Source organism: Gynurincola endophyticus (assembly GCF_003991195.1).
Taxonomy (GTDB): domain Bacteria; phylum Bacteroidota; class Bacteroidia; order Chitinophagales; family Chitinophagaceae; genus Gynurincola; species Gynurincola endophyticus.
Window position 1 is genome coordinate 1 of sequence record NZ_RCWL01000005.1, and the last position, 57,671, is coordinate 57,671.

A 57,671-nucleotide genomic window follows, 5' to 3' on the forward strand; every position below is an offset into this window, starting at 1 on the left:
ACTCGCGCCGGATTGTATCCGGTGTGAATAGAATACTACTTTTCAAGTGAAAAAATCTGATCAGTTAATAATGACAGGTTGAATGTCAGTCATTATTTTTTATTTGATAGGATAAATGGTATATTTTGGACAATTTTTATTTTTCAATATTATTTCGTATCTCATTAAGAATTCAAGCGTAATAGTTTAACTCCGACCAAAATTTACAAGATTAGCGATGGTGGATTATTTTTCAGAGTGGTATGCAGGGCATCAGCAGTAATGCTTTAGGGTTTGGAGCTCCGGATAATCAGTTAAGATTTAACAATCAAGAAGATCAACTCAAAGAGTTCCGCAATGGCATTTGTGTATGTCCCCAATAAGTCAGGCACTATAGCAGATTTTAGGTATAGGCATACAGCAAAAAAAACGCTCCCGAAATGGCAGGAGCGTCTATTCTATTAATATACGAAAAAAAATGATATTTTAAATTTTTCCCAAGTTGTTGATTTTTAATTACTTGGGTTTATACTTGCTTTCCATAAATAAATCTTCAGGATCTTTCTTCAATAAATCTTCCAGTTTGGTGTCGGGAAATTTAGCCATGTATGCTCTCACAATTTGCCTTCCTACAAATAATCCTATATATCCGGGTGAACCGTCACCCAGTTCAGGTGTATTCGGTCCTTCATTTAAGTAACCGCGAAGGCGGTTTACATCCTGGTTATAGAGTAAATCGTTTTTAATAAAGAAGTTCCAGATCAGGCCCTCATTTTTAATACAACCGTTTAATTGAGACTCGGTATATCCTAACTTCAGCGTATCAGAGGTATGCGGAAGAAAAAGGTCGAGCAGGTACAATTTTTTTCCTTTTTCAACCATCTGTGCTACCAGGTTGTTTTTGTTGTTTTGACCGGGGTAGATATCGTCTGCAATATTCTTCAAAGCATTTACCGGAATATAGTCTGGTGTATACCTTCTGGAAAGGTAAGTCGGATACAGAAGAAGTCCCATTTCGGAATGATACATGTGATAATCAGCTCCCAGATGTAGCTGAAGCCCTACGCCTAATCCGGATTGAGTAATAATATCACCGTAGATGCTGGTTCCTGCTTCAAAAAAGGCATCCATCGGTCCGATAAAAGTAAACAGTTGCTCAGGAAGAGTATAGTCGGGAAAATAATATTTAACGTATTTTAAACCTTGTTGGATATCTTTTTGATACGATGACATATCCTTAAACTTCGCCTGTGCATCCTGATAAACGGGGTGATAATCAGTGATGAACTTTTTGATCAGCTGAAACATCTCCTGTTCAGATAAACGATTGTTAATGCCCAGAATGCCAAAGAGATAATCTCCTAAAAAATCAGGATATTTTTGTCTGAGCACCTCTAACTGTTGTGTTAACTGAAGGGTATCGAGCTGAAAGAAATCTTGATCAAACCGTTGAACGGTTAAGGGAGCTTCAATGTGGCTTACATCGGGGGCTTTATTGCCACCGCAAGCGTACAAAAAAATCAGACTGGCGAATAGGATCTTTCTCATTTGAATGATAAAACGTTCTATGTGGAAAAATGTTGTTATTGAGATACGGTCCGCATAAAGTTAATAAGCTTTCTTGTAAATTTGTGGAATATGAAAATTGCTATAGCACAACAGAATTATATTATTGGTGATTTTGAGGGAAATGCTCAAAAAATGATCGATGCGATTCATACGGCAAAAGAGGCCGGTGCTTCGTTGGTGGTTTTTTCTGAATTAAGTGTTTGCGGCTACTCTCCCGGCGATTTGCTGGAATACGATTCTTTTATCGAAGCCAGTAATGCGGCTATCGATCAGATTAAAGTGCATGCAGACACGATCGGGGTATTGGTGGGCGCACCTCAACGTAATAAAGTGATTCAGGGTAAGGATTTATATAATGCTGCCTGGTTTCTTTATGAAGGGGAAGTGAAACAGGTATTTCAAAAAACACTGCTGCCTACTTATGATGTGTTTGATGAATATAGATATTTCGAGCCGGCGGGTGAATGGAATATATTAGAATATAAAGGAAAAAAAATAGCCGTAACGATTTGTGAAGATATCTGGAACCTGCAGGATAATCCGTTGTATAAAACCAATCCGATGGATCATTTACAAAAGTACCATCCTTCATTGCTGGTGAATTTATCTGCATCACCTTTTGATTATGATCATCAGTTAGACAGGATAGAGGTACTTACGCAAAATGTTCGTCAATACAAGGTTCCGGTTATTTACTGTAATGCGGTTGGTGCACAAACAGAAATATTATTTGACGGCGGTAGTATGGCTATGAATGCGAAAGGTAAAATCGTATCGCAACTACAGTTCTTCGAAGAAGATTTTGCTATTGTAGATCTCAATGATCAGGGATGGAATGAAGCTCCTGAAGAATTTGATACAGCTGATGAAAGAGTATCGGCATATGATGATCCGGCTAAGGTAAATGAATATCTCGTTCACGGAGATAATATTCAGGAAATTCACGATGCGCTGATCATGGGTGTGAGGGACTATTTTCATAAAATGGGTTTTAAAAAAGCCATTCTGGGGTCAAGTGGCGGAATTGACAGTGCGGTAACACTGGCGCTGGCTGCAAGAGCTATCGGCGCTGAAAATATAACAGCTATTCTCATGCCTTCTGAATATAGTTCAACCCACTCAGTGGAAGATGCGGTTTTACTGAGTGAAAAACTGAAAAATCCGTATCATATTCTGGCGATTAAAAACATTTACGATAGCTTCTTAACAACGCTCGAACCTTTATTTAAAGGATTACCTTTTTCATTAGCAGAAGAGAATATTCAAAGCCGTAGCAGAGGTAACCTTTTAATGGCAGTTGCTAATAAATTTAATTATATTTTACTGAACACTTCAAATAAAAGTGAACTGTCAACCGGCTATGGAACTTTATACGGAGATATGGCGGGAGGTATCAGTGTATTAGGAGATGTTTATAAAACGCAGGTATATGCTTTGGCGGAATATATCAATAAGGAGGAAGAGATTATTCCCGTTAACATCATTACTAAAGCACCAAGTGCCGAGTTAAGGCCTGATCAGAAAGACAGTGACAGTTTACCGGAATATGATATACTCGATAAAGTTTTATATCAATATATTGAACGGAAGAAAAGTGTGAAAGAAATTACTTCATTAGGAATTGAAAGAAGCCTGGTGGAGCGGATCGTTCGGATGGTAAATGTAAATGAATACAAACGAAAACAGTTTTGCCCGATTTTAAGGGTATCAGATAAGGCTTATGGCGTGGGGAGAAGAATTCCTGTAGTGGCAAAATTTCAGTACTAAAATTTTATGTTCATATAAAAAATACCCGGATAATACCGGGGATTTTTTATAAAGTTGTTTAGAAAGCAAATTGTTAAATAGGTTATCTGCAGATTCCACTTTTATCTTACTCTTTTTAAAGTTGCTCTCGCAGCTTTATCTTCAAATGAAACTTTGAGTACCAGCTCTGCATCAGAATTGCTTACAATTTCACCCTGAAATAATGTGTTACTGGTGATTTGGTCTCCATCTACAGTATAAGTACCGCTATATATGTATTGTGATTCACATTCGTTAGAAGGGTCTGTGGTTGATATCCGGCCATCTTTAAACTCAATAATTATGTTTCTCTCACATTCGTTAATTAGAACGGTCATATCTGTCCATACCGGACCTGTAGAAAATTCAATTTTTGAAAGATTATATTTTCCTTCCAGCTGAGCAACCACTTCGTCTTTATCGTCTTTGGAACAGCTGAAAGCAAAAATGAAAATTGTTAACGAAAGGTAGCAGAGGTTCAGAAATTTTCTCATAGAAATAAAATTTTATTAATCTAAAACGGTAAATCGGTATGAATAGTATGTAAGGTAAATCAAGGGTTTGACAATAAAGAATTCTGTGTATATAAAATTCTTTTAGTAATTTGTAAATCGTTCATAACTTGGCATTTACTTTGATTCCAAAATACATCGAAATATATTAAGAAATGACGATGTCATCAACCGAAATACAGCAATTAAGCGAGCAGATAAAGGGCCATTCGTCCTTCTTACAAAAATTAAAAAGTGAAACCTCAAGAGTGATCATCGGTCAGGAATATATGATTGACCGTTTATTGATCGGGTTACTCAGCAATGGTCATATTTTGCTGGAGGGGGTTCCCGGCTTAGCTAAAACTTTAGCAATTAAGTCTTTGGCAAATACGCTGGGAGGTAAGTTCAGCAGAATTCAGTTTACTCCTGACCTCTTACCGGCAGATCTTGTAGGTACTATGATTTACAATCAGCCGAAAAATGAGTTTGTAGTAAGGAAAGGGCCGGTATTTGCGAACTTCGTATTAGCCGACGAAATTAACCGTGCTCCGGCGAAAGTGCAAAGTGCGCTGTTGGAAGCAATGCAGGAGCGGCAGGTAACTATTGGAGAAAACACTTACACGCTGGAACAACCTTTTTTAGTGTTGGCAACACAAAACCCATTAGAGCAGGAGGGAACATATCCTTTGCCTGAGGCACAGCAAGACCGTTTTCTGATGAAAGTAGTGGTTGATTATCCATTGCGTTCAGAAGAAAAAATGATTATCCGGCAGAATGTAAGTGCTGCTGCATTTCCTCAAACGCATCAGGTTGTTCAACTCGAAGATATTCTTAAAGCACGCGATCTGGTAAAAAAGATTTATATCGATGAAAAAATAGAAGACTATATTCTTGATATCATTTTTGCTACCAGAACACCGGCTAAATTTAACCTGACTGAAATAGCGCCCTATATAAGTTATGGTGGTAGCCCCAGAGCGAGTATCAGTTTGGCACTGGCCGCAAAAGCCGTAGCTTATCTCGAAGGCCGCGCTTTTGTAACTCCCGAAGATGTTCAATCGATCGCATTAGATGTACTAAGACACCGTATCGGATTAACTTACGAAGCGGAAGCTGAAAACCAGTCAATCGAATTGATTATAGAAAAAATTATTCGTACGATACCTGTTCCATAATGGCTACTACTGAAGAAATATTAAAGAAAGTCAATGAACTGGAGATTAAAAGCAAAAGATTAACCCGCCATTTATTCAAAGGCGAATATCATTCTGCTTTTAAAGGCAGAGGTATGCACTTTAAAGAAGTGCGTGAATATGAAGCGGGCGATGATATCCGTTTCATTGACTGGAATGTTTCTGCCAGATTAGGCCATCCTTACAGCAAAGTATTTGAAGAAGAACGTGAACTAACGGTCATGCTGGTAGTGGATGTAAGTGCCAGCTTTTTCTTTGGTACTCAGGGAATGCAAAAAAATGAAATGATTGCGGAAATGGCAGCAGTGCTGGCGTTTGCAGCAATCAGTAATAATGATAAAGTAGGTCTTTTACTTTTCTCTGATGTGGTAGAGAAGTATATTCCTCCCAAAAAAGGTCGTAACCATGTTTTACATATTGTAAGAACGTTGCTGACTTACCAACCCAAATCTACCGGAACAAATTTGCAGGAAGCATTAAGAAAACTAAATGCTTATACAAAACATGAAAGTATATGTTTTTTGCTGACTGATTTTTTTGCTGACAACTATCTTGACACTTTAAAAGCATCTGCTCAAAAACATGATCTGATCGGTATTAACCTTTATGATAGTTTTGAATGCCATTTGCCTGATATCGGCTGGATAGAATTATACGATGCTGAATCGAAGGCATATGTACTGATTAACTCAGGTGATCAGGAGCAACGTCGTCAATGGTTTCAAACTTATTTTGACAGAGAGCAAAAAGTGAAACAACAAATGTTACAGGCCGGTGCTGACTATCTTCATATTAATACCAATGAAGACTATGTAAAAAAACTGCATCAGTTTTTCCGAAAAAGACATAAAAAATGATGAAGCACTGGATGAAATATATTTTTTTGATGATGATATTGTGTTATACAAAGCTTTGTACAGCACAATACATGATTAATACCGGTGTTGATAAAACCGCAGTATTTGTAGGTGATTTTATTCATTTTACAGTACAGGCGGTCGGTCCTTCAAATGCTGCAATAGCACTTCCTAAAATCGACAGTATTCCTCATTTTGAAATTGTATCGGTAAAACCTGTTGATTCAGTTATAACGACTAATAATAAACGTATCGAGCAGGAATATACATTAATCAGCTTTGATACCGGAACTTTTACTATTCCGGAATATGAGTTTATTATCAACAGGCAAAAGTCTTACTCAGATCCGATTCAGCTGAAGGTGCAATTCAGCCCCCAGGATGTAAGCGGGGAATATAAAGATATACATAATATAGAGGCTGTTCCGCCGCCACCCTCAAAATTCTGGTGGTGGTTCAGCGGAGCGATTATTGTCATTGCACTGATTATTTTCTTGTTGAATCAGATAAAGAAAAAACCGGTTGCTCCGAAAATTACGAACTTATCTTCTTATGAAGAAGCTATCAAACAATTACAACAGTTAAGAAATCATCACCAGCCGCAAGCCGCAGAATATCAGGTGTTGGTGAACATATTGAGAGGTTATCTGGTGGCAACACAAGGATTTTCCGCTACCGGACAAACCTACGCACATTTATATCGTTTTGTACAGAATCTGAAAATTTCACTGGAGCATATTAATGCTTTGAAAGGAACATTAAATGCTGCCAGTGTGAGTGTGTTTGCATTGAAAAAGCAGAACGACGAACAGTGGCAGAATGATATTAATAATATATCAAACATTATTATACAACTCAACGCAAATAAAATTTAATCTTGTTATATAACTGGTTCTCGCATATTAGTTTTTTACATCCTTATTTTTTTGTTTTATTGCTGATTATACCGGTAGTAATTTATTGGTATGTATATGTGTCTGCTAATCAAAAAACCGGTATCACTTCAAGCAGGGTGATTCAGGTAAATAAAAACTGGAAATACTATTTGTGGCATCTGCCATTTATATTCAGAATACTGGCTTTGTTGTGCGTGATTATTGCTCTGGCAAGACCACAATTGAGAAATGCGGAAGAGTTTAAAACCGGTGCCGGTATTGACATCATTCTTTGTATGGATGTAAGTGGTAGTATGTTTGAAAAAGACCTTGTGCCGAATCGACTGGAAGCGTCTAAAAAAGTGGCCATGGAATTTGTTGAGAAAAGACCTACAGACCGTATTGGGTTAGTAAAATTCTCGCGTGAAGGATTTGCCTTAGTGCCGCTTACAACAGATCATAATCTGGTGGTGACCCAGATAGCCATTATTGAAAAAGGAGTATTGGATGACGGTACCGCCATTGGTGATGGTTTAGGCGTAAGTATTGATCGCTTACGTCAGGCAACAGGTAAGTCGAAAATTATAGTTTTGCTTACTGACGGAGCTGATCAGGGTGGTTTGATTGATCCGTTAACCGCAGTGGAAATGGCCAAAAGTTTTGGTATTAAAATATATACTGTTGGGGTTGGAAGCAAAGCGCAAACCATACAAAGAGAACCGTCAGCCAGCGGTAGTAAAGTGAGTGAACCAATTAATGAAGAGTTATTAAGCCGCATTTCTAATGAAACAGGTGGTCTGTATTTCAGAGCAACTGACAATGCCAGTCTTTCTTCTATATATAATGAGATCAATCAATTAGAAAAATCACCTTACGAAGTGAAAACCTTTACCAGAGTACGCGAAATGTTTTTTCCGTGGGCTGTGGCAGCCGTGGTATTGTTATTTCTCGAACTGTTACTTAGAACAACCTTCCTTAAAAAATTACCTTAGATTTATATTGTAACTTTGAACAATAATATTTTTTGAATGAAAGGAGTCGTGTATAAGTCTACCGGTAGTTGGTATGTAGTAAAAGGTGAAGACCAGCAGTTTTACAATGCCCGTATTAAAGGAGTATTTAAAATTGATGGAATAACTTCCACCAATCCTATTGCGGTAGGTGATCACGTTGAAGTTAAAACTGATGACGGTGACACGATGATTGTTGAGATCTATCCCCGCAGAAATTATATCAACCGCAAATCGCCGGCTAATAAACATCTTCACCATATTATTGCTGCCAACATTGACCAGTCATTGTTGTTTGCAACACTGAAAAACCCAAAAACCTCTTCAGGATTTATAGACCGGTTTCTGGTAACAGCTGAAGCTTATCATGTGCCGGCGATAGTAGTGTTTAATAAAATTGATATATACAAAGAAAAAGAACTGGCCCTGCTTGAATTTTTGTCTGAGCTGTATACTGCCATCGGATACCGGGTTTTTAAGGTTTCCGTACAAACGCAGGAGGGTGTGGAGGAATTGAAAGAAGCGTTAAAGGGTAAAACTACGCTGGTAAGCGGACATTCCGGCGTTGGAAAATCCAGCTTTTTAAATCTTCTTGACGCCGGGCTGGGCTTAAAAACGATGGAAGTAAGCGGATGGAGCGGTAAAGGGATGCACTCCACCACTTTTGCGGAAATGTTTGATATCGACGATCATACTAAAGTAATTGATACACCCGGTATGCGTGAATTCGCACTGGTAGATATTTCTAAGAATGAACTGTCACATTATTTTCCTGAAATGAGGCCTTTTCTGCCCGATTGCCAGTTTAATAATTGTTTACACATTAACGAGCCTAACTGTGGCATACAGCGGGCAGTGCTGGATGGTAAAATCACTGAAGAGCGCTTCGGAAGTTATTATTCAATTTTAGAAACGATTGAAGATAAAAAGTGGAAATAAAAAAACATCCCGAAAAATCGGGATGTTTAGCTCAAAAGTGTACGGATTGTATTGAGTAAAGACTTTATAAAAATTCTGTATTACAATTGCAATTTGTTTGCCAGTTCTTTTTTCGATCAGAATCGAATCAATATAATAACGAGCATTAGGTTTGATTTATTATTCAACCACCTCCCGATTTTTATATTATTTTGGCTATCAATTACATATTTTTTTCTATTATTTGTTCCTGTACCCAGCCGGAATACATAATATAGTTGTTGGCAATGCGGTTAATTTCGCCTTCTACATGTTTTGCATCAACTTTTTTAACCATTTTAGCCGGAACGCCGGCCCAGATAGTTCCCTCCGGAACATGTGTTCCTTCTAGAATAACTGCCCCGGCAGCAATAATGCAATTGCTTTCGATAACGGCATTGTCCATCACAATTGCACCCATACCGATTAAAACATTGTCGTGTACGGTGCATCCGTGCACGATAGCGTTATGCCCTACTGATACATTGTTTCCCAGATAAGTTTTGGTACGCTCGTAAGTACAGTGTACGCAGGCGCCATCCTGGATATTTACTTTATTGCCCATTTCAATGCTGTTTACATCACCTCTGATAACTGCATTAAACCAAATGGAGCATTCATTACCCATTTTCACATCTCCAATAATAGTTGCATTAGGGGCTATAAAACAGTTTTCTCCAAATAAAGGCTTTTTATCTTTTATCGGTAAGATAATCGGTTGCTGCATATCTATGAATTTAACAACAAATATCGTTGATTTTCAGAAAGGCACTCTACTTTTGTGGAATGAATCAACGTAGTTTATTTTTGAAGCATGTGGCTCAAACATCCCCCGCCCCACTGGCTCTGGAGATTATAAAAGCTAAAGGAACAAAGCTATTTGATACAAACGGTAAAGAATATCTGGATCTGATTGCCGGTATCAGTGTTTGTAATGTAGGGCATACACATCCTAAAGTAGTGAATGCCATAAAAAAACAAGTTGACCAGTATATGCACCTGCTGGTATATGGTGAGATTGTTGAAACTCCACAGGTGCAGTATGCAAAACTTTTATCAGACTTATTACCGAATAGTTTAAATAGCGTTTTTTTTACCAATTCAGGTGCAGAAGCTACGGAAGGAGCTTTAAAACTGGCAAAAAGATACACCGGGCGTACGCAGATTATTGCTTTTAATAAAAGTTATCATGGTTCTACACATGGTGCACTGAGTGTAATGGGAGATGAATATTGGAGAAATGCTTATCGCCCTTTACTACCCGATGTATTACACCTGGAATATAACAGCCAGGCTGCTATTCAGTCTATTTCTAAAAAAACAGCCTGTGTGATTATGGAAACGGTACAGGCAGAAAGGGGGGTGTATGCTCCTGATAAAAAATGGATCAAAGCCCTGGCAAAAAGATGTAAAGAAACAGGCACACTCCTGATCATGGATGAAATTCAAACCGGTTTTGGAAGAACCGGTGAAATCTTCGGGTTTAAAAAATTTAAGGTAACTCCGGATATCGTATTGCTCGGAAAAGCACTCGGTGGTGGAATGCCGTTAGGAGCATTCGTTTCTGATAAAAAGATAATGTCATCATTAACCGAAAATCCTGTATTGGGGCATATTACTACTTTCGGGGGACATCCGGTAAGTTGTGCCGCAGGTATGGCTGCTACGAAAGTGTTGGTGAAAGAAAACCTTCTGGATAAGGTGAAAGAAAAAGAATTGATGTTTCATGAAATGTTGATTCATCCGAAAATCAAGGTAATACGAAGTGTTGGGTTATTATTGGCTGTTGAATTTCATGATGAAGCCATTTGCCATAAAGCAATTGCAAAACTGATTGAGAATGGATACCTGACTGATTGGTTTTTATTTGCACCGCAATGTTTAAGAATTGCCCCTCCATTAGTCATTACAAAAAAGGAAATCAAAAGTTTCTGTAAAGAGCTGTTGAGTATACTCGATGATTTACAATCAGATACTTTCAATAAAAAGAAAGATTAAGCCGTTAATCAACTTTTTTGTGAAATGCTGTACAAATAATTAGTAATTTGACTTTACTCAAAACTAATTATTTATGCGGCATTTTTTGTTTTCCACTTTCATCCTGATTTTGGGTTTGTCGGGCTTTGCTCAACTTAAACAAGATTCCACATTTACCTATACCCGATTTTCGGGTCTCCCGCTAAAAGCATCCAGAGTAATTAATTTTACTACACAGGAAGGTACCTGGATATCACTGGACGTAAGTCCGGACGGAAAAACCATTGCGTTTGACCTGTTAGGTGATATTTACACGATGCCGATTACCGGCGGTGAAGCTACTCCTGTTACAAAGGGGTTGGCGTATGACCTGAAACCGCGCTTCTCTCCTGACGGAAAAAAGATCTTATTTATATCTGACCGTTCAGGATCGGATAATGTATGGTACATTGATTTCGAGCATAAAGATACAATACAGGTAACGAAGGATCCTTCATTCAATCATTTCAGTGCAGTATGGAGCAAAGATGGAAAATATATTGTTACCTCTAAAGGAAAGATGTTACCGCAGTTACATATTGTAAATATTGGCGGAGGTGCGGGAATGGCTATACCCAAACAAACACTTAAACATATAGATCCTTTTTTCAGCGCTGATGGAAAATGGTTGTATACATCTACCAGATCCCGCCCCTGGGATTATAATGCGGCTTTTCCACAGTATTCCATTATGGCCTATAATTTTGATAAAGACGAATGGAAAGTTATAGCGTCGAGATACGGATCAGCATTTTCACCGGTTCTCTCGCCAGACGGAAAATGGATGGTATATGCATCAAGATATGAAACAGAAACAGGACTGGTTTTGAGAGAGTTGAAAACAGGCGTGGAGAAATGGTTGGCTTATCCTGTTCAACGCGATGATCAGGAGTCGATCGCTAACTTTGGCACTATGCCTGGTATGGCGTTTACACCAGATAATCAGTTCTTACTGGCGTCTTATGGAGGAAAGATTTATAAAATCAATATAGCTTCCGGTGTTTCTACCGAAATTCCTTTTAAAGTAAATGTTGCTTTAGAAGTAGGAGCTCCGTTAGAGTTTAAATACCCGGTAAAAGATACCTCACACGCCCTCGTTACTCAAATCAGAGATGCCGTTTCTTCTCCGAATGGTAAACAACTGGCATTTACAGCTATGAATCGTTTGTATGTGATGGATTATCCTAACGGAACTCCCAGACGTTTAACCACTAATGAGTTTTCGGAAGCACAGCCAACCTGGACGAATGATGGCCAGCATCTCATCTTTACCACCTGGAATGGGAAAGAAGGACATTTGTATAAAGCCAGTGTAAACGGAAAAATAAATGTTCAGAAAATTACGAAAGAATCTGCTTACTATTTACATCCTTCCTTCGACTTTAATAATAATAGAATCGTTGCAATTAAAGTTCCGGCTGTAGATTTTCAGGAGTCTGTTGAAAGCTATGTAAACGGCTCCCGGGGAGAAATAGCCTGGTGGCCACTTGAAGGAGGTGATGCTACAACAATTATTAATAATGCTTCTTATATAAAACCACATTTTGTAGAAGGTGTGAAAGAAAGAATTTATTTTAATCAATATGGTTCATTGGTTTCTATGCGCTATGACGGAACCGATATAAAAACACACCTGAAAGTTACCGGAAAAGCGGTGGCAGGAATGATGCACGCAGACGATCATAGTCATGCCGGGTTATACTGTATACTAACAGAAAAAGCTGCTGAAGCGATGGAAGCTAATACTGCTTCTTCTGCCAGCGAAGTGATTATTTCGCCCAAAGGAGACCTGGCTATTGCTAAAATATTAAGTGATGTTTATTACCTCGAAATTCCTTTACTAAAATCTGCTGTTGATATCAGTTTTCAGGCAAATGGAAATTCATCATTTCCTTCTAAAAAACTTACGAAAATAGGAGGCGAATTTCCTTCCTGGTCAAGAGACGGAAAAGAAATTCACTGGACCATCGGAAACGGTTATTTTGTTTACCATCTGGATAGTGCAAAGAAATTCGATGACAGTGTAAAACTTGCCAGGAAGATAGAAAAAGAAAAGGCTGCCCTTAAAGATACTACGCAGAAAGAAACAGTTAAAAAAGACACCACGAAAAAAGACTCAGCCAGGCTGCTGGCAAAAACAAATTTTGAATCGGATGAATATCAGATAAAAGTTTATTATAAACGAGATCAGCCTAAAGGGATAGTACTGTTGAAAGGCGCAAGGCTTATTACAATGAACGGTAATGAGATTATTGAATCGGGAGATATTCTTATTGAAAATAACCGTATTAAAGCAATTGGCAAAACCGGTACGCTTACAGTACCCAAAAATGCAAAAGTGGTTGACGTAACCGGACGAACAATCGTTCCTGGATTTGTTGATACGCATGCACATATGTGGCCGAATCGTGAAGTTTTTAAAAATCAGGTTTGGATGTATGCGGCTAACCTTGCTTACGGTGTAACTACTACACGTGATCCGCAAACAGCTACTACTGATGTATTAACCTATGGTGATATGGTGGAGGCGGGTAATATACTCGGCCCCAGGATCTATTCAACCGGACCGGGTGTGGGATTCTGGATGTATGATATTCAGGATTCAACAGAAGCATCCGAAGTATTAAAACAATACTCTAAATATTATAATACAAAGTATATTAAAATGTATCTGACCGGAACCCGGAAAGTTCGTCAATGGATATTGGATGCATGTAGAGCGCAGGCTTTGTTGCCAACTACAGAAGGAGGTTTAAATATTAAATTGAATCTTACAAACCTGATAGACGGATATCCCGGCCATGAACATTCTTTTCCGATTTATCCGATTTACAGAGATGTCAACTATGTGATTGCACAAATGAAAATGGCAGTAACACCAACTTTACTGGTAAGCTACGGAGGCCCTTGGGCGGAAGAATATTACTATAGCACCGAAAATGTATTCGGTGATAAAAAACTGAGAAGCCTTACTCCCTACGAAGAGTTGGCTAATAAATCAAGAAGAAGGAAGTTCTGGGCGATGAAAGAAGAACATGTGTTTACTAAACATGCGGCTACTATGAATGATATCGTAAAAGAAGGAGGATGGGTAGGAATAGGGAGCCACGGTCAGTTACAGGGGCTCGGTTACCACTGGGAATTGTGGAGTATACAAAGCGGGGGAATGACTAATCACGATGCGTTAAAAACAGCAACCATTCTGGGAGCAAATGCATTGGGCCTTGCGAATGACCTCGGTTCACTCCAGGTCGGAAAACTTGCTGATTTAATTATTCTGGATAAAAATCCGTTAGATGATATACGGAATACAAATTCAATCAGACAAGTTATGAAAGACGGAAGGTTGTACGATGGTAATACCTTACATCAAACCTATCCGGATAATGTGAAGTTTTTAAATCAGGAATGGTACGAACAGACACCCATAAGAAATACCAGTTTAAAATAAATAAAGAGGCAATGTTTACATTGCCTCTTTATTTATAAGAGTATGTTATAGAGTGGGATATGAATTAGGATAATTGAATATGAAAAGGAATGTATCCCGGAAATAGAATAAGTGATCAACGGTTGATAATTGAGTTCGGAAATGTAACGATCATTGCGTAAATTTAGAGACACATAATAACTGTTAATCATGAGAAAATATTACGGACTTTTATTATTACTGACCATCGTCTTCGTGGGCTGTAATGATAAGTATGAAATTACTCCTTCAAAACCAGAGCCCGGACAATTGGTAAAGATTCATTTACCTGAATCAAAAACAACATTAAGTGCTGCTGATAGCATTTATGCTTATGTTTATGCTATTAAGGAGAATACAAAAAACGATGAAGTAATTGATGTGTTCTTAACCAGAAAAGATAAAGCATTTGATGGGGAGTTTACTATACCTGCTGATGCGGTGGCCGTATATGTTCATTTTGAAGCTAAAGATGAGATAGATAATAACGAAGGAAAAGGATACGGTTTTACATTATATAAAGATGGAAAAGAACTGTCTAACTCAAAGTTGTATCTGTTGGCAACAATGAGAGCAAACTCTTATTACTGGAATGAGCATTCATTCATTCCCGGATTATTTTCTGACTTTAAGCAAACATATCAACAACATGGTACAGCATGGAGTACTAAAGATTTGTTGAAGTATTACACTACATATACAAGAGTAGCAGATAAAGTAGATACTGCTTATCAGCTTAAGTTGTTACAGGAATTAGCTGACAAAAATGATCTCACTCAAACTGAAGCAAGCAGCGTAAGAGAGAATTTTAAATTGTTGGGTGATACAACGGTTCATGAAAATCTGAATAAACTGATTGGTGATTTTGATCCGCAAAATCCTGCCGCAAATGTTGTATGGACATTGTATGACTTAAAAACTGCAGATGAAAAAGATGCCATGCTGAAATCAATAATGGATACTATCAGACCAGAGTTAAAGAAAGAAGATGATTTCCAATATATGCTTTTCTATACCGGCCTTGCATATGTAAACGAAGGAAAATTTGAAAAAGCAAAATCATACGAACAGTATTTTGAGAACGCTGCTTTGAAAAATCAGGTTAATAACCAGATCATCAATAAAATAACCGGTAAGGATTATAAAATGACTACTGCCGATGACGCGCTGATAAATTCTATTATTAATACACCGGTGGGTAAAGAAAGTGTGAAACGTGCGAATACTGATTCGTATAATATGTATCAAAAGCAAATTAAGAATGCGTCTTCCGCACAATTACTTAATAAAGCAAAGTATCTTGATAAAACAGGTAAAACTGATGAGGCGAATGCAATATTCGGTCAGTTAGCTGCAGATGACTATAGTTTCTGGGGTTACGGGGAACGTTATTTCAATCTATTGATTGACAAGGGTGAATATGCAAAAGCTACAGACTTATGGAAACAAATGAGAAAAAATTCGTTTGTAAATGATCAGGTTGATTCTGCACTGAAAGCAAAATTCGCAGAAGGCCTGGTAACCGGCACCACCTGGGAAGAGTTGGAAAAAACAACCAATGCTGATATTACCGAAAAATCGAAAGAGAAAATTTTAAAACATTTTACCAGTATTCCTGCACCGAAGTTTGAATTAACCGACCTGAAAGGTAATCCGGTGAACTTCGATCAGTATAAAGGTAAAAAATTAATGATTGACTTTTGGGCTACCTGGTGCGGGCCTTGTATTGCGTCATTCCCGGAAATGAAGCAATTGCAGGAGCATTTTGCCAAAGCTGATACCACTGTTCAATTCTTATTTGTTTTAACACTCGAGCGTGGTGAAAAAGAAGCGTTGATAAAGAACGCTGAAAAGCTGTTAGAAGCGCAGCAGCTACCATTCTTTGTGATTCTGGATCATCCGAGCGGATATGTAAATCAATTTCAGATTTCAGCAATTCCTTGTAAGGTATTTGTTGATCAGAATGGAAACTTCCGTTATAAGTCTATAGGGTATATGAGAGGATACGAAAAGAATTTATCGGATTTTGAAACTATCTTCAGTTTAATGGATAAGAAATAACCTGATTGTATTACTTTATATCTTATCAAAAAAGAGTTCCGTCTAACTGACGGAACTCTTTTTACATTAGTATATTCTGATAGTTGAATGTTAGAATACAAGTCTGAAACTAAAGAATGCGCCGAAGCGTTCTACTTTTTTCACCGGCATCGGAGTAGGAGATACCCGCCAAACAAGATCAAATCTGAATAATTTGAAAATATTGTCTATACCGGTTCCCAGTTCAACGTACACTTTATTGTCGAGTGTTTTAAAGGGATATGGGTTGGTACTGCTAAAATTATAATTGTAGTTTTCGTCTGATAAATTTCCTACTAAAGCTTTCGCTGTCCAGAATTGACGGAGTTTCAGCTTCTTAATACCCGGTACGAATCTGAAAATACTATTACCGAAATTATGTTCAAAATTAATACCTGCATATTCATCATGTATGTACTCAAATCTGTTCATTAAGTTGAAAGCATACCTGTTGTAATAATGTATTTCGTTTCCGGGTGCAATATCCAATAGCATATACGGTAATTTGCCCCAGGTTTTTCCTCCGAAAGCATTGAAATAGATTTCACCAAACGGAGAAATTTTGGTCCAGTCTGAAACACTGAAGCTTAACTTGTCGAAACCATATTGCGAACCTAATACTCCTTTCAATCCTTTGGTATATTTCAATTCAACAATCGGAAATTTACTTCCTAAGCTATACCTCAGATAATCTCCTTCCAGAAACTTTTCCAGGTAAGCATAACGAAGTTTTATTGAAACTTCTGATGAAGAAATGCTGGAGTCTTTGCCCGCAGTTTGGTAATGAACCTGATAAGGTAAATTCATTTTGGGCATAAACTCACGATGTTTCGTATTAATATCAAACCCAAACCCTGATAACCATTCTTTATGAAAGTTAGCTTCGGTTTCTCTTGTCATGAGAAACTTAATCGGAACACCTGTTTTTCTGATTGCCAGGGCGAAGATATTATCCTGAGAGATAGCATCATAATAAGACTGTCCGCGATCAAGGTCATATTTATGTGACACAAAAATCTGTGTTCTCGGGTTTCTGTTTACAATGAACAATCCGTCCAGTTTATATTTAAGTTCTTTGTCTTTAAAGCCATAAGCAAGGTAACCGTGCAGGTATATATTTTTGCTCAGCTCTTTATTGGTTCCTAAATCAAAACGTGTGCGGAAGCCTTCATATTGATTATAGGTCATCCAGTTATACCATGGCCCTATTTCGAACTTGCCTATATTATACCATCCGGTTCCGAGAAAGTACAGCATTTTTGTTGTTCTCTGGAACGAGGGCATTTGTAAAAGAGTATCTATGGTGTGATACAACTTTTGTTCAGACAAACTAAGCGGTTCATGCCGTGCAATGGTCCAGAATTCATCTGATTTTTTGTTGGTTGAATCGGGATAAACAATATCTTCAGCCGTTTGATTGGTTGCAAGCAAAGCCGTTATTGCCGGATCATTAATTTTTATATGTTTATAAGTAGTACTTTTTTTACCAATAGCTGCTAATACTTTTTCGCCGGCAAATGAAAAGTCTACTACAAATTTATCACGGCTTAAGAACCAGGTGGTATCATTTACTAATGAAAATTCCTGAATTAAACTGAGTTTATCAACGTAATTGATATTGGCATTTTTGGCGAGGCGAAGATTTACTTTCTGAACTGCCCAGGTTGTATCATGTACCCATGCATCACCTTCGAAGGTGTTTTCTCCGGGGCGCTTGGGAGTGAAGGTCATATGTATCAGTCTCCTGCCGTTTACGAATTGAGAGTCGAGTACGTGATATTTATAAAACTGATTACCGTTATCACTAAAAGGGCTGACAAAGTTTTTGTCAAATACCGGAATGAAGTTGCTGTATACGTTTACATTCTGCTCCATACCGCCCAGAAACTTATTAATACTCTCATTGTCAACACCGATTGTTTTAGTGCCTTTGAAAACCTCTCTTCTGCGCATGTTGGGGTTTTTCTGATAGTAGTAATCTGAAATAGCTTCGGTTAGATATACGGGTAAAAATACATCTCCTTCCTGTGTAGTGTCAATATTATCAAAAACGAAACTGAAGTTTTTAACGATGGGCATTTTTTCCCATTTACTTCGTTTGATATTCTTGATATCAATTTCGAGTTTGTTGTATAATTCGTAGCTGAAATTATCAAAGCGATACCGGTCGTTTCTGGGTTTCTGCCGAACGATTCGTTTCCACATGTTCAAACCGCGATCTACTTTTGTTCGAACAACGGCTTCCTGCATAAATTTTCCCCGTTCCATTTTAATGAGCAGGGTAAGTGTATCATTCACTGCTCTCTGAACGAGTGACGAATCAATGGCCAGTTTATAATCCTGATAACCTACGTAGGTGATTAAAAGAGTATCCAGCGGCCAGTTCTGAAACCATATACTGAAAGTACCATCGGCTTCGGTAAGTGTTCCTCTTTGCGATCGGATGAGTTCAACTGAAGCGAATGGAATAACTTCTTCACTATGTGCATCTTTAACGATACCCTGAATAAATCTTTGAGCGAAGAGTTGCTCTCCGCTCATACTAAGAACTAATGCCAACAAACAATGTACGAGTTTTCTCAAAGTCAAATAGTTTTTCACAACAATGCTTCCATATAGCTGCTCAAAAATACCGGTTATTTGATCTATTTAAGGCTTTTAAATCGTTAATATCGGTTTTAAGTTAAGAATTAATGGTGTATTTTAGGATAAATTTCAACTTCAATGATCAATTCAGGTTTCTTTAAAGCGTTTAAATATGCTACTAACGGAGTTACTTATTTTTTGCTTCGTGAGAGAAACGCCCGATTCCATCTCTTATCTACAATTTTAGTAGTATCAGCTGGTATGTATTTCCAACTTGCCGCTACCGAATGGTTATTTATTCTATCAGCTATAACAGCAGTTTGGGTTACTGAAATGATCAATACAGCGATTGAAAAAATATGTGATCATGTGACTCAAGAAAAGAATCCTGCAATAAAAGTAATCAAAGACGTGGCTGCCGGGTCTGTACTGATTGCTGCGGTTTATGCCTTGATAACAGGAGCAATCATTTTTATTCCTAAGATACTTTAATGCACTATATTTCTTTAAGTTACTTAATCTACGTATTTTTAAATACATAACTGCACATGATGAAAAAAATCTTTTTTACAGTTGTTATCTTAACTACTGTTATAACAACTCAGGCACAAAAAGAGTTGCAAACGTTTAAAAAAATAAATAAAGAAGTTTTAAAGAACTCTCAGGCGTATGCTACTCTAAAACACTCCGGTGAAACCATCGGGCATCGTTTAACAGGTTCTGCTAACGGTGCTAAAGCCGAGCAGTATGCTTACGATCTGTTTACTAAGTATGGCTTTAAAGATGTTCAATTTCAACCATTTGAAGTGGTGAGCTGGTCGCGCGAATCAGTATCGTTCTCTATCAGAAATAACGGTGTTGAACAAACTTATAAAGCGGTAACACTGGCGCACTCTCCGGTTTCCGTTGATTTGCAGCATGCAGAAATTGTTGATCTAGGAAACGGTTTGGAAGCCGATTATTTGCAAAATCCTGACAAGGCAAAAGGAAAAGTTGTTTTTGCCTCTTTGGGCCTTTTACCTAATTCTCCGGCCGGAACCAAAAACCTTCATCGATCTGAGAAAACAGCTTTAGCGATAAAGTATGGTGCAAAAGGGATTATTCTTTTTAACGGTGTAAAGGGAGGTATCCTTTTAACTGGTACCGCTTCGGTTACCGGTGACTTAATTCCCATTCCTGCTGTGAATATCAGTAACGAAGATGGATGGGTTATTAAAGAATTATTGAATACCCGACCGCTCCAGGTTTCCATTAAGATGAAGAATCATAGCGGACCTATTAAGGCCAGAAATGTAATAGCTACTTTACCCGGTAAAAAATATCCTAATGAAAAAATCGTGATCGGTGGCCACCTTGATAGTTGGGACCTCGCTAACGGAGCTATTGATAATGGCATTGGTTCTTTCTCTATTATTGATATTGCACGAACTTTTAAGGCATTAAATTTAAAAACAGACCGAACGATTGAGTTCGTTATGTTTATGGGTGAGGAGCAGGGATTACTCGGATCAACACATTATGTAGAAAACGCCATTAAGTCTAATACTTTAGAGAATGTAGTATATATGGTAAACTATGATATGGCCGGAAATGCTATCGGGTTTACCGCCGGAGGAAGAAAAGAAGCAGACGCTTTCTTTAAGTCTGTAGGAGAATTGGTAAAACAGGTTGATACAGCTTTCCCTAATCAATCCGGTGCCGGTGGCGCTGGTTTGCATAGCGATCACGAACCTTTTATGCTACAGGGTGTTCCTACGGCAAGCTCTTCAAGCAGAATGGATAGAAAAATTTATGATTGTTACCACGCCGACTGTGATGCCACAAATCTGATTGATCCTTCCTGGATGGTAAATCAGGTAAGATTTGCTTCTATGTTTTTATATGCATTGGCAAATGCAAAAGAATTACCGGCTAAAAAAATGTCTGACGAAGAAACGAAACAATTCCTGATCAATGCTAATCTCAAAGAAGCATTAAAAATTGCCGGTGATTGGAGATGGAATGACTAATAAACAATTAGGAATGGAGAATTAGAAATGAAGAGTGAAGAAGTATTACTGTTTTATACAAAAATACTTAAGCTTTATATTATTAAAAAGGAGAGTGAAGTAATTCCACTCTCCTTTTTTAATTATTTCTCCATCAGGCTGAATATGGTTTCAAAGTCTGAAAGATTTTTCTCATAACCTCTCATATATCCGGTTGATTTATATCTGAAGTTTCCGTTTTTGTCAACAAATACCTTACAAGGAATTGCTGAAATCTGAAACTGGTTTACATAATTACCGCTGATGTCATTTAATATCAAAAAGTTCAAATTCTTCGATTCCATTAATTTTTTCGCACTGGCAATCACTTCTGCTTCTTTTTTACCATCTTCCATTGTTAATACAAACAAGAATTGAACAGTTGTATCAGCTTTGGCAAAATGTTCTTGCAGTTGTGCCATCTCCGGGAATGATGCAATACAAGGCCCGCACCAGGTAGCCCAAAAGTCAATCATTAATTTTTTACCTTTATACTGATCCATATTAAATGGATTGCCATCTAAGTCTGTTAGCTGAAATTTGGGCGCAGGAATATTGGTAAAATGCGCTGAAATATTTTCGCGTGATTTTTCTTTAACTTCAGTAGTCAGTGACTCTTGTAACGAAGCCCAGGTAACTCCCGGTACAGCATTTTCATTCAGTTTGCTTTCTAACGTTTTATCAATGTCTTCATCAGAAAACGATTTTACTTTCATCTCTTTCCATAAGTCAACCGCTTCTTTAATTTTGTTATCGGCTATTAATAAATTGAAATAGCTATTTCCATATGCATAGTAAGCTAATGCATCGTTTTTGCTGATCGACCCGAAAATCAAATAAGCAGAATCTGCCTGATTTTGCTTTGCAAAAATCTTAGCTTTTTTTACTTTGTTGTAGTCTGCATCACTTAATTTGCTTTTCTGAGATTTGTAATAATCCTCTACCGCAACACGTTTGAAATCTCCTTCTGATTGATCAGACACAATACTGTTTAAAAGAGTAATATCTTTTGCTGTCAGTTTATAAGATGGTTCAGTTAGCTTGTCAACGATTTGTGATTGAATACTATTGGTAAAACCTTTGTCCTGGAAATATTTTGTATAGCTTAATGCCTGTTCGGTTTTGCCTTCATTGAGTAAACCGATAGCTGTATAATAAGCAAGGTTTTGAGTAACACCTTTTCCGGTATACGGATCAGCCGTCAATGTGTCCAGATATTTCTGAAACAGATCTGTTTTTTCTTTTGCTGTTGGCAGTGAATATAAATCCCATACCAAATCACTTGCCGTATTAGAGGCAGGTTGATATTCTTTTATTTTAGCTGCTAATACTTCATTCTTAGAACTATCGCCTAATGTTTTGTAATAGTTTTTTACTTTAAAGGCATCTGCTTCTGATAAATCGGTTGCTTCAGCGATCGTATTTAATAGTGACAGCTCATAAGCGGTATCTACTTTTTCTCTTACTGAAAGATAAGTGTTGTAGTACTTGATTAAATCTTGTGTTGTATATGCACTTTTATTCTTGTCGTATGTTTTTTTTAGATCAGCCAGTAAGCCCGGTGAAAATCCGTATTCATTCCAGTAGTAAGAATTTCTTCTGGTAGTACTGATCAGGTAAAGTTCTGAATTGGCTAATTCTTTTCCGTCTTTGTAAAGTGTAAAGCCATATCCTTTTCCTTTGTTATCATCGATCTTGTTTTTGTCGAGAAGATACATATAAATGGCAAGCGAACTATCAGGAACCGTAAACTCACCAACAAAGCTGTTATCTTTTTTTTGAAGTAATACATCGATTGCCGTATCCTTCAACTCTGTTGCTCCGATGGCATATACGTAGGCGTATACATTTTCTGCATCAGACAGCGTGGTTTGTTTTAAGGGGATGTTGATCGTAACATTTTGCCCGGCTTCCGGTTTGGATGGGGTCGTCTTAATATTACCATCACTATTACATGCCATCATGCATAGAGAAAGTGATAATAATCCTAAAAAGTAATTTCTCATGTTTGTTTTAGTTTGGTAACTCTAAGATAACCAAATTTTTAATGAGGATAGTGGGGAGAATTACTGATCAAGGTCAGTTGATGGCAAATAGGCATGTAGTTATCAATAAGCAGTTATAACATCCGGCAATCTTCGTATCAGTGTAATGTGGAGTAATAGGGGTTAAAAAAAACTGCTCAGTATACTGAGCAGTTTTAGATATTATTAGAAGTCTAAACCAAATGAGAAATGCAGTAACGGTTTTCCTTTGAAGAAACCATCCATTTCCCAACCGGCGTCTAATTTCAGGAAATAACCGAGTAAAGTACTTCTTACACCAAAACCGTATCCTCCTACGAACGGACCAATACCGCCCGGTCTGATTCGAACAGCTACCAAGTCATCACCCGGATTGGTATACATAATATAAGGACGCTCGATTTTGCTATAACTGCCATTCCATGCAGTACCTAAATCGATAAATTGAGTTAGCTGGAAGTTTCTTACAAACGCGTTATTGATCGGACGATCTAACAGTGTCTGGAAGACAGGTAATCTGAATTCACTATTAATAACAAGGGCATTATTACCATTGCCGACGTTCTGACGGTGTCCGCGCATATTTACAGCTAAAGATTGAAACGCATAATCAGAACCCTGCGGTTGCGGATATGTATTGTATTTTGGACCAATCCATCCGTCCATACCACCCAGGTAATAAATCATTTTCTGGTTACCCCAGCTGAAATCACCTGCAGCTCTTAATGCATAAATAAAGGTTCTGTAAATCGGCTTGTAGTAACGCGCATCAAACCCGAAATTGAAGCTTAATTTACCTCTCTGAATATCCGGAGAACTATTTAATACATCAGGTTTCGATACCTGAGTCATTACATCCATATAGGCTTTATAGCGTAAGCCGTTTAAGATGTTATTGGCTTTAATAACGGCATCATCATAAACATATTCCAATTTGGTTAACAGGAAATTTTGTTTATTAAAATCACCTTGTTTAAGGGTGATATCCTGTCCGTATGCACCTTTAACGGAGGTTCTGTCCATTCTGATTCCGGTAGATAACCTCAATGATCTTACCTTATCAAATGGATATTTCACCACTACCTGGTACAGGTTTGTGAATTGTTTACCTTCAAACATAGTAGTGGTACCGCCAACTCCGGTTACTGAACCTTGTTGTGTTTGGCGATAGTATACCAATGAATAATCGAAACGGTGTTTCAGATAGTCGATTCTTCCGAACCATTCGCCTCCACCATTGAATAATGATTGTGTAGATGGTACGAATACGCCTACACCTCCACCACCGATAGAAGCACCTGCACCTCCGCCGCCGCCAAAAATTGGTAAACGAAGGGCTCCGGTAAATTTGAGATCTTCAAACAGATCTACTACCGTTGCTTTCAACATCCCGTTAAAGCCACTGTTATTTTGCAGATTAATCGGCAGTGATCCGGTGAATACCTGATATCTGTTTACCAGCACATCATTATTGAAACCGGCAGTAATATTGTCGGTAGAAAACTTAAATCTATAGTCGAATCGTTTTGCAGATTTTAATACGTAGTTAGGATCATCAAGACTTACCTTATCGTTGCCGAAATTGTTAAATTCAGCACGCGGTGTTACCACAGCATTGTTGACAGGCGGTTTAGCGGTATCGGTTACCGGTTTTGCTGCGGCCGGTTCAAATTCTGTTTCAAAGCCAAAGTCGTTAGACACGGCTTTTTTAGGCGCCAGTACCTTTCGGCCGGTATTCACCTGTTTGGCAGCCATCTGCTGTTTACGGAACAGTGTCGGCGCCGGATTGATATTTCTTCTTTCAAGTGCACGTTCGTCTACTTTTAATTTGTAGAGGAACTTTAAATTTCCTTCCTGACGCACTTCACTCACCAGGCCTTGTTCACCAGCAATTTTAGTTTCCAGCAAACTACTTTGATAATTGGTGATTGGGAAGGTATAGGCAGAGTCGCGTGTTACGCTGTATACATACACAGAGTCTGGCATTTCTTTGCCCCAGGTTTTAAGTGTAGCGGCTATTTCCGCATCGTCTGCATTGCGAAGCACTTCATCTCCGATAACGTAAACGGTGTCTACCCCGGCATTTTCAGAATTGAAAAATCCGGCATACCTGTTGGCGATACCGTTTTCATTACTGACAAAGGTGAAGTGGGTGGTATTATATTGAACCGGAGAACGTGCATTTCCCCAGGTCATTTTAGTCAATTGGGTGATTTGTCTGAAGTCAGACTTATTTGAATAGTCTGCTAAAAAGATATTAAAAGGAGCAACTTTTGAAACAGTATCTCCACCGGCGGCATAAGGATCGGGACGGTTAGAAGCGAAAATAATTCCCTGTTTGTTGGGGAATGCTACAAAACTAGGATCTACATCTGCATAAGCGTCATTGGTCACCTGTTCGTAAGTGTCTTTTTCTATATCGTAGATAAAAATATCCGACTGGCCATTCTTCACTGCACTCATCAGCAGCGTATTGTTATTGAGCATGAACTTCACGTCCTGAATCTGCTCAAACTGCGTTAATACCTGTTTTACCTTTTTGTATCTGCCCACTACATCGTATACAAATAGTTTTATCTTACCTTCTTCCCAATAAATACAAGCCAGCAGGGCTCCTTTCGGATCCCAGGCTAATAACGGATAGTTAGGATTGATTTCGTGTGAAGCAGTTCTGACACCGTATTTCAATAAAACTCTTCTGTCGATCATATCTTCCCATAAAACTACCTGATTTTTACCCTTGATGTATTCTACTACGGCATAAGTCTGAGACCGGGCGATAGGATTGGGTGCGAAGCGGATATAATCTCTTGTTTTAGAAGTTTCTTCAGTGATGGAGATGGTTCCTTTAGGGAAGTTTTTTCTTCCTTTCAGGTCAGCATAATACTTTTCAGTAGTCTGCTGCATGAATTCATCTAAAAGTGTTTTATACTTTTTCTTGGTAATTCTGAGTGATGCGTTATTGATATTTTTGTAAGCGCGGGCCAGATAGAGGAAGTAAGTAACATTTTCCGGTTTGTAGGTATCGGAGATATATTTCCAGAATGCCTGGCCGGCCAGTAAGGGTCTTTCGTAAGCAAAATGATAAAAGTTTTTATACTCGCCGCTCAATAGAGCTGACTTTAATTCGTCGTCTTTTTCGGCGGTCCAACCTTCACCTATGTAACGGATGTAACCGTCAGTCATCCATTTAGGTAAATCGAGTAGTGCCTGATTGGCTGCGAACTCACCGAGATCGTCACCAAAAAGCAGATTGTCGACTAATACGCGGGCAATTCCTTCTCTGATCTGGCGACGCAGGGCTTCGTGATCAGACGTGAAGTAAACAATGATTTTATTGTTGACGAGTTTGGTGATACCTCCGGGCGATTGCCAGTCGTTACCTAATCCGATATTAGATTGTTCGTATTCGTTATACGAATTGTAGACAATGATATTAGCTCGTCGTTGAAGGGCGTATTCCACTTTTCTTTCAACATCTTCCAATTCTGCTTCGGCAGTTTGAATAATGAAATTGGCAATAGTTTTACCATTTTCGTAGAAATAAACATTGAAATTATCAGACTGATAATTTTCCCATTTAAACTTTCTGAACTGCACGCGGTTTTTACCGAATTCTACTGCATTTACCTGGGCGTTTAATTGATTGAAAAGCATAAACACCGCCAGTGTTAGCAGCAAAGATTTAGCAGATGGCGAAATTCGTTGAAATGTCATATCCTCACTTTATGTTTTAAAGTTAAAACAATCCTGCGTACCTTTAAAATTAAATAAGCAGTACCGAATATGTTAGAGGTCAAAAAATTCACTTTTAATCCCATTCAGGAAAATACCTATGTGGTTTATGAGCCACAGGGGGTATGTTGTATTATCGATCCGGGTTGTTATTTTGACCACGAGTGCAATCAATTAAAAGATTTTATCAATTCGAATGATCTGGAGCCTAAATATTTGTTAAATACCCATTGTCATCTCGATCACGTATTCGGAAACAAATTTGTAGCAGACACTTTCGGCCTGTCGCTGCACCTGCACCCGAATGAAAAGATCATGTTAGAGAATGCTCCGGTTTCCGGACAAAAATGGGGCCTTCCCTTTGAAAACTATGAAGGGCCATTAGAATTTATCGATGAAAAAGATCAGATCATCATCGGAAATGAGGCCTTAGACATCTTGTTTTTACCCGGTCATGCACCCGGTCATCTTGGATTTTACTCTAAAACGAATGGTTTTATCGTGAGTGGAGATGTATTGTTCGAGCGTAGTATCGGGAGAACCGATCTGCCGTTAGGAGATTATGATACGCTGATCAATAGCATCAAAACAAGTATGTTTGAATTACCCGATGATACCATTGTGTATCCCGGCCACGGAAATTTTACTACAATCGGGGTTGAGAAAAAACAAAACCCTTTCTTGTCATAAGATACTAAATTTTTATGAATTTTCCAACATAGGGGAGCTTTGACAGCTCCTTTTTTTCTACCTTGAAAATCAAGAAAGTAAATACTCCGATTAATAGAAAAGCACTGGAAAAATAAATGATATTAAAGGTGGCGGTTCCTTTTTCGAACGGCCATATGATCAGTTCGTGAATCGCATACAGGAGGCTAACGATAACGATATAGGCAATCAGTTTTTTGGTAGCATAAGGAACCGGATAGTGTTTTTGCCCCATGCGGTAACAAACAATCATCATGAATGCATAGCAAATAAAAGTAGCCCAGGCCGCACCATAATAGTAGAAATGCGGCACCAGTGCAAAGTTCAGTACAATGGTGATGGCTGCTCCGGCAAGGGTAATCCATGCGCCGGTCATGTTACGGTCGAGCAATTTATACCATATCGAAAGGTTATAATAAATTCCCAGAAAAATACTGGCCATTGAAAGAATCGGTACGATTTGCAAACCCTGGGCATATTCCGGATGTTTGTTAGCGATCAGTACTTTCCATACTTCAAGAAACATCACCACGCCGAGAAACATAAAACAACAGGCAATTACAAAAAACTTCATCACACGGGCGTATGTTCTCTGAGCGCCTTCATGTTTCGACTGATTGAAGAAGTAAGGCTCTGCTGCCATTCTGAAAATCTGAATGAAAATGGTAATAAGTACGGCCAGCTTGTAGTTTGCTCCGAATACACCCAGTTCAAAATCTTTCACTTCAGTAGGTACATTTCTTACTTTCAGATAAATTAAACGGCTGATCATTTCATTGATCATTCCTCCAAAACCAACAATTACCAGCGGATAAGAATAATGAAGTACTTTTTTCCACAGTTCTTTGTCAAACTCCCAGCGGAAATCTAAAAATTCTTTATAAAGCAACGGAATCGTTAAAAAAGAAGCAATCATATTGGCGAGGAAGAAATAACCAATACCAATAGTGGGGTCAAAAAACTGACCTAAAATGGAATACGGATTTTCTTCATAAGCCGGTTTGGCTACATAATAGAAGAAAATAATGATTGCTACGTTGATGACGATAGAAAACATATTGATGAACGCATATTTTCTCGGCTTTTCTTCCTGGCGCAACCTTACCATCGGAATGGTACAAATCGTGTCAAAGAATAAAATACCGATCATCCAGTTTACATACTGAGGATGTGCATCCAATTCGAGAAAGTGGGTAATATCCTGCCTGAAAATCCAGAGAATCAAACTGAATAAAATAGTGCTGCAGACAATCGAAATCAGTAAGGTATTATAAAGTTTTTTTTGCGGGTAAGTAGTGGCAAAACGAAAATAGGAGGTTTCAAGACCATAAGTAAACAGGATGTTAAAGAAAGGAATCAGCGCATAAATCAGCGTAAAAGGGGCACTGCCACTTGGGTCAAAAAGACTAAATCCTAGTAAACTAACGCCAAAGCTCAGAAATTTACTAAATATTCTAGGTACTCCATACCAAAGTGTTTGCCCTGCTAATTTCTTAATACTCAATTATGATCCGTTTAGATTTGCCAAAAATATAAAACGCAATATTGCCTCAAAAATCCTTTTCTATATGTTAATACTTATAAAAAAATAATTTCAATCACATTAACTTTCTGAATTCTTGGGATATTTGCGTTAAAGGTACACCATTCAGTGAATTGAACGAGGTACATTCATTAACAGGAAAATTAAAACTTTTTATGAAAAGATTTATACTCCCTCTATTCTCTATTCTGACATTATCCCTTACTTCAGTAAATGCTTTTGCACAAAGCAATGCCATGGAAGGCAAAGTTACACACAGTAAATCTTCTAAAGTGGCAGCAGTAATTGAATTTCCTTATTCAGTAGAAGAGGTACAACAGGCAATTAAAAATATGATGGCTGAGAAAGGCCAGAAACCTGACAAATCGAAAGAATTTCTTGTTTTCAGAAATGCTACATTACAGTCGCACGCCAATGAATTACATGACCTTCATTTTAAGGTAGAAAAGAAAGGCCGCAAAGACAAAAACGCGAGTCTTGTGTACCTGGTAGTAGGGCGTCCTTCAGAAAATATTGCTTTAAGAACAGAATCTGACCGTCATAAGCTGGAAGAAGGAAAAGAATTACTGAACAGTATATTGCCATACGTTGAAAAACATCATTTGAATGTGCAGATCAATACACAGTCTACCGGTTTGGATAAAATGAAAAAATCTTTAAAAGGATTAGAATCAGGTCAGCTTGACAATGAAAAAAAATTAAAGCAATTGCAGGATAAAATTGCTAAAAATAAACAGGATCAGGAAAAACTGAGAGCTGAAATTACACGTGAAGAAGAGGTATTGAATGCCATGAAAGGCCGTCAGACCAATTAACAGCACTTAGTCATCTAAACGAAATTTGCGGCGCTCTGCTTTTACAGTGGAGCGCTTTTTTTTGCTTTCCAGTTTCCTTTCTTTAGAGGCAACCGAAGGTTTGGTGGCGATACGGGTTTTCTTTTTCTTTAAGCTATTGATCAGCAGTTTTTCAAGTTTTTGTTCTGCCTCCCACTTATTTGCATGCTGCGACCGGTGAACCTGGGCTTTCACAATTAATATACCTTCTTTTGTTAGTTTGGAGCTAAGGTTCTTCTGTAACAAGTCGATTTGCCCGGGTGAAAAATCAGGATTATTGACGATTGGCAGATGTGCCTCCACCTGTGTTTCTACTTTGTTCACATTCTGGCCACCTTTGCCTCCGCTTCTGGAGGTCATAAAACGTATGTTATCTTTCCAATTTATAGGGAGCATATTACAAATTTAGTATCTTTCAAGCATTGAACTAATAATAAATCAGGTATGAGAGCGGTGATTCAAAGGGTTACTTCGGCTAAAGTGGAGGTGGAAGGACAGATAGTGGCTGAAATACAAGCCGGTTTATTGATCCTGTTTGGTGTTTCAACGGATGATGTGGAAACGGATATTCCCTGGCTGAGTAATAAAATTGTAAACCTCCGGATTTTTAATGATGCAGCAGGAGTAATGAACCAGTCTGTTCTTGATGCAGCAGGGGATATTATCCTGGTTTCTCAATTTACTTTACATGCGTCCACTAAAAAAGGTAACCGCCCTTCGTATATACGCGCAGCGCGGCCCGAAAAGGCAATTCCCTTATATGAAAAAATGATAGCGCAGCTGCGCACAGATCTTAAAAAAGAAATTGGTACCGGTATTTTTGGTGCGGATATGCAAGTGAGCCTGACGAATGACGGTCCGGTTACAATAATTATTGATACCGAAAATAAAGAGTAATGGAAAAAGAAATTACACTGCAGCAAGCACAGGAAAGGGTGGATCACTGGATCAAAACCGTTGGAGTTAAATATTTCGGCGAACTGACGAATATGACGATTTTGATGGAAGAAGTGGGTGAGCTGGCGAGGTTGATGTCAAGAACTTATGGTGAACAATCATTTAAAGAGTCTGATAAAAATCGCGAACTCGGAGATGAAATGGCCGACGTATTATGGGTATTGATCTGCCTGGCGAATCAAACCGGTGTGAATTTAACAGACGCTTTATTAAAAAACTTTGAGAAAAAGCAAATTCGCGACAAAGATCGTCATCAACAGAACGAAAAGCTTAAGAAATAGCCAACGCATAAATCATTTAACTATTATCTTTGTGTCCTTATGGCAACAGATTCAAACAAGTTTCAAGCAATCATTTCACATAGTAAAGAATACGGGTTTATTTTCCCGAGTAGTGAAATTTACGATGGACTCAGCGCTGTATATGATTATGGCCAGTGGGGCAGTGAATTGAAGAAAAATATTCGTGATTATTGGTGGAAAAGTATGACACAGATGCACGAAAATATAGTTGGGATTGATGCAGCTATATTTATGCATCCGACTACCTGGAAAGCGAGTGGTCACGTAGACAACTTCAATGATCCGATGATCGACAATAAAGACAGTAAAAAAAGATACAGAGTAGATCATTTGATTGAAGCTTTTGCCGACGAGTTAGAGAAAGCCGGTAAAAAAGAAGCAGCGGATGCGCTTATTCAGGAAATGGAAAGCCTGTTAGGTGCAGATGATATGGCCGGGTTAAAATCAATGATTGAAAAACATAATATGAAGTGCAGTGTCAGCGGCACTTGTAACTGGACGGATGTTCGCCAGTTCAATCTGATGTTTTCAACACAACTAGGTTCTGTTTCGGAAGATAGTAATGAAATTTACCTGCGTCCTGAAACGGCACAAGGTATTTTTGTTAATTTTCTGAATGTTCAGAAAACCGGTAGAATGAAAATACCATTTGGTATTGCTCAAACCGGTAAGGCGTTTCGTAATGAAATTGTTGCCCGCCAGTTTATATTCCGCATGCGCGAATTTGAGCAAATGGAAATGCAGTTTTTTATCCGTCCCGGAACAGAAGGTGAGTGGTATGAGTACTGGAAAGCAGAACGCATGAAGTGGCACCTGAGTTTAGGAATTGCTGCTGAGCGTTACCGTTTTCACGACCATGCTAAATTAGCTCACTACGCAAAAGCGGCGTGTGATATTGAATTTGAATTTCCGATCGGTTTTAAAGAAGTGGAAGGTATCCACTCAAGAGGTGATTTTGATTTAAGTCAACATCAGAAGTTTAGCAAGAAAAAAATGCAATACTTTGATGCAGAAATTAATCAAAACTATGTACCTTATGTGATAGAAACCTCCATAGGCCTTGATCGTACGGTGATGATGGTGATGAGTGAGGCGTATTGCGAAGAGGACCTGAGTACTGCTGAAAAACAAGACAGCCGGGTGGTATTAAAATTTCCTGCGAAGCTGGCTCCTGTTAAACTGGCTGTATTGCCACTTACAAAGAAGGACGGATTACCGGAAATTGCCCGCGAAATCATGGACAACTGTAAGCCGCATTTCCGTTGTTTTTATGAGGAAAAAGACGCTATTGGTAAACGTTACCGCAGAATGGATGCAATCGGAACTCCTTTTTGTGTAACAGTTGATCATCAAACTAAAGAGGATCAGACAGTTACGATTCGATATCGGGATACAATGCAGCAAGAAAGAATTCCGATAGAAAAGATAAAAGCGATTATTTTAAGTGAAATATTTTAAGTAGTTTTATAGGTGTTTACCCCTATACTCGACCTGGAATAAAGAATTTGGTAATAAAAAAGGTGCCGCTGCGTTATTAATAAGTCAGTAATCTCAGTTGGCACTCAAATCCAACGTTTAAAATCCAGCATATGCTTCAAACATCAGTTACCCTTTCAGTATTCAATGTGTTGATTGGAATAGGGATTGCGATTGCGCTTGTTTTATGGTTATGGAATTTAAAAACAAAGGCATTGAAAAAGAGGATAGTTTCTTTAGAAAGAGAAATGCTATCGAATCACGCTGAAATATTAGAGTTGAAAAAGGAAAAGACGAAACTAGAGTTATTATTGAAAAAAGAAAACCCATCGATCTTTACCAAAGAGGGAAAAGTCATTGAATCAGCACTAAAATCAATATAGGCAAAGAAAAAATTTACACTTAATAAAAAAGGTTCTCCAGCTGGAGAACCTTTTTTAATATCTGACAGGCAATCGTTACCGCTAAATTAGCGGTAATTTTTTATTCTTTCAATTTTTTTCTTTTGCTTTCGTATTGTAATTATTTGTTATCTCTTCTTGGAGTTTAACTTTTTATAAATCTGCCTTTTTTATTGCAGCCCGATAGATATGTTAATTATTTTAATTTGTTTTTTAGTTTGCAACTAATTGATTTTGAATAAATTTATTTTATTTGGATTTTTCTTTTATTCTGATTAGTTATAAAAGAAACTATATAGCGTTTAAAAAAATATCTAAAAAAGATTTTCCTGAAAGGGATACTGAAAGGAATCGTTCACATTGTAGTATCTTTGCAAAGTAGTTATGAATCTGAAGACCTTGTTAGAGGCATTTGAAAAGAATCCCCGCCTTTTTCAATTGGTGGACAAGCTTACTATGTCTACCCCTCAACACATCCAACTAAAAAACCTGCGGGGAGGTGCCACAGCTTTTACAATTGCCAGTGCATTTGAACATCCCACACTTTCTGAAATAAATCATGTAGTAGTTTGCGAAGACGCTGAGTCGGCTGCTTACTTGCATAATTCGTTGGAAAGCATCACTCAGGCCCTGAACATATTTTATTTTCCCGCTTCGTTTAAGAACAGAAGAAACTATCAGTTGCTCAACTCGAGTCATGTAATGATGCGAACAGAAGCGCTCACTAAGTTTTCTATGAGTGCTGCGGGAAATTATGGCAGAGCCGGAATGTTGATTACTTATCCGGAAGCTTTGTTTGAGAAAGTGGTATTGCCTGCTACTTTGAACGGTAATATTATCTACCTGAAAGCAGGAGATGCTTTAGATGTAGACGGTTTACTACAACAACTGGTAGATTATGGTTTTGAGAGAACGGATTTCGTTTATGAGCCGGGGCAATTTGCTTTACGTGGTGGTATTCTTGACATTTACTCGTTCGGAAATGAAAAACCGTATCGTGTAGAATTGTTCGGAAATGATATCGATTCTATCAGATTGTTTGATCCTGCATCGCAATTGTCTGAACGCAGACTATTACAGGTAACGATTATTCCAAATGTTTCTACACGTTATGAAAGCAATGTAAAAATTCCATTGTTTGAGTTTTTACCTGAAAATACAGTTTACTGGTTTCAGGATTGGGACTTAACCAGAGAGCGTCTGATAACCCAATACGAAGAGTTGAATGCATTTCTTGAATTACTAAAATCAGCAGAAGCCGAAGCTTCTCAAAAGAAAAAGAAAGCCATTGATCCGGAAGAAGATGATAAGCTGATAAAAGAAACGGTAAGTATTGATGAGTTTGTAACGGTAGAACTGGTAGAGGATGCACTTAGAAAATCTACGGTGATAGAATGGAGTGACCAGGTATATTTTCAGGCACACAATACTGCTTTAACGAACATTATTTTTGCTACCAAACCACAGCCTCCGTTTAACAGGCAGTTTGAGTTGCTGATTAAAGACCTTCAGCAATGGCAGGCCAAAAAGTATTCTATCTACCTCTTTGCTGAGAATGCAAAACAGCTTGAACGTATTCATACCATTTTTGAAGATCAGAATGCAAATATCCAGTTAACTCCTGTACCGGTAGCAATTGACCAGGGTTTTATTGATGATGATTTGCAGGTAGTTTGTTATACTGATCACCAGATTTTTCAGCGATACCATAAATATAAGGTGAAGCAGGCCTATAATAAAAATAAGGCGATCACCCTGAGAACACTTCGTGAATTGCAACCTGGAGATTTTGTAACACATATCGATCACGGTGTGGGTGTTTATAGCGGATTGCAAAAGCTTGAAGTAAACGGTAAGTTACAAGAGGCTGTAAGGATTATTTATAAAGACAGTGATATTCTATATGTGAATATCAACTCGCTGCATAAAATATCTAAATACACCGGTAAAGAAGGGGCTATACCTAAAGTAAATAAACTGGGTAGTGATGCTTGGAATAAGCTGAAAGAGAAGACAAAAACAAAAGTCAAGGAAATAGCGTTCGATCTGATTCAGTTATACGCTCAACGGAAAGCCCAGCAAGGGTTTCAGTTTGCACCGGATAATTACCTTCAGATGGAGCTGGAAGCTTCTTTTATTTATGAGGATACACCCGACCAGTCGAAAGCATCAGCTGATGTAAAAAAGGATATGGAAGCGCCCAGTCCGATGGACCGCCTGGTTTGCGGTGATGTTGGTTTCGGGAAAACTGAAATTGCTATCAGAGCAGCCTTTAAGGCTTGTTGTGATAGTAAGCAGGTGGCTGTATTAGTGCCCACCACCATCCTTGCCTTTCAGCATTATAAAACATTTAAGGAGCGATTAAAAGATTTTCCGGTGACCATTGATTTTATCAACCGGTTTAAAACATCTAAAGAAAAGAAAGAAACACTTACCCGCTTAAGCGACGGTAAAATTGATATTATTATAGGTACACACGCCATTTTAGGAAAGGATGTAAAATTCAAGAACCTGGGATTGTTGATTGTTGATGAAGAGCAAAAGTTCGGAGTAGCGCATAAGGAGAAAATAAAAACACTTCGTACAAATGTTGACTGTCTTACTTTAACAGCAACACCGATTCCGAGAACACTGCAATTCAGTTTAATGGGAGCCAGAGACCTGAGTATTATGAACACTCCGCCCCCTAACCGTCAACCTATACAAACTGAAGTAGCTGTCTTTAATCATGACATGATCAGAGATGCGATTTATTTTGAAACGGAACGTGGCGGACAGGTATTCTTTATTCATAATCGTATTCAGGGATTGTTAGAGATGAAGAACCTGCTGCAGGGTTTGTGTCCGGATCTGAGTATCGGTTATGCACATGGACAGTTAGAAGGAAGTGAACTGGAAGAAATTATTCTTGACTTCACCGATAAAAAATACGATGTATTGATTTGTACCAATATCGTTGAAAGCGGGGTTGATATTCCAAACGTAAATACTATTATTATTAATAACGCGCATCACTTTGGTTTAAGTGATTTGCACCAGTTACGTGGAAGAGTAGGAAGGGGCAATAAAAAAGCATTTTGCTATTTGTTGGCACCACCGATGAGTACTTTACCGCCTGATTCAAGAAAAAGACTGCAAACGCTCGAGCAGCATAGTGATCTGGGAAGCGGATTTCAGATCGCGATGCGCGACCTGGATATTCGTGGTGCAGGCAACCTGCTGGGAGGTGAACAAAGCGGGTTCATGGCAGAAATCGGGTTTGAAATGTATCAGAAAATTCTCGAAGAAGCAATCAGGGAATTAAAACGGTCAGATTTTGCTGATTTGTTTAAAGATGAAATACGGGCGCAGGATGACTATGTACATGATTGTACCATTGAGACGGATCTGGAAATCTTAATACCTGATGTATATGTTGAAAGTATCAACGAGCGACTGAGTTTGTATTCACGGATTGATAACTGTGAAAACGAAACAGAATTACAGGAGTTTCATCATGAGCTGGAAGATCGTTTCGGCGCCGTGCCGGAAGAGGTGGAAGCCTTGTTTGATACGGTAAGGGCGAGGAAAATGGCGATAGATCTTGGATTTGAAAAAATGCTATTAAAAGAAGAAACGCTGAAATGCTTCTTTATTAATAAACCTGACTCTCCTTATTTTGAGTCGTCTATCTTCCATGATATGTTGGGGTATATTCAAACACGTGTGAATAATGCTCGTTTGAAACAAACCGGAAAATTATTCCTGCTGATAGTGGAGAATATGAAATCAATGAATGATGTACAACGATTTTTAAAGGGTATGCATGCAAGTGTAATTGAGAAGGGAGAAGTGAGAGTAGAGGGGTAATGATAGGGAATGAAACATTAAGAAATTAAGAAGCCCCTGCCGCTTCGCTTTGGCTTATTCTATCTGCTGATTGCGATTTAAACATGAAGTGAATGAAGATAAAAAGCGAATGATGTGTGTTCGTTCAGCTAGTTTCCCTTACTGCCTTCATTATCTTCCTATTTCCTATTGAGATCTGAAAATATTAACCATTAACGAATTAATAAGACCTTTCTGCTTGGCTTTGTCTTATTCTATCTGCTGATTGCGATTTAAACATGAAGTGAATGAAGATAAAAAGCGAATGATGTGTGTTCGTTCAGCTAGTTTCCCTTACTGCCTTCATTATCTTCCTATTTCCTATTGAGATCTGAAAATATTAACCATTAACGAATTAATAAGACCTTTCTGCTTGGCTTTGTCTTATTCTATCTGCTGATTACGATTTAAACATGAAGCGAATGAAGATAAAAAGCGAATGAAGTGCTGTCTTCCGCGCAGCTTTACCTTCATTTTCTTCATGTTTCAAATTCCATTTTCAAGCATAGGAGAAATTAAGTAAGTGNCATTTTCTTCATGTTTCAAATTCCATTTTCAAGCATAGGAGAAATTAAGTAAGTGAAGAATACTTCATTCGCTTAATTTCTTAATGGTAAATGATCTCTCTTTTATTGTTTTTGTGACTTCATAAACGCTGCTCCTATTACTGCCATGGCTACCAATGGAATTGCCCAGATAGCAGATGCCCAGTTAAAAGTTGATTTTACCGAACGTTTTCCATCCTCAATGAAGTCGGTGCGCGTTTTTACTGCCTGAATCAAGGAACTATCATTTTTAATAGCCAGCGCATAGTATTCAACACCAAGGTTACGGTCTGTTTTTTTTGCGATCAGGTCGCCGGCATCTAATAGCAATCTGCCCGTGATCGAATCCTGCTGGGGCAAAAACACTAATCTGTTATACAAAAGGTAGTGTATCTGATTTAACAACGAGTCTGAGTTTCCGGTAATGGTTTGCAAAACCAGAAAATCGTAATAATCATCCGTTTTAAGCTGAGTAATTTCTTTTACCGGGAGTTTTCCTGTGGCGGATAGGGCCATTTTTCTGAACAAGTGATCAGAGCCGCCCAACTGCCGCGCATGGATGGCAATACATTTGTCATTAGCTATCAATGACTTATCTGGCTGTCCGGCAATAAACAAAGCCCATGCATAAGTATTCCACACATCATAATTATCCGGATAGCGGGAACTGAGATTTTCCAGATTTTGTAATCCAAGGTATTGATCTCCAATACTTACTTCCAGTAAATTCTTGTGAAGCAGTTGCAGAAGGTCTGACTGATCATTGGTGGTTTGCTGCAGTTTTATTAATTGGGTTTTAAGACTGTCTTTTGTAATATTTTTAAGTTTATCAAGACTAATATTATAGAGGTCGGTTTGCGACGGAAGTACCTGAGCGGTGGCAAGCGAAGTAACAAAAAGTATTGAGAAACAGTAGATTAAAAGTCTTCGACGCATCATTATTGATTAGCTTTAAGACTGCAAAAGTACAATCTTAGCACCAGCAAAATATTTAAACACAGTATTAAGATGACTAAAGATCAAAAAATTTTATCTGCAATCGCACATATATCTGCGATCCTCCCTTTAGGGTTTGGGTTTGTAGGGCCATTAATCGTTTGGTTATCTAAACGAAACGATGATGATATAGTGGCTGAGCACGCGAAAGAGGCGTTGAATTTTCAACTTTCTCTGATTGTGATGTATCTGATAGCCTGGGTGCTGGTATTTGTGTTAGTAGGGATATTTATGTTATGGTTATTAAGTGTATTGAATGTAATATTAGTGGTGGTAGCGGCTGTTAAGGCCTTAAACGGTGAATTTTTCAGGTATCCGTTTTCCATCAAATTTATTTAGAAAGAACTTTTTCCATTACAAAATGCTCAATGGTAACTTCTGTGAAGGGGTTACCTTTTTTTATATAACCCAGTTTTTCATAAAATGGTACAGCGTTGTAACGGGCATGTAAAGTTATTGTTGAAAAATGGTGAGAAATTGCCCACTGTTCAGCAAAATCTACAATCATTTTGCCGATTCCGAGTCCCTGAAACCGGTCATCTACTGCCATTTGTCGTAGTTGGAGCAGCTGGGGCGATTCTTTAGATAAAATACAGCAGCCTGTAAGGGTATCTTCCTGGAAAGCACCGATAAGAATCCGGTTTTCATCGGGTTGTAATTGTTCGGGAGTGAAATCGAGTCCTAAAGGGGCTCTTAAAACTTTATACCGAAGGGCAACCATGTTATGGTAGGAGGGAGAATTGTATGGAATGATATTGATTTTCATTGTAAAAAAGGGGATTGAAAGAAAGAAATACAAGAAACTGTTAAAAAAACAATCTGATTTGGCGCAAAAATAAATATTTTCTGGAGACGTTTAAAAGAACGAAAATAATAGTAAAATACTGGATATCAGAGGTGTAATAACAAACAAAAATGGCAGTTGTTTAAAAACTTTTCGAAAAATAGATGGAAAGTTATCGTTTTATCCATTATTTTGCGCCCAGAATTGATTGTAAAAATATCGAAATGATCATTCGGTGGCTGATACGAACGTCCGGCTTTGTTAAAAATGGATGTAAGAATTAAAAACCGATGAATTGTTATATAAAATCAAAATCTATATTTTTGCAGCCGTAACTAAACTTTACAAAAATGTCAGACATCGCAACCAGAGTAAAAAAGATCATTGTTGACAAGTTAGGCGTTGAAGAAGCGGAAGTTACCAATGAGGCTTCTTTCACCAATGATTTAGGTGCCGATTCATTGGACACCGTTGAACTAATTATGGAATTTGAAAAAGAATTCAATATTTCAATTCCTGATGAACAAGCTGAGACTATCACTACTGTAGGTCAAGCTGTATCTTACTTAGAAGAACATGCTAAGTAAACTGAATTAAGTTCAGATGCAATAAATTAAATCCGTCTTTCCTTTCCTAAGGGAATGAAAGGCGGGTTTTTTTCCTTTTTAAAATATCCTCGTTGACTTATCATTTATGCAATTAAAACGCGTCGTAGTAACCGGAATTGGAGCACTAACGCCCCTGGGAAATAACTTACAAGAATACTGGAATGGCTTAGTGAACGGTGTTTCCGGAGCTGATTTTATTACATTATTTGATGCTTCTAAATTTAAAACAAGATTTGCCTGTGAATTGAAGAACTTTGATCCAACGGCATTTTTAGATAAAAAAGAAGCTAGAAAGTTAGACCGTTTCTCACAGATTGCCATTGTTGCAGCTGATCAGGCCATTGAAGATAGCCAAATCAAGAATTCACCGTCTTTTAACCCAGACAGGGTAGGTGTTGTATTTGCGAGCGGCATTGGAGGTTTAATTACCTTTCAGGAGGAAGTAAAAGCTTTTGCAGGTGGGGATGGAACTCCTAGATTTAATCCATTCTTCATTCCTAAAATGATTTTAGATATTGCGTCTGGGCATATTTCAATGCGTCATACACTGCGCGGTCCTAACTTTGCCGTTGTAAGTGCCTGTGCCTCTTCTACTAACGCTATCATGGAAGCCTTTAACCTGATTCGTATCGGTAAAGCCGATGCAATTGTTACGGGTGGATCTGAAAGTGTTATCAGCGAAGCTGGTGTGGGTGGTTTCAATGCAATGAAAGCGATGAGTGAGCGTAATGACGATCCTAAAACGGCCAGCCGTCCATACGATAAAGACCGTGATGGTTTTGTAATGGGTGAAGCTGCCGGTGCTTTAATTTTAGAAGAATACGAGCACGCAATTGCACGTGGTGCAAAAATTTATTGCGAAATTGCAGGTACCGGTGCTACTGCTGATGCTTATCATATCACCGCTCCGCATCCGGATGGTTTAGGTGCTAAAAACGTAATGTTGTCAGCCCTCGACGATGCCGGAATGCAGGCTTCTGAAATCGACTACGTGAATACACACGGTACTTCTACTCCGCTGGGAGATATAGCAGAAGTAAAAGCGATTACGGAAGTATTCGGCGAACATGCTTATAAATTAAATATCAGCTCTACCAAATCAATGACAGGCCACTGTTTAGGAGCTGCCGGTGTAATTGAAGCAATCGCTTGTATCATGAGTGTGGTGAACGACGAAATACCTCCGACTATTAACCACTTTACTGACGATCCTGAGCTAGACAATAACCTGAACTTCACTTTCAATAAGTCTCAGAAAAGAACAGTTAATGCTGCATTGAGTAATACCTTCGGTTTCGGAGGCCACAATGCCTGCGTAATTGTGAAAAAATATAAAGGTTAGTCAGTAACTTACAATATTGTTAATATATTTAGGAAGATGCTATATCTTCGTTTATATATTAATCAATCATCTAAAATGTTACTTTATAGTGAGTATTCTCAAACGTCTATTTGAAAAGGATGAGAATCATTCGTTCAAGATAAGCTTGCGTAATGTGCTTGGATTTACTCCTAAGCGCATTGCGTTATATAAAGCTGCTTTGACGCATCGTTCTATCCGCGACAATGCAGATGAGAATAATGAACGACTGGAATATTTAGGTGATGCTGTATTAAGTACTGTGGTGGCTGATTATCTTTTTAAGAAATATCCCTACAAAGAAGAAGGCTTTCTTACCGAAATGAGAAGTAAGATGGTTAATCGTAATAAACTCAATGAGATAGCAGTTAAAATGGGTTTAAAACGAATTACCATTTACAATAAAATCGACAGTTCATTAAAAATGAGCCAGATTTTTGGTAATACGCTTGAAGCGGTAGTAGGTGCTATTTACCTCGATTTAGGTTTCACTAAAACCAAAAGATGGATTGTTAGAAATGTAATTATCCCGCATTTCTACATGGACGACCTCGAGAACCTTGAAATCAATCACAAAAACAAACTTTACGGCTGGGCAAATAAACTCGGTAAAACATTAGAGTTTGTTACGCTCAATGAAAAAATTGAAGGAGGAAGACGACTTTTCACCATCGGAGCTGTTGTTGATGGCGTAAGTTTGGGAGAAGGAAAAGCTTTTAATAAAAAAGACGCCAGTCAGGTGGCTGCTGTTGTTGCCCTGGAAAAGCTGGGCTTATTAAAAAGCGAAGAAGACGTGAATGACTCAACAACTCCTGCAGCTAATAATAAACCCGCTCAATAATTTATTTTCTCTCCATACAGAGTTCAATAAGTACTCCCTTTGTTGATTTAGGATGTAAAAAACAAACCAGTTTATTGTCTGCTCCCTCTTTAGGTACCGTTTGTAAAAGCTGAAAACCTTCGTCTGATAACCGCTTCATTTCACTTTCGATATCTTCCACTTCAAAAGCAATATGGTGAATGCCTTCGCCCTTTTTCTCTAAGAATTTAGCAATAACACCGTCTTCGGAAATACTTTCCAGTAACTCTATTTTAGTAGTCCCCTTTTGAAAAAAGGCAGTATTTACTTTTTCTGACTCCACTACTTCAGTTTTATAACAGGGCGTATTTAATAACTTTTCATAAAAAGGAATCATTTCGTCAAGCGATTGTACGGCAATGCCAATATGTTCTACTTTTAACATAAGAAGAAAATAGTTTCAGTAAAAATACCTACAATTTTCAAGTAAATTTGAGCAAAACGAAATAATTGAATACTTCATTTATTTACCTTGATTACAACGCTACCACTCCCTGTGATGAAAGGGTATTACAAGCCGCATTGCCTTATATGACGGAGTTTTTCGGTAATGCCGCCAGTAATACTTATTCCTTGGGTACCTATGCAGCCAATGCGGTGAAAATCGCACGCGGTGAAGTGGCTAAATGTATCGGGGCAGATGAGTCGGAAGTTATTTTTACCAGCGGCGCTACCGAAAGTTGCAATATTGCGATCAGAGGTGTTGCCGAAACTTATCAGCATAAAGGAAAACATATCATTACTGCTGTTACAGAGCATAAAGCAGTGCTGGATACTTGTAATGCTTTGGAAAAAGAAGGTTACCAGATTACTTATTTAGCTACCGATCAGCAGGGAAATATCAATCTGGATATATTAGAGAAATCGATTACACCCGCCACCATTCTGATTGCATTAATGTATGCCAACAATGAAACTGGTGTTATTCATCCGGTTCAATCAATCGGAAAAATTGCTAAAAAACATGGTGTTATTTTCTTCTGTGATGCTACACAGGCTTTAGGAAAAATAGCAATCGATGTGGTCACCGATGAAATTGATCTGATGGCGGTTTCTGCGCATAAAATTTATGCATTAAAAGGAACCGGTGCTTTGTATATCAGAAGAAAACAACCCCGGGTAACAGTGGCTCCTTTTTTATTTGGAGGTGGTCATGAAAAAGGCTTACGCAGCGGTACATTAAATGTTCCGGGAATTGTGTCAATGGGTAAGGCCTGTTCAATAATTACTGCTGAATTAATTGATATTCAGTCAAAATACACCATTCTTAAAACAAAACTGTTACAGCAGTTATTAACTATTCCACAAACAGTTGTCAATGGAAATATAGATGTTTCATTACCCAATACGGTTAATGTATCTTTTCTTTACACTGAAGGAAAAGCTATACTTGCTGCAGTAAAAGATAAAATTGGTATTAGTGCCGGCAGTGCGTGCACTGCTCATCTCAATAAACCCAGTTATGTATTATTGGCAATGGGACATAGCGAAAACAGAGCGGCAGCTTCATTTCGAATCAGTATCGGACGTAATACAACGGAGGCGCAAATTGACGAAGCCGTAAATATATTCCGTAAGGGAATCAGTGAAGTAAGAGCCGCGAGTTATATTTGGAAAAATTATCAGGAAGGGAGAGAAAATCTACAGCATTGGAAATAAAAAAAACCCTCTCATAGGGAGAGGGGGTACAGTTAGTTTTGATTCATTTAGATAACAATACTAAAAATAAAATTTATTACTTCCAAATCAATTTCAAAGATTTCCTGAAATAAATGTATTGATTCGTCTAAAATGTCGTTATATTCAATAAAACCTATATTCTCTAAACATGTGGCCGATTTGTAAAAAAGAATTTCAACAGTTTTTTAGTAGTTTGACCGGCTATATTGCCATCATCGTATTTTTAATTCTCACCGGATTATTACTTTTTGTATTTCCCAACGGAAATATTCTGGAAGACGGATATGCAACTTTAGAAAAGTTTTTTCAAACTGCTCCTTTAATTTTATTGTTTTTAGTGCCTGCCATCACCATGCGCAGTTTTGCGGATGAGTTTAAACAGGGAACTTTTGAAATTCTTCAAACCAAACCTTTGAAATTATCGCAATTGGTACTGGGAAAATATTTCGGCGCCTTGTTAGTTGTGTTTATTGCGATTCTTCCTACCGTTTTGTATGTATGGGCTATTCAGTCATTAGCTGAAACAAAAGGTATTGATGTTGGTGCAACAATCGGTTCGTACATCGGATTGTATCTTTTGGCTGCTTCTTTCGTGGCAATAGGTGTATTCAGCTCCAGCATCACCGCCAATGCAGTTGTCGGATTTATTCTGGCTGCTTTTTTATCATTCATCTGGTACGGCGCATTTAGTGCTATCGCTTCTATTCCTGTTTTTGAAGCAGGGGCAGATTATTACATTGAAATGTTTGGAATAGACTTTCATTACAGAAGTATCAGCAGAGGAGTAGTAGATACAAGAGATATTGTATACTTCCTTACTCTAATCGGCGCATTTGCACTTTTAACTATCAGAAACCTCGAAAAAAGAACGGCTTAAGGCATTTATCATGAAGAATATTTTCAACTCAAGATATTTCTGGATCTATATCATCGGTGGAGCAATTGTTATTAATCTGCTCGCATCATTTGTGCATACAAGAATTGACCTGACTGCAGAAAAAAGGTTTACATTAACCGAACCTTCCAAAAATCTTATTGCTAAAATAAATGAACCGATAGAAATTACGATTCTGTTAGACGGAGATATGCCTGCAGGTTTTAAACGTCTCAGAAATACGGCCGGTGATTTATTAACAGAGTTTAAGCAGATCAATAGTCAGCAGATTACATTTAAATACCTGCGTCCTTCTGCCAGTGATTCTACCGAAGGTATTACGATGGACTCATTAATAAGATTAGGAATGAGCCCAACCAACGTTCGAATGAAAGCAAAGGAAGGGGAAGGTGAAGAACAGCGTTATTTGTTTCCGGGAGCTTTGGTAAAATATCAGAATAGAATTTTACCAATCGATTTCTTACAGGGTACCAAAGTGGTAGATGGTGATCCCTTCAGTACTTTAAATGCAGCAGAAGCATTGATGGAATACAAATTTGCAAGTACGATTGAAAAAATTACCCGTACAGATGTAGCAAACGTAGGTTACCTTATAGGAAACGGACAGCCTCTGAATTATAATGTATATGATTTAATTGAAGGGGTAATAAAACCTAATTACGGATTCGGATTTATTCCGATTGATAGTGTAGATATCATTCCGCTTGATTTTGATGCAGTGGTAATGATGAAACCAACACTACCGTTTACCGACCGTCAGAAGCTGAAACTCGATCAGTATATCATGAATGGAGGAAAAGTTTTATGGATGGTTGATAAGCTGTATGCTGAGATGGACAGCTTAATGCGGGTGCAAAGTGATTTTGTAGCGTTCGACAGAGACTTGAAATTAGATGATATTTTATTCAAATATGGTGTTCGTTTGAACAGCGACCTGGTACAGGATCTTCAAAGTGACCAATTACCATTGGTTATAGGTAATTATGGCAATCAACCGCAGATGCAGCTGGCGCCGTGGTATTATTTTCCTTTGTTGAGTAGCGGCAGCGAACATCCGATTGTGAAAAATCTCGATTATGTACTGAGTTTATTTCCACAATCATTAGATACGGTGGAGTCAGCCGGTATTCAAAAAACCGTATTACTCAATACTTCCAATGCAGCCAGAATATTAAGCACACCGGCAATCGTATCATTAAACAGTGTAAAGACCGAGGATGATCTGAAAACGTTTAAATCGGGCCCGATACCGATTGCTATTTTACTGGAAGGAAAGTTTAAGTCTCTGTATAGCAATCGATTATCGAAAAGTGTATTAGATAGCTTTAGCCTTTTTTATGAGCAGCCATACTTATCCGAGGCAATGACTGATAATAAAATGATTGTAATCAGTGATGCCGACGTTGCTTCGAATGTTTTTACCCAACAACAGGGGCCTTTGCCGATGGGAATGAATCAGTTTACGCAGCAACGATATGCAAATCACGACTTTCTGGCTAATTCAATTGATTATCTGGTGAATAATTCAGGCATATTAATGGCTCGCAATAAAGATTATTCGTTGAGGTTGTTAGATCCCAAACGTGTGGAAACAGAGAAAGGGAAGTGGCAGCTGATTTGCACAGTAGTTCCGGTGTTAACGGTGATGCTGTTTGGAGCCGTTTTCCAGCAAATCAGAAGAAGAAAATATCAATCTTAAAATTTTTTTAATAAGAAACTGATATTATTAGATTGCTTGTTTCGATCTTTGTAATTCATATTTAACAATTCATGACACCAGAACAAATAACTTACCTTGTATTCGGCGTAGTAGTGATATTAGCGCTGATTTTTGATTTAGGATTACTAAGTAAAAAATCTACTCAGATTTCTATTAAAAAAGCGTTGTATCAAACGCTCTTTTGGGTTTCACTTGCTTTAGGCTTTTTCGTGTTCATGTGGTTTGAGGACGGAAGTACCAAAGCGTTGGAGTATTTAAGTGCTTACCTGATGGAATGGTCATTGAGTATTGATAATATCTTTGTATTTATTCTCATTTTCGGTTTTTTTGGGGTGAAAGAGTCTTATATACCAAGAGTTTTACTCATCGGTATTTTAATGGCGATTGTATTCCGTATCATTTTCATTGCTGTTGGTATTGAACTGGTAACCCGTTTCGGATGGTTATTATACATTTTCGGAGCCATTCTCGTGTACACCGGTATTTCCATGTTCAGAGCCAGTCACGACGAAGAGGTGGATATGAACGAGAACAAAGTGTATAAGTTTCTGAAAAAAGTAGTTCCTCTGGTAGCACACGATGGTGAAGGCCGCTTCAGAGTAAAAATAGACGGTAAAACCTTTTATACCACCACTTTCGTGGTGGTAGTAATGCTGGCCACAACGGATATCGTATTTGCGTTGGATTCAATTCCCGCGGTGTTCGCCATTTCAACTGATAAAATGGTCATTTATACCTCTAATATTTTTGCAGTATTAGGACTAAGATCTTTATTCTTTTTGTTGAAAGGGGCTGCTAATAAATTTCAGTATTTACAACATGGAATTGCAATAGTGCTGGTATATATCGGTTTGAAAATGCTGGTAACCTACTTCCACATTCATATTCCGATTTATATATCACTGGGTGTAATCGTATTATGTATAACCGGCTCGATTCTATATTCACTTATGGTGAATAAGAGACTTGAGAAACAAAATAAACAATAAACTGAAAATTCTTTTTAAGGATATAGCTTCTGTGGTGGATGGAGAGTTTCACGTGTATGACCCCGAAATGCGGGTAGAGGCTGTTAGTATTGATACAAGAACTCCGGTTTTAAATAATCATACCCTTTTCGTTGCTATTAACGGTGAACATTTTAATGCGCATCGTTTTATTCAAACAGCATACGAAAAGGGTATTCGTATGTTTATTGTTCAGGAAACAGAACAGTTAAATCAACTCAATGATGTTAACTACATCGTTGTAAAAAACTCAGTAGTTGCCTTACAACAGTTTGCCCGTTATTATCGTTCTCTGTTTACAATTCCTGTAATCGGAATAACCGGCAGTAATGGAAAAACCATTGTAAAAGAATGGTTGTATCAACTACTGCAAAAGCATGAAAAGATAGCAGTCAGCCCAAGAAGTTTTAATTCACAGATAGGAGTGCCGCTCAGTATTTTTCAAATAAACGAGGAAAGTACACTGGCTATATTCGAGGCTGGCATCTCTACTGTTAATGAAATGCAGCTGCTGGCAAACATTATTCAACCGACGATCGGTATTTTAACCAATATCGGTCATGCACATGATGCTGGGTTTAACAGTCTCCAGCAAAAGTTTGATGAAAAAAAATTGCTTTTCAAGAACGCAGCAGTAGTGATTACTTCTGCCGAATTAGTAGAAGAATACGTAACAGATGAATCGGTTGTTTTTTTTACCTGGGGTGGAAAAGCGGAAGCCAATGTTTATTTGAAGAATGTAATAACCGGTTCAGACAGTACCCGTCTTACAATACAATTCGATGAAGATACTTTTGATATTTCAATACCTTTTATAGATAAAGCATCCATCGAAAATACAATGCACTGTATTTCGTTGCTATTGTATTTGAAGTATCCTCCACATGAAATACAGGAGAAACTATTGCAATTAAGATCGGTTCCGATGCGAATGACATTGAAAAAACTATCTAATGATGCATTGTTAATTGACGATACTTACTCTGCAGATATCGGTTCTTTAAAAATAGCTTTAGATTATCTGGCAGGTTTTGATCAAACAAAAATAAAGACGCTGGTGTTGTCAGATTTTGATCAAACGGGAAGAACCGGTCAGCAATGGTTAAAAGAGGTTTTTGATATTTTGAATCACTACCGGTTTCAGCGTCTCATTGGAATAGGAAAAGAATGGTACCTGAACAGAGCGTCTCTTCCGGTGAATCATTTTGAAAACCTACAGGTATTTGAAGAAGTGAGCGATGCAATCCGGTATTTACGTAATAATATCCAGCCGAAAGAATTAATTCTTTTAAAAGGAGCGCGAAATTATTCATTGGAACGTGTGGTAAAGTCATTGGAGTTCCAGAGTCATGATACCCGGATAGAAGTAATGATTCCACATCTGATAGAAAATGTTCAATATTTTAAGAAGCACCTGATGCCCGGAGTGAAATGCATGGGAATGGTGAAAGCATTTTCTTATGGTACCGGCGCATATGAGATTGCTGAGGTGTTAGTACGCCAGGGAATCGATTATCTTACGGTAGCGTATTTAGACGAAGGGGTTGAATTAAGACAAAAAGGTATTCAGCTGCCGATCATGGTGATGAATGTAGAATATCATTCATTTGAGCGATTAATAGAATATAATCTGGAACCAGTCGTTTACAGTTTGAATATCTGGTCAAAGTTATTGAGCTATCTTGAAGAAAATAAAATACAGGAATATCCTGTACATATAGAATTAGAAACCGGTATGAACCGATTGGGATTAGAGCAAAAAGAAATAGAGCAGCTGTTACCACAGCTTGTTCATCCGGCAATAAAAATACAATCTGTATTCAGTCATCTGGCAGGAAGTGAAGATCCGATACATGATAATTACACTTTAGAACAATTTGCTAAATATCAAAAAATTGTAGGGCTAATTTCTCAAGTAATTGAATATCGTTTCTTAAAGCATATTCTAAATACCAACGGAATACTCAGACACCCATCTTTGCAATTGGATATGGTTCGGTTGGGAATTGGCATGTACGGATTAGCGGTTACACCTGTATTCCGTAAAGATTTAAAAACAGTCGTGAGCCTGATTACTACTATTGCACAGATAAAAGAGGTAGAAGCCGGTACTACTATCAGCTATGGACGTAAAGGAAAGGTAAACACCAAACGTACCATTGCTACTTTACGGATCGGATACGCAGACGGCTATCCGCGAACATTGGGAAATGGGGTTGGAAAGGTTTGGATAAACGGGTATTTTGCACCCATTATAGGTACTATCTGCATGGACATGTTAATGGTAGATATAACTGAAATACCTAATGTACAGGAAGGGGATGAAGCCGAGTTATGGGGTGAAAATGTTTCGTTGGAAGAATTAAGTGCAATATCCGGAACAATTCCGTACGAGATTTTGACAGGAATCAGTAATCGGGTAAAAAGAGTTTATATTACAGGATAAGAAATTAACGAAGCTCTATACCGTACTTTCAGACTATTGCTATAAATTGTAGAAAGAGTATTGCCAATATTAAAGCCAGACAGGGAGATTAAGTTTTTGTAGATTAATTTAACCTTCGTGTTGATGGGCGACTCTAGATAACTATTATCTTTGATAACTTAAATTGTTAATTGTGAAGTTAAGAACGATTTGGATAATTATTTTTTCAGTATTAATTATTGACCAGGCTCTTAAAATCTGGGTGAAAACTTCTATGGGATATGGCGAGCAGATTCCTCTATTGGGTTCATGGTTTCGTTTGCTGTTTATCGAAAATGAAGGTATGGCATGGGGCTGGAAATTCGGTGGTGAGTTCGGGAAACTGGCGTTAACCCTCTTCAGATTGGTTGCCGTAGCATTCGGTACCTGGTTTATTTTTAAGAATTATAATAACCCTAAATACCATAAAGGATTTTTTGTTTGTGTTGCATTAATGTATGCCGGTGCTGCAGGAAATCTGATAGATAGTATTTTTTATGGAGTAATATTTGCAAAATCCGGATACGGGCTTCCTTTAGCAACTATGTTTCCTCCGGAAGGTGGATATGCAACCCTGTTTCATGGGAAAGTGGTAGATATGTTGTATATGCCGATCATTGAGAATAAAGTATTGCCTGAGTGGATTCCGATATGGGGTGGAGAACGATTCACGTTCTTTTCTCCGATTTTCAATATTGCAGATGCATCAATTTCTTTGAGTATTATTTTCATTCTTATCTTTCAAAAGAAATTCTTTAAAGAAACGAAAGAAACAAAAAAAGTTCAGCAAGAAAAGCTGGCATAAAATATAAAAAAAGGGTCGGTGTTAACACCGACCCTTTTTTTATATTTTTCCTACCATTTGTGAAGGGATCACCCATTGATCAAACTCTTCAGCAGTAACATATCCTAATTTTACAGCCATTTCTTTTAAGGTAGTACCTTCTTTGTGGGCTTTCTGGGCAATTTCAGCAGCTTTATAATAACCGATTTTAGTGTTCAGTGAAGTCACTAACATTAAAGAATTATCTAAATGTTTTTTAATGTTTGCTTCGATCGGTTCAATGCCTGCTGCACATTTATCATTAAAGCTAACGCAACCGTCTCCTAATAATTTAGCACTATGCAGGAAGTTGTAGATCATCATCGGTTTGAATACGTTCAATTCGAAATGACCGGTAGCTCCACCTACGTTAATGGCAACATCATTTCCAAGAACCTGTGCAGCAATCATTGTTAATGCCTCGCACTGGGTTGGGTTCACCTTGCCCGGCATGATGGAAGACCCCGGTTCATTATCAGGAATGAAGATTTCACCGATTCCTGAACGTGGTCCTGATGATAACATACGGATATCGTTGGCGATTTTCATCAGGCTGACAGCAACTGTTTTTAACGCACCGTGTGCTTCAACGATGGCATCGTGTGCCGCCAGCGCTTCAAATTTGTTTTCGGCAGTTACAAATGGTAATCCTGATAAATCAGCGATATGTTTTGCTACATTTTCAGAATAACCCTCAGGGGTGTTGATACCGGTTCCAACTGCTGTACCGCCCAATGCTAACTCGCTCAGGTGGCTTAAAGTATTTTTGATAGCTTTTAAACCGTGGTTTAATTGAGATACATATCCGCTGAATTCCTGTCCTAAAGTTAATGGGGTCGCATCCATGAAGTGTGTTCTTCCTATTTTCACCACATTCATAAAGGCTTTTGACTTTTTGTCGAGCGTATCTCTTAGTTTTTCAATACCCGGAACAGTAACTTCTAAAAGAATTTTGTAAGCAGCAATATGCATTGCTGTAGGGAAAGTATCATTTGAAGATTGTGATTTATTTACATCGTCGTTCGGATGTAAGAACTTTTCTTTATCTGTTAGTGAACCTCCTTTGATAACGTGGCCTCTGTAAGCAACCACTTCGTTTACGTTCATGTTTGATTGAGTACCCGAACCTGTTTGCCAAACTACTAGTGGAAACCATTCGTCTAATTTACCCTCCAGAATCTCGTCACAAACCTGACCGATCAGTTTCGATTTTTCTTCAGAAAGTACACCAGCTTCAAAATTGGTAATGGCAGCAGCTTTTTTCAAATAGGCAAACGCACGAATAATTTCAATAGGCATTTTGTTAGTGTCTTGTGCTATTCTGAAGTTATCTATACTTCTTTGCGTCTGAGCACCATATAATGCATTGGCAGGCACTTGCACCTCACCCATAGTATCTTTTTCAATGCGGTATTCCATGTCAAAAAATTTGAGTAAAGTTAGTTAATTGTAAGTTTGATTGTAAGCTTTCTGCAAGAATTTATCAGCTTTATCGTTGAATTAATTTACTGCGTAACACAATTTGTTGGGGAGCCGGTTTTTTTTGTTCTTCTTTCGCCCGTATGAGCTCTAATAATAAGCCGGCAGCTTTTTTTCCTTGTGATGTAGGAAATTGTTCGATAGAAATGACCGGTTTCTTTTCAAGATATTCTATAAAAGAAATATTAGCATAACTGGCTATGTCTACAGGTGTGTTGTAAGACTTCAATATTTTGAATGCATCTAATGCAACATAATCATTTACTGTAATGATAACAGTGGGGGGCTCCTGTAACTTCATTAAATGGTTAATGGCATTTAATGTAGAAGTGTAGGTAAAATCGGTATGTTGAACGTATTCGTCGAGATAATCCAGATTAATTTTTTTTAATCCTTCTTTATAACCCATCCAGCGTTCATTTTTATCAGGAAAGTTTTCGGGTCCCAAAATAAGAGCAATCCGTTGGTGTCCTTTTTCATTTAAACTCTGAATCATTTCTACAGTTGAATGAAATATGCTGCACATAATGTAGTTGATATCCTGATAAAGCGGAACGCGGTCAAAATAAACTATTGGCAGGTCGAGTTCGTTCAATTTTTCAAAATGAGCCAGCGAATCATTGTCTTTTGCCAATGAAACTAATAAACCGTCTACTCTGTATTTGAGCATAGACGCTACCAGCTCTTTTTCAAGATTCATAGAATCGTGCGATTGCGTGATAAGTGCAATGTAATTTTGTTGACGGAGAACGCCTTCAATGCCTGCAAGTATAGAAACGAAGAATTCTTCTTTCAGATTGGGTACTATTACCCCAATCGTATTGGTACGACTACTTTTAAAAGAAATAGCTGTTTGATTGGGGTGATAGTTTAACTCTTCTGCTTTTTTCTTAACGGCAGCTTTTGTATTGGCTCCGATACTCGGATGATTATTGAGTGCTCTTGATACGGTTGAAATGGATATGTTTAGTTGTTGGGCTATTTCTTTTATTGTTGTTATTTTTTTCGACATCTCACTCAGTTTACTTGGATAAAAACAATGGCCCTGCCGAATTTATTCACCCGTAAAGTTCGGCTTTCTTTTTTCGAGAAATGCACTGGTTCCTTCCTGTTTATCTTTTGTTCCGAAACATTTTCCAAATAATTCAACTTCCAGATCAAATCCTTTTTTTTCTCCCGTATAACCGTTAACGGCTTGTATTACATAGTTGATGGCAACAGGAGCTTTTGTTAATATCAGTGCGAGACTTTCTGTTAACCTGGGTAGTAATTCTTCAGGTGTATGTACTTCATTTACAAGTCCGGCTTTTTCTGCATCGGCAGCACTATACAATTTGGCGCTCATAATCCACTCCATTGTTTTTCGTTTGCCGATGGCACTTACCAGGCGTTGTGTTCCGCCATATCCCGGAATCAAACCAAGGTTTACTTCGGGTTGTCCGAACTTCGCATTTTCACTGGCGTATATAAAATGGCAGGCAAGTGCCAGTTCACAACCTCCACCCAATGCGAATCCGTTTACCGCTGCAACAATCGGTTTAGGAGATTTTTCTATTTTAAAAAACAGATCCTGGCCAACCTGTGCCAATTGTTTGGCCTGTTCAACAGTGAGATTCTGAAACTCACTGATATCAGCACCCGCAACAAATGCTTTAGTGCCACTTCCGGTAATAATAGCAGCTTTGATATCTTTATTCTGATAAACTTCTTCGATTGCAGTTGATAATTCAGCAATGACTGTTTTATTCAGTGCATTCATTTTATCAGGTCTGTTAATGGTAATCGTTAAAATATTATTTTCTAAAGTAGTAAGAATAGTTTGATATGACATAGTACATTAAATTAGAAGTTACGATGATCTTTTACCCAGTCGCTGATGTATTTAGCAACATCTTCGGTAGTGGTACCGGGAGCGAATAATGCACCAACACCCATTTCCTGTAAAGAGGTTCTGTCTTCTTCAGGAATTATACCTCCGCCCGTGAGTAAAACATCATCCATTTTGTGTTGCTTCATCAGTTCAAGCATTTTCGGAAACACGGTCATATGTGCTCCGGATAAAATACTGATACCAATGGCATCCACGTCTTCCTGCAAAGCGGCACTCACTACCATTTCCGGCGTTTGACGCAGACCGGTATAGATAACTTCCATACCCGCATCTCTCAACGCAGTGGCAATGATCTTGGCTCCTCTGTCATGACCATCTAAACCTACTTTTGCAACCAGTACTCTGATAGGACGACTCATAATAATTTAATTTTCAATATGGCTCACGTTCGTAATGATGGAAGGTAATGTATTTTTTTTAAAGGAAATCAGCAAAGAGATTCAATGCTTTTTCCATGCGTACAATCGTTTCCGTTCTGCCTACGGTTTCAGCAATTTCAAATACACCCGGTCCGAATTTTCCTCCTACCAGCATGATACGCATCGGCATCATTACATCTCCGGGTTTTAAGCCTTTTTCAGTGGCCTTATTCTTAAAATGTGCTTCCAGTGCAGTGGCTTCAAACGGTTCAAAACTTTTGAAGTCTGTTACCATTCCGGTGAAAAAGGCTTGTTTTTCAGCGTTCCATTTCGGTTGAACCGCTGCATTGTCATAGGCAGAAGGCGTTTCAAAAAAGAACCGCGACTGACCCACAAAATCAGTCAGAAAAGTGCATCTTTCTTTTACCAGCTGAATCACTTTTTCTAAGAAGTCAGGATCGGTTTGAATGCCTTCTTTTTCAAGGAGCGGGGCTACCAATGCCACCAGTTTTTTAGCATCTGTTTTTTTAATCCATTCGTGATTAAACCATTTTGCTTTTTCAAAATCGAACTTAGCTCCTGCTTTGTGCACTCTATCTAAAGAGAACTTAGAGATTAATTCATCCAGGCTGAAAATTTCCTGATCAGTACCGTCGTTCCAACCCATCATTGCCAGCATATTCACGAAGGCTTCCGGTAAAAACCCTCTTTCTTTGAAGCCCTGATTAATTTCATTTGATTTCGGATCCTGCCAATCCATTGCAAAAACAGGAAAACCTAAACGGTCGCCATCTCTTTTGCTCAATTTTCCGTTTCCGTCTGGTTTTAATATCAATGGCAAATGTGCCCATTGAGGCATTGCTGCTTCCCAGCCTAAATATTTCCACAACAATACGTGCACCGGTGAAGAGGGTAACCATTCTTCTCCTCTGAATGCATGTGTGATCTTCATTAAGTAGTCATCCACTACTACAGCCAGGTGATAGGTAGGCATTCCGTCAGCTTTCAACAAAACTTTATCATCTATGAGACCGGTATGGAAACTGACTTCTCCACGAATCATATCGTTGAACTGTACGGTTTCATTATCGGGCATTTTGATACGAATTACATAGGGGGTACCATTTGCCAGTAATTGCTGCGTTTCTTCTGTAGTAAGGGATAATGAATTTCTCATTTTATCTCTTACGTTCCTGTCATATTGGGGAGATGGATTTTCAGGAGTTTTGAACGTTTCGCGCATTTTCTCCAGATCTTCCGGTAAATCAAATGCATAATAAGCATTTCCCTGAGCTACCAGCTGATCAGCGTATTGGCGGTACATGCTTTTGCGTTCAGATTGGCGGTAGGGGGCATAAGTACCGCCGATATGCGGACCTTCGTCGGGGTTTAATCCGCACCATTTCAGGCAATCAATTATATATTGCTCTGCACCCTCTACAAATCGAGTTTGGTCAGTATCTTCGATTCTTAAAATAAAATCGCCCTGATTTTGACGGGCAAACAGATAATTATATAAAACGGTACGCACGCCACCGAGGTGTAAGCCTCCTGTAGGGCTGGGTGCGAATCTGACACGAACTTTTGTACTCATAGGTACAAAGATAGGATAAAGAGATTGTGTAACTTTGTAGGGGCCATGTTAAAATGTATTGTATTTTGGTGGAGTTTGTTTACCGCGGTAGCAGGAGCAGCATTGCCTGCGCGGGCACAGCTTACGTCGGCAGAGTTGACGATAGGCTGGGCAGATCAGTTTGGGCTAAACCATCTGATGGCGATTCCTATTTATCTTCAAAACCCTGCTTTTCATTGGAATAAAACAATATTGAGTTTGCGTGAAGGAATGCAAAAAGGATCTGTAAAAGTTACGGAGAGAGGAGGGATGGATTTTGAGAATATCCGCTGGATACGCGTCAACAATAACTCTGATCAACCAGTTTTACTACTAAGCGGAGAAGTATTGAAAGGTGGGCGCCAAGACAGGATGATTGCTATGGATACGCTACTAATGCCCTCAGAGAAAGATCAATATGTGCCCGTGGTGTGCCTGGAAGAGGGGAGATGGAGCAAAAAAGAACTACCCTTCAGTTATCAGGGAATGGCTAACACCGAACTTCGTCTGATGCTCGCAAAAAGAGCAAAACAAACGAAAATCTGGAATGAAATCAATTTTCAGGTTGACAGAACAAAAACAAAATCCAAAACCAAGGCTTATACGGCTATCCGTAAACAGAAAGAAAATGCTGTTGCCATTCAACAGTATATGCAATATTTTGAGAAAAGGATGGACAAGCTTGCCAGCAATACCAATGGCTTGATTTTTTTATCGGCTAATAAAATACTTGGGGTAGAATTATTCGCTTCTGCCGAACTGATGAGAGAATATCAGCAAGGTTTTCTGATCAGTTATATCGAGTCGGCGGTAATACAGGGTGGCAAAGTGAGAATATCGAAGGATACGGTAGAATTGTACCTGAAAAATATGTTGCGTGATGAGCAATGGCAGTCCTACTTTCTGAATAGTAACCTTGGACGATCTTATCAGATAGAAAGCAAACCTATTTATATGACCGGCTATCAATATGAAGCAATGAAGCCGGAAGAGAAGCCATAAAAGAATAAATATGTACCTGGTAAAAACACCGGCATTGTTGAAGAAGATATATCATCGTTGTGTTTGGGAAATGCCCGCTAATGAAAAGATAATCTATCTGACATTTGATGACGGGCCACATCCAACCGCTACTCCCTTTGTGCTAAATTGTTTAAAAGAGTATAATGCGAAAGCGACGTTCTTTTGTATAGGTAAAAATGTAGTAGAACATCCTGACGTGTATCAGGCGATACTGGAAAACGGCCACCGGGCAGGCAATCATACGCACAATCATATGAACGGCTGGAAGGTCAGTGATAAAGAATATTTTGATAACATATTTCTTGCGGCAAAGTATATTGACTCAAATTTATTCAGACCTCCATACGGAAGAATCAGCTTATTCCAATCGAAGCATCTTAGTTCAGTAAGTGCCTATAATAGCACGGAAAACCCATTTAAGATCATTATGTGGTCGGTGTTAAGTGGAGATTTTGATACAACTATCAATGGAAAGGAAACAGCGCTGAATGTAATCAATCATGCAAAGGCCGGAAGTATAGTAGTGTTTCATGATAGTGAAAAAGCATACCCCAGAATGACGGAAGCATTACCCAAAACTTTAGAGCATTTTTCGAAGCTCGGATACAGATTTGAAAGTATTATAATGTAAGTAATTTTACTAAATAAAATGGGCCGGGGTAGAAACCCTGGCCCGTTTTTAATCCGTACCCTATGAAAACTGATTTAAAGGTAAAAACTTTTTTGATTCAATCAAACTAAATTGATTTTTCATATGAGAAATTATTAATATAATTTATATATTTTATTGATGTTCATAGGGAATGGTAAATAATTTAATTAAA

At 38.2% G+C, this 57,671-nt stretch carries 46 protein-coding genes; 30 read left to right on the forward strand and 16 right to left on the reverse strand.

Annotated elements, in window-relative coordinates:
- Nucleotides 1-495 precede the first annotated feature (495 nt).
- Entirely contained in the window at nt 496-1,527 is a 1,032-nt protein-coding gene (gene gldB, locus D9O48_RS10545) for a gliding motility lipoprotein GldB (RefSeq protein ID WP_126972941.1), read from the reverse strand.
- Nucleotides 1,528-1,617: 90 nt separating this feature from the next.
- Here gldB and D9O48_RS10550 point away from each other — a divergent pair, with 90 nt between their 5' ends.
- On the forward strand, nt 1,618-3,315 hold the full coding sequence (locus D9O48_RS10550) for an NAD+ synthase (RefSeq protein WP_126972942.1): 1,698 nt from the start codon (nt 1,618-1,620) through the stop codon (nt 3,313-3,315).
- A gap of 101 nt (nt 3,316-3,416) precedes the next feature.
- Here D9O48_RS10550 and D9O48_RS10555 read toward each other — a convergent pair whose 3' ends face one another.
- Complete coding sequence (locus D9O48_RS10555; protein ID WP_126972943.1) at nt 3,417-3,827, reverse strand: lipocalin-like domain-containing protein; 411 nt, start codon at nt 3,825-3,827, stop codon at nt 3,417-3,419.
- A gap of 173 nt (nt 3,828-4,000) precedes the next feature.
- On the opposite strand from D9O48_RS10555, the gene D9O48_RS10560 reads away from it, so the two are divergent.
- Genes D9O48_RS10560 through rsgA form a run of 5 tightly spaced genes read left to right on the forward strand, consistent with a single transcriptional unit; the run spans nt 4,001 to nt 8,701 of the window.
- A complete protein-coding gene (locus D9O48_RS10560; RefSeq protein ID WP_199750559.1) occupies nt 4,001-5,002 on the forward strand; it encodes an AAA family ATPase in 1,002 nt (333 codons plus the stop codon).
- On the forward strand, nt 5,002-5,877 hold the full coding sequence (locus tag D9O48_RS10565; RefSeq protein WP_126972945.1) for a DUF58 domain-containing protein: 876 nt from the start codon (nt 5,002-5,004) through the stop codon (nt 5,875-5,877). Before D9O48_RS10560 ends, D9O48_RS10565 begins: the two co-directional genes overlap by 1 nt.
- Nucleotides 5,878-5,888: 11 nt before the next feature.
- Nucleotides 5,889-6,752 carry a protein BatD gene (locus D9O48_RS10570; protein ID WP_158624867.1) on the forward strand — a complete coding sequence of 288 codons (864 nt, stop codon included), beginning with the start codon at nt 5,889-5,891 and terminating at the stop codon, nt 6,750-6,752.
- Nucleotides 6,753-6,754: 2 nt separating this feature from the next.
- On the forward strand, nt 6,755-7,744 hold the full coding sequence (locus tag D9O48_RS10575; protein WP_126972947.1) for a vWA domain-containing protein: 990 nt from the start codon (nt 6,755-6,757) through the stop codon (nt 7,742-7,744).
- A 36-nt stretch (nt 7,745-7,780) separates the two neighbouring features.
- Nucleotides 7,781-8,701 carry a ribosome small subunit-dependent GTPase A gene (rsgA, locus tag D9O48_RS10580; RefSeq protein WP_126972948.1) on the forward strand — a complete coding sequence of 307 codons (921 nt, stop codon included), beginning with the start codon at nt 7,781-7,783 and terminating at the stop codon, nt 8,699-8,701.
- Between the two features lie 202 nt (nt 8,702-8,903).
- Here the strand turns inward: rsgA and D9O48_RS10585 are convergent, their stop codons facing one another.
- Nucleotides 8,904-9,446: a gamma carbonic anhydrase family protein gene (locus D9O48_RS10585; protein WP_126972949.1), complete on the reverse strand. Its 543-nt coding sequence runs from the start codon at nt 9,444-9,446 to the stop codon at nt 8,904-8,906.
- Between the two features lie 59 nt (nt 9,447-9,505).
- On the opposite strand from D9O48_RS10585, the gene D9O48_RS10590 reads away from it, so the two are divergent.
- The 3 genes from D9O48_RS10590 to D9O48_RS10600 all read left to right on the forward strand — a co-directional run bounded on the left by D9O48_RS10590 (nt 9,506) and on the right by D9O48_RS10600 (nt 16,265).
- A complete protein-coding gene (locus D9O48_RS10590) occupies nt 9,506-10,717 on the forward strand; it encodes an aspartate aminotransferase family protein (protein WP_126972950.1) in 1,212 nt (403 codons plus the stop codon).
- A gap of 73 nt (nt 10,718-10,790) precedes the next feature.
- Nucleotides 10,791-14,186 (forward strand): amidohydrolase family protein, encoded by a 3,396-nt coding sequence (locus D9O48_RS10595; RefSeq protein WP_126972951.1) that lies wholly within the window; start codon nt 10,791-10,793, stop codon nt 14,184-14,186.
- Between the two features lie 189 nt (nt 14,187-14,375).
- Nucleotides 14,376-16,265 (forward strand): TlpA family protein disulfide reductase, encoded by a 1,890-nt coding sequence (locus D9O48_RS10600; RefSeq protein WP_126972952.1) that lies wholly within the window; start codon nt 14,376-14,378, stop codon nt 16,263-16,265.
- A 90-nt stretch (nt 16,266-16,355) separates the two neighbouring features.
- Here the strand turns inward: D9O48_RS10600 and D9O48_RS10605 are convergent, their stop codons facing one another.
- Entirely contained in the window at nt 16,356-18,866 is a 2,511-nt protein-coding gene (locus D9O48_RS10605) for a DUF5686 family protein (RefSeq protein WP_126972953.1), read from the reverse strand.
- A 141-nt stretch (nt 18,867-19,007) separates the two neighbouring features.
- On the opposite strand from D9O48_RS10605, the gene D9O48_RS10610 reads away from it, so the two are divergent.
- A complete protein-coding gene (locus D9O48_RS10610; RefSeq protein WP_126972954.1) occupies nt 19,008-19,361 on the forward strand; it encodes a diacylglycerol kinase family protein in 354 nt (117 codons plus the stop codon).
- A 59-nt stretch (nt 19,362-19,420) separates the two neighbouring features.
- Complete coding sequence (locus D9O48_RS10615) at nt 19,421-20,878, forward strand: M28 family peptidase (protein ID WP_126973196.1); 1,458 nt, start codon at nt 19,421-19,423, stop codon at nt 20,876-20,878.
- 122 nt (nt 20,879-21,000) lie between these two features.
- Here D9O48_RS10615 and D9O48_RS10620 read toward each other — a convergent pair whose 3' ends face one another.
- Nucleotides 21,001-22,902 (reverse strand): TlpA family protein disulfide reductase, encoded by a 1,902-nt coding sequence (locus D9O48_RS10620; protein WP_126972955.1) that lies wholly within the window; start codon nt 22,900-22,902, stop codon nt 21,001-21,003.
- Nucleotides 22,903-23,106: 204 nt separating this feature from the next.
- Complete coding sequence (locus D9O48_RS10625) at nt 23,107-26,637, reverse strand: hypothetical protein (protein WP_233589233.1); 3,531 nt, start codon at nt 26,635-26,637, stop codon at nt 23,107-23,109.
- A 69-nt stretch (nt 26,638-26,706) separates the two neighbouring features.
- Here D9O48_RS10625 and D9O48_RS10630 point away from each other — a divergent pair, with 69 nt between their 5' ends.
- A complete protein-coding gene (locus tag D9O48_RS10630) occupies nt 26,707-27,345 on the forward strand; it encodes an MBL fold metallo-hydrolase (protein WP_126972956.1) in 639 nt (212 codons plus the stop codon).
- Between the two features lie 4 nt (nt 27,346-27,349).
- Here the strand turns inward: D9O48_RS10630 and D9O48_RS10635 are convergent, their stop codons facing one another.
- Nucleotides 27,350-28,867 carry an oligosaccharide flippase family protein gene (locus D9O48_RS10635; protein ID WP_126972957.1) on the reverse strand — a complete coding sequence of 506 codons (1,518 nt, stop codon included), beginning with the start codon at nt 28,865-28,867 and terminating at the stop codon, nt 27,350-27,352.
- Between the two features lie 194 nt (nt 28,868-29,061).
- On the opposite strand from D9O48_RS10635, the gene D9O48_RS10640 reads away from it, so the two are divergent.
- Nucleotides 29,062-29,721, forward strand: a complete 660-nt coding sequence (locus tag D9O48_RS10640) for a hypothetical protein (RefSeq protein WP_126972958.1) — start codon at nt 29,062-29,064, stop codon at nt 29,719-29,721.
- A 6-nt stretch (nt 29,722-29,727) separates the two neighbouring features.
- Here the strand turns inward: D9O48_RS10640 and arfB are convergent, their stop codons facing one another.
- Complete coding sequence (arfB, locus tag D9O48_RS10645; protein ID WP_126972959.1) at nt 29,728-30,135, reverse strand: alternative ribosome rescue aminoacyl-tRNA hydrolase ArfB; 408 nt, start codon at nt 30,133-30,135, stop codon at nt 29,728-29,730.
- 48 nt (nt 30,136-30,183) lie between these two features.
- On the opposite strand from arfB, the gene dtd reads away from it, so the two are divergent.
- The 5 genes from dtd to mfd all read left to right on the forward strand — a co-directional run bounded on the left by dtd (nt 30,184) and on the right by mfd (nt 36,724).
- Entirely contained in the window at nt 30,184-30,636 is a 453-nt protein-coding gene (dtd, locus tag D9O48_RS10650; RefSeq protein ID WP_126972960.1) for a D-aminoacyl-tRNA deacylase, read from the forward strand.
- Nucleotides 30,636-30,977 (forward strand): nucleotide pyrophosphohydrolase, encoded by a 342-nt coding sequence (locus D9O48_RS10655; protein ID WP_126972961.1) that lies wholly within the window; start codon nt 30,636-30,638, stop codon nt 30,975-30,977. Before dtd ends, D9O48_RS10655 begins: the two co-directional genes overlap by 1 nt.
- Before the next feature lie 39 nt (nt 30,978-31,016).
- On the forward strand, nt 31,017-32,456 hold the full coding sequence (locus tag D9O48_RS10660; RefSeq protein WP_126972962.1) for a glycine--tRNA ligase: 1,440 nt from the start codon (nt 31,017-31,019) through the stop codon (nt 32,454-32,456).
- Between the two features lie 131 nt (nt 32,457-32,587).
- Entirely contained in the window at nt 32,588-32,857 is a 270-nt protein-coding gene (locus tag D9O48_RS10665) for a hypothetical protein (protein WP_126972963.1), read from the forward strand.
- Between the two features lie 402 nt (nt 32,858-33,259).
- The gene (gene mfd, locus D9O48_RS10670; protein ID WP_126972964.1) at nt 33,260-36,724 is read left to right on the forward strand and encodes a transcription-repair coupling factor; all 3,465 of its coding nucleotides are present in this window, start codon (nt 33,260-33,262) and stop codon (nt 36,722-36,724) included.
- A 647-nt stretch (nt 36,725-37,371) separates the two neighbouring features.
- On the opposite strand, the gene D9O48_RS10675 is transcribed toward mfd, so the two are convergent.
- Nucleotides 37,372-38,223 (reverse strand): hypothetical protein, encoded by an 852-nt coding sequence (locus D9O48_RS10675; RefSeq protein WP_126972965.1) that lies wholly within the window; start codon nt 38,221-38,223, stop codon nt 37,372-37,374.
- 72 nt (nt 38,224-38,295) lie between these two features.
- Here D9O48_RS10675 and D9O48_RS10680 point away from each other — a divergent pair, with 72 nt between their 5' ends.
- On the forward strand, nt 38,296-38,622 hold the full coding sequence (locus tag D9O48_RS10680; RefSeq protein ID WP_126972966.1) for a DUF4870 domain-containing protein: 327 nt from the start codon (nt 38,296-38,298) through the stop codon (nt 38,620-38,622).
- Here the strand turns inward: D9O48_RS10680 and D9O48_RS10685 are convergent.
- Nucleotides 38,615-39,049 (reverse strand): GNAT family N-acetyltransferase, encoded by a 435-nt coding sequence (locus tag D9O48_RS10685; protein ID WP_126972967.1) that lies wholly within the window; start codon nt 39,047-39,049, stop codon nt 38,615-38,617. The genes D9O48_RS10680 and D9O48_RS10685 overlap by 8 nt on opposite strands.
- 368 nt (nt 39,050-39,417) lie before the next feature.
- On the opposite strand from D9O48_RS10685, the gene D9O48_RS10690 reads away from it, so the two are divergent.
- The 3 genes from D9O48_RS10690 (at nt 39,418) to rnc (ending at nt 41,876) form a co-directional block, all read left to right on the forward strand.
- On the forward strand, nt 39,418-39,654 hold the full coding sequence (locus D9O48_RS10690) for an acyl carrier protein (protein ID WP_126972968.1): 237 nt from the start codon (nt 39,418-39,420) through the stop codon (nt 39,652-39,654).
- Nucleotides 39,655-39,760: 106 nt separating this feature from the next.
- Nucleotides 39,761-41,017 (forward strand): beta-ketoacyl-ACP synthase II, encoded by a 1,257-nt coding sequence (fabF, locus tag D9O48_RS10695; RefSeq protein ID WP_126972969.1) that lies wholly within the window; start codon nt 39,761-39,763, stop codon nt 41,015-41,017.
- An 88-nt stretch (nt 41,018-41,105) separates the two neighbouring features.
- Complete coding sequence (gene rnc, locus D9O48_RS10700) at nt 41,106-41,876, forward strand: ribonuclease III (protein ID WP_126972970.1); 771 nt, start codon at nt 41,106-41,108, stop codon at nt 41,874-41,876.
- A gap of 1 nt (nt 41,877) precedes the next feature.
- Here rnc and mce read toward each other — a convergent pair whose 3' ends face one another.
- A complete protein-coding gene (gene mce, locus D9O48_RS10705) occupies nt 41,878-42,279 on the reverse strand; it encodes a methylmalonyl-CoA epimerase (protein ID WP_126972971.1) in 402 nt (133 codons plus the stop codon).
- Nucleotides 42,280-42,344: 65 nt separating this feature from the next.
- Between mce and D9O48_RS10710 the strand changes: the two genes are divergently transcribed.
- From D9O48_RS10710 to D9O48_RS10735, 6 genes are all read left to right on the forward strand, one after another.
- Nucleotides 42,345-43,553 (forward strand): cysteine desulfurase family protein, encoded by a 1,209-nt coding sequence (locus D9O48_RS10710; protein ID WP_126972972.1) that lies wholly within the window; start codon nt 42,345-42,347, stop codon nt 43,551-43,553.
- A gap of 169 nt (nt 43,554-43,722) precedes the next feature.
- The gene (gene gldF / locus D9O48_RS10715) at nt 43,723-44,451 is read left to right on the forward strand and encodes a gliding motility-associated ABC transporter permease subunit GldF (RefSeq protein WP_126972973.1); all 729 of its coding nucleotides are present in this window, start codon (nt 43,723-43,725) and stop codon (nt 44,449-44,451) included.
- 10 nt (nt 44,452-44,461) lie between these two features.
- A complete protein-coding gene (gldG, locus tag D9O48_RS10720) occupies nt 44,462-46,168 on the forward strand; it encodes a gliding motility-associated ABC transporter substrate-binding protein GldG (RefSeq protein WP_126972974.1) in 1,707 nt (568 codons plus the stop codon).
- A 71-nt stretch (nt 46,169-46,239) separates the two neighbouring features.
- Nucleotides 46,240-47,178, forward strand: a complete 939-nt coding sequence (locus D9O48_RS10725) for a TerC/Alx family metal homeostasis membrane protein (RefSeq protein ID WP_126972975.1) — start codon at nt 46,240-46,242, stop codon at nt 47,176-47,178.
- Nucleotides 47,156-49,642 carry a bifunctional UDP-N-acetylmuramoyl-tripeptide:D-alanyl-D-alanine ligase/alanine racemase gene (locus D9O48_RS10730; RefSeq protein ID WP_158624868.1) on the forward strand — a complete coding sequence of 829 codons (2,487 nt, stop codon included), beginning with the start codon at nt 47,156-47,158 and terminating at the stop codon, nt 49,640-49,642. The genes D9O48_RS10725 and D9O48_RS10730 overlap by 23 nt, the downstream gene beginning before the upstream one ends.
- Before the next feature lie 172 nt (nt 49,643-49,814).
- On the forward strand, nt 49,815-50,465 hold the full coding sequence (locus D9O48_RS10735; protein WP_126972977.1) for a lipoprotein signal peptidase: 651 nt from the start codon (nt 49,815-49,817) through the stop codon (nt 50,463-50,465).
- Between the two features lie 39 nt (nt 50,466-50,504).
- Here the strand turns inward: D9O48_RS10735 and fumC are convergent, their stop codons facing one another.
- From fumC to gltX, 5 genes are all read right to left on the reverse strand, one after another.
- Entirely contained in the window at nt 50,505-51,902 is a 1,398-nt protein-coding gene (fumC, locus tag D9O48_RS10740) for a class II fumarate hydratase (RefSeq protein WP_126972978.1), read from the reverse strand.
- A gap of 70 nt (nt 51,903-51,972) precedes the next feature.
- Nucleotides 51,973-52,974 (reverse strand): LacI family DNA-binding transcriptional regulator, encoded by a 1,002-nt coding sequence (locus D9O48_RS10745; protein ID WP_126972979.1) that lies wholly within the window; start codon nt 52,972-52,974, stop codon nt 51,973-51,975.
- Between the two features lie 42 nt (nt 52,975-53,016).
- Nucleotides 53,017-53,793 carry an enoyl-CoA hydratase/isomerase family protein gene (locus D9O48_RS10750; protein WP_126972980.1) on the reverse strand — a complete coding sequence of 259 codons (777 nt, stop codon included), beginning with the start codon at nt 53,791-53,793 and terminating at the stop codon, nt 53,017-53,019.
- Nucleotides 53,794-53,804: 11 nt separating this feature from the next.
- The gene (locus D9O48_RS10755) at nt 53,805-54,212 is read right to left on the reverse strand and encodes a cobalamin B12-binding domain-containing protein (RefSeq protein ID WP_126972981.1); all 408 of its coding nucleotides are present in this window, start codon (nt 54,210-54,212) and stop codon (nt 53,805-53,807) included.
- A 58-nt stretch (nt 54,213-54,270) separates the two neighbouring features.
- Complete coding sequence (gltX, locus tag D9O48_RS10760; protein ID WP_126972982.1) at nt 54,271-55,806, reverse strand: glutamate--tRNA ligase; 1,536 nt, start codon at nt 55,804-55,806, stop codon at nt 54,271-54,273.
- 45 nt (nt 55,807-55,851) lie between these two features.
- On the opposite strand from gltX, the gene D9O48_RS10765 reads away from it, so the two are divergent.
- Complete coding sequence (locus tag D9O48_RS10765; protein WP_126972983.1) at nt 55,852-56,826, forward strand: ARPP-1 family domain-containing protein; 975 nt, start codon at nt 55,852-55,854, stop codon at nt 56,824-56,826.
- 10 nt (nt 56,827-56,836) lie between these two features.
- Nucleotides 56,837-57,478 carry a polysaccharide deacetylase family protein gene (locus tag D9O48_RS10770; RefSeq protein WP_126972984.1) on the forward strand — a complete coding sequence of 214 codons (642 nt, stop codon included), beginning with the start codon at nt 56,837-56,839 and terminating at the stop codon, nt 57,476-57,478.
- The last annotated feature ends 193 nt before the right edge of the window (nt 57,479-57,671 follow it).

What these genes read in the sequence shown, in the direction of transcription:
- gldB (WP_126972941.1), bottom strand. Translation starts at nt 1,527, where the DNA reads ATGAGAAAGATCCTATTCGCCAGTCTGATTTTTTTGTACGCTTGCGGT.
- D9O48_RS10550 (WP_126972942.1), top strand. Translation starts at nt 1,618, where the DNA reads ATGAAAATTGCTATAGCACAACAGAATTATATTATTGGTGATTTTGAG.
- D9O48_RS10555 (WP_126972943.1), bottom strand. Translation starts at nt 3,827, where the DNA reads ATGAGAAAATTTCTGAACCTCTGCTACCTTTCGTTAACAATTTTCATT.
- D9O48_RS10560 (WP_199750559.1), top strand. Translation starts at nt 4,001, where the DNA reads ATGACGATGTCATCAACCGAAATACAGCAATTAAGCGAGCAGATAAAG.
- D9O48_RS10565 (WP_126972945.1), top strand. Translation starts at nt 5,002, where the DNA reads ATGGCTACTACTGAAGAAATATTAAAGAAAGTCAATGAACTGGAGATT.
- D9O48_RS10570 (WP_158624867.1), top strand. Translation starts at nt 5,889, where the DNA reads ATGAAATATATTTTTTTGATGATGATATTGTGTTATACAAAGCTTTGT.
- rsgA (WP_126972948.1), top strand. Translation starts at nt 7,781, where the DNA reads ATGAAAGGAGTCGTGTATAAGTCTACCGGTAGTTGGTATGTAGTAAAA.
- D9O48_RS10585 (WP_126972949.1), bottom strand. Translation starts at nt 9,446, where the DNA reads ATGCAGCAACCGATTATCTTACCGATAAAAGATAAAAAGCCTTTATTT.
- D9O48_RS10590 (WP_126972950.1), top strand. Translation starts at nt 9,506, where the DNA reads ATGAATCAACGTAGTTTATTTTTGAAGCATGTGGCTCAAACATCCCCC.
- D9O48_RS10595 (WP_126972951.1), top strand. Translation starts at nt 10,791, where the DNA reads ATGCGGCATTTTTTGTTTTCCACTTTCATCCTGATTTTGGGTTTGTCG.
- D9O48_RS10600 (WP_126972952.1), top strand. Translation starts at nt 14,376, where the DNA reads ATGAGAAAATATTACGGACTTTTATTATTACTGACCATCGTCTTCGTG.
- D9O48_RS10610 (WP_126972954.1), top strand. Translation starts at nt 19,008, where the DNA reads ATGATCAATTCAGGTTTCTTTAAAGCGTTTAAATATGCTACTAACGGA.
- D9O48_RS10615 (WP_126973196.1), top strand. Translation starts at nt 19,421, where the DNA reads ATGAAAAAAATCTTTTTTACAGTTGTTATCTTAACTACTGTTATAACA.
- D9O48_RS10620 (WP_126972955.1), bottom strand. Translation starts at nt 22,902, where the DNA reads ATGAGAAATTACTTTTTAGGATTATTATCACTTTCTCTATGCATGATG.
- D9O48_RS10625 (WP_233589233.1), bottom strand. Translation starts at nt 26,637, where the DNA reads ATGACATTTCAACGAATTTCGCCATCTGCTAAATCTTTGCTGCTAACA.
- D9O48_RS10630 (WP_126972956.1), top strand. Translation starts at nt 26,707, where the DNA reads ATGTTAGAGGTCAAAAAATTCACTTTTAATCCCATTCAGGAAAATACC.
- D9O48_RS10640 (WP_126972958.1), top strand. Translation starts at nt 29,062, where the DNA reads ATGAAAAGATTTATACTCCCTCTATTCTCTATTCTGACATTATCCCTT.
- arfB (WP_126972959.1), bottom strand. Translation starts at nt 30,135, where the DNA reads ATGCTCCCTATAAATTGGAAAGATAACATACGTTTTATGACCTCCAGA.
- dtd (WP_126972960.1), top strand. Translation starts at nt 30,184, where the DNA reads ATGAGAGCGGTGATTCAAAGGGTTACTTCGGCTAAAGTGGAGGTGGAA.
- D9O48_RS10655 (WP_126972961.1), top strand. Translation starts at nt 30,636, where the DNA reads ATGGAAAAAGAAATTACACTGCAGCAAGCACAGGAAAGGGTGGATCAC.
- D9O48_RS10660 (WP_126972962.1), top strand. Translation starts at nt 31,017, where the DNA reads ATGGCAACAGATTCAAACAAGTTTCAAGCAATCATTTCACATAGTAAA.
- D9O48_RS10665 (WP_126972963.1), top strand. Translation starts at nt 32,588, where the DNA reads ATGCTTCAAACATCAGTTACCCTTTCAGTATTCAATGTGTTGATTGGA.
- mfd (WP_126972964.1), top strand. Translation starts at nt 33,260, where the DNA reads ATGAATCTGAAGACCTTGTTAGAGGCATTTGAAAAGAATCCCCGCCTT.
- D9O48_RS10675 (WP_126972965.1), bottom strand. Translation starts at nt 38,223, where the DNA reads ATGCGTCGAAGACTTTTAATCTACTGTTTCTCAATACTTTTTGTTACT.
- D9O48_RS10680 (WP_126972966.1), top strand. Translation starts at nt 38,296, where the DNA reads ATGACTAAAGATCAAAAAATTTTATCTGCAATCGCACATATATCTGCG.
- D9O48_RS10685 (WP_126972967.1), bottom strand. Translation starts at nt 39,049, where the DNA reads ATGAAAATCAATATCATTCCATACAATTCTCCCTCCTACCATAACATG.
- D9O48_RS10690 (WP_126972968.1), top strand. Translation starts at nt 39,418, where the DNA reads ATGTCAGACATCGCAACCAGAGTAAAAAAGATCATTGTTGACAAGTTA.
- fabF (WP_126972969.1), top strand. Translation starts at nt 39,761, where the DNA reads ATGCAATTAAAACGCGTCGTAGTAACCGGAATTGGAGCACTAACGCCC.
- mce (WP_126972971.1), bottom strand. Translation starts at nt 42,279, where the DNA reads ATGTTAAAAGTAGAACATATTGGCATTGCCGTACAATCGCTTGACGAA.
- gldF (WP_126972973.1), top strand. Translation starts at nt 43,723, where the DNA reads ATGTGGCCGATTTGTAAAAAAGAATTTCAACAGTTTTTTAGTAGTTTG.
- gldG (WP_126972974.1), top strand. Translation starts at nt 44,462, where the DNA reads ATGAAGAATATTTTCAACTCAAGATATTTCTGGATCTATATCATCGGT.
- D9O48_RS10725 (WP_126972975.1), top strand. Translation starts at nt 46,240, where the DNA reads ATGACACCAGAACAAATAACTTACCTTGTATTCGGCGTAGTAGTGATA.
- fumC (WP_126972978.1), bottom strand. Translation starts at nt 51,902, where the DNA reads ATGGAATACCGCATTGAAAAAGATACTATGGGTGAGGTGCAAGTGCCT.
- D9O48_RS10745 (WP_126972979.1), bottom strand. Translation starts at nt 52,974, where the DNA reads ATGTCGAAAAAAATAACAACAATAAAAGAAATAGCCCAACAACTAAAC.
- D9O48_RS10750 (WP_126972980.1), bottom strand. Translation starts at nt 53,793, where the DNA reads ATGTCATATCAAACTATTCTTACTACTTTAGAAAATAATATTTTAACG.
- D9O48_RS10755 (WP_126972981.1), bottom strand. Translation starts at nt 54,212, where the DNA reads ATGAGTCGTCCTATCAGAGTACTGGTTGCAAAAGTAGGTTTAGATGGT.
- gltX (WP_126972982.1), bottom strand. Translation starts at nt 55,806, where the DNA reads ATGAGTACAAAAGTTCGTGTCAGATTCGCACCCAGCCCTACAGGAGGC.
- D9O48_RS10765 (WP_126972983.1), top strand. Translation starts at nt 55,852, where the DNA reads ATGTTAAAATGTATTGTATTTTGGTGGAGTTTGTTTACCGCGGTAGCA.
- D9O48_RS10770 (WP_126972984.1), top strand. Translation starts at nt 56,837, where the DNA reads ATGTACCTGGTAAAAACACCGGCATTGTTGAAGAAGATATATCATCGT.